This window comes from Rhodoplanes tepidamans, from assembly GCF_030813915.1.
Classification (GTDB): Bacteria; Pseudomonadota; Alphaproteobacteria; order Rhizobiales; family Xanthobacteraceae; genus Rhodoplanes; species Rhodoplanes tepidamans.
On sequence record NZ_JAUSUJ010000036.1, the window covers coordinates 1 to 56,043 of the forward strand.

Genomic DNA, 56,043 nt, shown 5'->3' on the forward strand with positions numbered 1-56,043 from the left:
GCCCCCCCCCCCCCCGCCCCCGCCCCCCGCCCCCCCCCCCCCCCCGGCGCGCCCCCCCGGGGCCCGCCCCCCCCCCCCCGACTCTCGGAACGACGGACTCTCGGAACGACGGACTCTCGGGACGGAGGCTCGCAGATCGCCAAGCCTCGCCGGCGTCCCCGGCGTCGTGCTCCGTGAAGGCGACGGCTTCGCAGAATTCGTCATTCCGGGGCGCGGACCGCAGGTCCGCGAGCCCGGAATCCATGTCCCCCGGTATCAGTGGCTCACGAAAGACAGGGGGGGCCCTGGCTCGGCGCTTAGCACCGCCCCAGGACGACGGGAGCGTGCCAGCTCGCTCAGTGCTTCGCGGTGGCGTCGCGGGCGGCGCGGGCCAGGAACGTCCGGGTGACCCCCGGAAGGTTCTCGTCGAGCCACTGCGCCATCGCCTGCTCCTCGGCGAGGATCTCCTGGCAGACCTCCTTGGTGGTCGGGTCGCCGGCCTGCTCGGCCGCCGTGATCAGCACCTTGTAGGCGGCGATCTCCATCTGCTCGAAGGCGTAGCTCGCCGCCGCGGCCTTGACGACCTCGTCGCTGGCGAACAGGCCGGTCAGGGCCTGCCCCATGCCGAGCAGCCGTGCCGTCGTGTCCTTGAAGCCCGACGTGCCGTCGCCCTGACGCTCGATGCAGCCGCGCAGGCGCTCGGCCTGGTGCCGCGTCTGCTCGATGTGCCGCTCGATCTGATTGCGGAGCTCGGGATAATGCTCGAGCCGGCTCGCGGTGGTCTGCAGCATCGACTCGGCGTGCTTCTCCATCGCATGCGCGTCGCGCAGCCAGTCGAGCAGCGTACCGTCGATCGTCTCGTCCGTGGTGGCCGCCATGGCGCTCTCCAGGTCCGGGGTCGTGGGGTCGGCGCCGGCCGGCGCCGCGTCGGTCGTGAAAGCGTCCATGGCCGGGATGGTTCCCGGCCGCGACCGCCGGTCTCGGCCGCTCAGGCCGGGCGGGAGGGCTCGGCCGGCAGCGGGGCGGCGATGCCGCGCGCCACCAGGGCGAGCGCCGCGATCATGTAGACCAGCCCCATGGGTACCCACATGATCAGTCCGGCGAGCTGCTGGTCCTCGAGCGGCGACATCCCGGACAGCAGGGCGCCCTGCGCCATCACCGGGAACCAGAGCCCGGGCGAGAACACGAGCAGGGCCCCGAGCATGCCGGTATGCATCAGGGTGGCGAGCAGCGTCGGCGCGGCCGCCAGGGCGGCACCGGGGCCGCGCCGGGCGGAGCCGAGGACGGCCTGCCAGAACAGCAGCGAAACCGCGGCCAGCGAGCCGATCATCAGGAGGTGGACGGCGCCGTCGCGCAGCGCGGCCTCGTAGAACCGCGGCACGTGCCAGGCCCAGATCGCGGCACCGTAGAGCAGGGCGGCGGCGCCCGGCCGCAGCAGCGCGGCCGGAACGAGCGGCGGCGCCCGGTCCGCCGCGCTCCGCCAGACGCCGGCGCTGCCGAGCAGCAGGAGCGGCGGCGCGAAGGCGACCAGGACCACGTGCTGCACCATGTGGGCCCAGGCCAGCCCGGCGGCGAGCCGGCAGAGCGGCGAGACGAGCGCGACCGCGACGAGACTCCATCCGGCCGCGAACAGCGCGATCCGCCCGGCCGCCACCGGCCGGCCATGGCGATGCGACTGCACCACGCCGACCGCATAGAGGACGAGGCCCGCGACCACCGGCAGCAGCGTCGCCGGCGCGAGACTCCAGGCCGGCGTGTCCGTCGGGCCGATCCGGACGGTCCCGGCGAGGCACAGGGCCAGCAGCGACGGCCCGGAACCGACCAGCGCCCCGGCCGCGCCGCCGGCCGCGAAGGCGGCCACGATCGCGAGAAGCACCTGGTTCGCCGACATGTCTCGTCCCACGGTCGTGGCTCCGCTCTTGCGCCGCTGCCGCCGTCCGCTGCCACGTCTGCCGAAGCACGCACGCGGTCACTCGCTCCGGGTCTCCTGACTCGGACAGGCGCCTGCCGGGGACCAACGCCCGGACGACAGCGATGATCCGTCGGCGAGCGTGCGGAGCGTCCGGTTTCCGGCGTGCCGGTGGTGAAACGGATGGCCGGCCGCGCCATTGATCCACGGGGCACGCCCCATCGGCGGGGCACGCCCCATCGGCGCCGAGTCACGGTCCGAAGCCCCTCCGTCGTCGTGCGCCGCGACGGCGGAGCACCCGGGACGCCGCAGGCTCTCGGTCGGAACAACGGAGTTCGGTGAAGTTCGGCGGATCCTGGGGGCCGCCTGCGCGGACGACGGCGATCGACAGGCTGGAGCCGTCGGTCTCGTCTCGGCGCCCGTGCGGGTAAGCCTGTGCCTTCGCCGGCCCCCCGGCCGGCGGAAGCTCGTGCCGTGACGGCCCGGCGGGCCGGTCCGGCGAGCCGAAGGAGGTTGCCGTGCTGCTCGGTTCCTGGAGCGATCTCGGCCGTGTCGTCCTGGTCGGGACGCTCGCCTATGTCGCGCTGGTCCTGATTCTGCGGATCTCGGGAAAGCGGACCCTGTCGAAGCTGAACGCCTTCGATCTGGTGGTCACGGTGGCGCTCGGCTCGGTGCTGGCCACCGTGCTGCTCAGCAAGGATGTCTCGCTCGCCGAGGGCGTGCTGGCGCTGGCCCTGCTGGTCGGCCTGCAATACGTCATCGCCTGGATGTCGGTCCGGGTCGAGTGGTTCCAGTCCCTGGTGAAGGCGGAGCCGACCCTGCTGCTGCGCGACGGACGGTTTCTCGACCGGGCGATGCGGGAGCAGCGCATCACCCGGGAGGAGATCCTGGCCGCGGCGCGGGCGAGCGGGATCGAGAGCATCGCGGACACGGCCGCCGTGGTGCTGGAGACCGACGGGACGATCAGCGTCATCGGCAGCCGGGGCGGCGACGGGGCGCGGCACGCCGATACCGCGGCACCGGCGAGCGCGCTGTCCAACGTGGCGATCGATGGGGGTGCGACGAACCGAGGAGACGCACGAGCCGCCGACGGGCGCAGCTGACCCGCCACCGCCGGGGGACGAGATCAGGTTCGGCGATGTCGAGCGATGGCCCGGGTCACCGGGCCGCCGTCACCGTCCGGCCGTCACCGTCCGGCCGTCACTGCGCGGCGGCGTACTGGCCGCTGTCGTCGGTCTTGAACAGCTTGCCGAGCGTGTCGGTGAACCAGTTCGAGGAGGCGACCTTGGGGCCGGGCACGTTGTCGAGCCGCTCGACCACGACGATCTTGTTGACCTCGCCGCGCAGATACGCGTTCAGGAACTCGGGATAGTTGTTGAACGACACGCAGCCGTTCGACTGGCCGCTCGGGCCGAGCATGTAGGAGTGGGCCAGGATGCCGGCGCGGCCGTGCATGCGGCTCTGGTCGACCGGCGTCATGCGCAGGGCGCGGACGCCGTGGAACAGCTTCTCGCGCATCGTCAGCCGGTAGACGTTCGGCGGCGTGGCGCCGTGCATGCGGACGTGGACGTGGCGCGGATCGTCCATCATCGGGCCGAGGCCGGAATGCGCTTCGAGGCGCTTGCCGTTCGGCAGGTACACGGTCTTGGCGGTGATGTCGTAGATCGCGGTCTTGCCGTCGTCCTCGACCGGCGGCAGCGAGGCCGGCCTGGGCTGGCCCGGCCGGATGTGGCGCTTCGGCGCCTCGACGGTCGGAGAGGCCTCGGGCAGGCGGCCCATCGGCCGGGTGGTGGTCTCGCGCAGCGGGCGGGAGAGCGTCACCGGCACGCTGCCGGCGCTCGCCAGCATCATGCCGCCGGCGATCGGGCTGGCCGCGGCCGGACGGCGCGGCGTTCCGAAGCGGTCGTCGAACGAATCGGCCGGGGCGAAGGAGGCGAAGCGCTCCTCGAAGGAGGCCCGCTGCTCGGGGTCGCCCAGCGCGGCGACGAGGTCCTCGTCGTCCAGCAGGGCGGCGGCGCCGGCCTGCGGGTCGAGGCTCGCCAGCCTGATACCGATGGGCGATTGCGAGCCGGTCGGCGTGGGCAGACGCATCAGGGTCGGATGGATCGTCCCGAACACCGAGATGTTGGACCGCTCGGGATGGACTCCGAGGTCCGACGGCTCGGCCTGGGTGCCCGCCGACTTGAGGACGAATCCGAGCACCACAGCGGCGATCCCGAACGGGATCGAGCGGAGTCCCACTCGAATCAAAGGCCTTCCCCACCCGTGCTTCGCGTCGCTGCTGGATTGCTCCGCGACGCACGTCCCCCGACGCCCGCTCAGCAAGCGCTCCGATTGCGGCAACAATGGTTCGGGCGGCCCGTCCGTCCCGCATGTCTCCCACACGCCGTGGTGGTGGCGGAATTTACCCTGTCTTAACCATGTCGTGCCCGTTCGGGGCGGCGGGCTGCGTCGGCGGGCGCGGCACCATCACGCGCAGCGCGCCCGGGGCGATCGCGGCCCGGACCGGCGTGCGGGCGACGACCTCGCCGTCGATCGAGACGGCCCGCGGCGTCTCGGTGGCGATCGCGACGGCGCGCGAGCGCAGCGTGAGATTGTCGTCGGGGCAGGGCGGCCGGCCGAACAGGGCGCGGCGCCACGTCCGCACCAGCGCGCGCCGCGACGGCCCGCGGATCACCCGGACCAGGAGGTCGCCGGTGTCGACCCCGGCCTCGGGCGCCACCGCCACGCCGCCCTGGAAGCCGCCATTGGCGATCCGCACGTCGAGCGCCTCGACCGTTGTGGTGCCGCCGTCGTGCGTGATGGTGCAGCGGAACGCCCGATGGCGGGCGAGCCGGACCGCAGCCACCATCAGGTAGCCGCTGCGGCCGATCCAGCGCTTCACCCCGTGCGGCGTGCCGCGGGCGATGTCGGCCGGCAGCCCGATCGCCACCGCGTTGGCGAAGTGGCGGCCGTCGAGCACGCCGAGGTCGACGCGGGCTGCGGTGCCGTCGCACAGCACGTCGACGGCCGCGTCGAGCGCGAGCGGCAGGCCGAGCGCCTTGACGAAGCTGTTGGCGGTGCCGAGCGGCAGCAGGCCGAGCACGCCGTCGCGATGCGCGAAGGCGCCGACGATCGTGCTGATCGTCCCGTCGCCGCCGCCGATCACGACGAGATCGTGAGCCTGCGCCACCACGTCGGCGGCGACGGCCGGCAGCGTCGCCGGATCGGCGACCGCGTGCGCCGCCGCGATCGTGAATCCGCGCGCGACGAGGAGGCGGCGGGCCGTCTCGAACCCGGCGCGGCCGCGCCGGGAGCGCGCGTTGACGATCAGCGCCACGCGGCGCCCCGCGGCGCCGACGGGCGCTGCCGCGCCGCCCGCTGACCGGTTCTGGACGTCGACGTCGTCGCGCGGGGGGGCGGTCATGCTCTGCCGTGGCGTGCTCGGGGACGCGTGCGGTACCGCAATGCACGAAGGCGGGCCCGTGTTCCGTCCGGCGCCGCGCCGCCGCGCTCGACAGGGCGGGCGCCGGGGGTGCGGCTGCACCGCAGGGTCGACACGTCCGGAGAATTGTCCCAAAACGGGCCCGGGATTCGCGCTGCAGAGCGGCAGAAAGGACGGACGACCGGCGGCGGATATCGACGGAGCGGGGCACATCGGGAGGAGATGGCGGGCGTGGGACGCGAGGGGCTGCTGAAACGGGTCATCTCCCGAATGTCGTTGCGAAATCCGACCCTGCGCTACGCCGCGCTCGGGATCGCGGCGGCCGCCATCATGGTCCTCGCGCTGGCGCCGCTCGGCTCCGCGATGGTCGAGGGCTGGTCGAAGCGCGACATCGAGTTGCGCTCCCGCCTGGTGTTCCGCTCGATCCGCGATCAGGTCGCCGCCGGGCTGGCGGCGACGCCGTGGCTCGATCTCGGCCCCTTCTTCGAACGGCTGACCGAGGACGAGCGCATCCTCGGCCTCGGCTTCTGCACCGAGGCGGGCGAGCTGCGCTACGCCACCCGGCAGTTCCCCAAGTCGATCACCTGCGGCAGCCTGAAGCGCGGCAAGATCGACGCGTTCGCCACCGTGCCGGACGCCGACCGGCGCATCCATGTCAGCATCTTCCCGATCGTCGCCGGTCCGGTGTCCGGCCACCTGCTGGTGCTGCACGATCTCGCCTTCGTCGAGGAGCGGGCCAACGAGGCGCGCTACTACACAATGCTGTCGGTCATCGGCGTCGCCGCCGGCCTCGGCCTGCTGGCGCTCGCGATGGTGCTGGCGCTGCAGCGCAGCTGGGTGCGCACGGTGCGGGCCGCCGTCGCCGACGCCCGCACCGGCGGCGGGGTCATCGAGAGCGCGCCGAGCATCGACTCGCCGCTCGGCCGGGAGCTGCACGGCCTGCTCGGCGAGCTGCGCGTCGAGCGCACCTATGCCGAGGGCATCCACGTCGAGTGGTCGCCGAAGACGCTGCACCGGCTGCTCGTCGAGGAGCTGCCCGACGCCGAGGTCCTCGTCGTCTCCAACCGCGAGCCCTACATCCACAACCGCACCGAGGACGGCATCTCGCTGCAGACGCCGGCGAGCGGCCTCGTCTCGGCGCTGGAGCCGGTGATGCGCGCCACCGGCGGCACCTGGATCGCGCACGGCTCCGGCTCGGCCGACCGCGACACCGTCGACCGCGACGACAAGGTCGCGGTGCCGCCGGCGGATCCGACCTACATGCTGCGCCGCGTCTGGCTCTCCGACGAGGAGCAGGACGGCTACTATTACGGCTTCGCCAACGAGGGGCTCTGGCCGCTCTGTCACATCGCCTTCGTGCGGCCGGCCTTCCGCGAGGAGGACTGGCGCCAGTACAAGCGCGTCAACGAGCGCTTCGCCGACGCCGTGGTGCAGGAGGCGGACCGCGACGATCCGATCGTGCTGGTGCAGGACTATCACTTCGCCCTGCTGCCGCGGATGATCCGCCAGCGGCTGCCGCGCGCGACCGTGATCACGTTCTGGCACATCCCGTGGCCGAACGCCGAGACGATCAGCATCTGCCCGTGGCGCGAGGAGATCATCGACGGGCTGCTGGGCAGCACCATTCTCGGCTTCCACACCCGCTTCCACTGCAACAACTTCCTCGAGGCGGCCGACCGCTTCATGGAGAGCCGCATCGATCGCGAGCACGCCTCGGTGACGCTCGCCGGCCACGAGACCATGGTGCGGGCCTATCCGATCTCGATCGAGTGGCCGCCGGCGGCGCTCGCCCACCAGCCGCCGGTGGACGAATGCCGCGAGGCCGTGAAGCGCCGGTTCGGCCTGCCCGCGCAGGCGCGCATCGCCGTCGGGGTCGAGCGCTTCGACTACACCAAGGGCATCCTCGACCGGCTCCACGCGGTGGACGATCTCCTGATCCGCCACCCGGAATGGAAGGGCCGGTTCGTCTATCTGCAGGCGGCGTCGCCGACCCGCAGCAAGCTCGGCGCCTACAGCGCCCTGCAGGCGGAGACGGTGCGGCTCGCCGAGGAGGTGAACGCCCGCCACGGCAGCGCCGACTACACGCCGATCGTGCTGTCGATCCGGCACCACGAGCCGACCGAGGTGTTCGAGATCTTCCGCGCCGCCGACATCTGCATCGTGTCGAGCCTGCACGACGGCATGAACCTGGTGGCCAAGGAGTTCGTCGCCGCGCGCGACGACAACCAGGGCGTCCTCATCCTGTCGGGCTTCGCCGGCGCCTCGCGCGAGCTGTCCGAGGCGCTGATCGTCAATCCCTACGACACCCGCAGCATGGGGGCGATGATGGACGCGGCCCTGCGCATGCCGGCGGCCGAGCAGCGCGAGCGCATGCGGCTGATGCGCGACCTCGTCCAGCAGCGCAACGTCTATCGCTGGGCCGCCCAGATGCTGCTCGACGCGGCGCGCCTGCGCAAGCGCGCCCGCATCCTCGACGCCACGGTGGCGCGCTGAGCGAGCCGGTCCCGGGGTCCGGGCGGCCCCGGCCTGTGGTGTTTCCGTCACGCGGGGCCGGAAACCCGCCGACGCGAGCGCCGGCCGGCGGGCCCTGCGCCGGGGGCCGGCATGTCGCGGAAAACACGGGCGGATCCGCGGCGTCCGCGGGGATGGCCGGCGAGCGGATCCGGCGGGAATCCTGGAATTCCTCTAAATCATTGCGCTTGCAGAAGAAAATCGGATGCGGCTAAAGCCCGTTCAGGGTCGGCGGGGGCCGGCCCGGTGGCAAGGGGGCGGCCGTCCTTGGCCTGGGACCTGCAGACGCTGTTTCGGCACCACGCGAGCGGCATCCGCCGATCGCTGATGCGGCGCGGGCTGACGCGGGAGACGGCGGCCGACATCACCCAGGACACGTTCCTGCGGGTGCTCGCCGCGATGCCGGCCGACGGCACCGAGAACCACAATCCCAAGGCCTATCTCTACCAGGTCTCGCGCAATCTCGGGCTCAACCACCTGCGCCGCGAGCGCCTCGCCGGCGTCGTCGACCTGCCCGACGAGATCGTCGCGGAGATCTCCGACCCGGCGCCGACGCCGGAGACGATCGTCTGCGACCGCGAGCACCTGAGGCGCGTCGCCGCGGCGCTCGACGCGCTGCCGGAGCGCACCCGGCGCGCCTTCGAGCTGCACCGCATCGGCGGCCTCACCATCGCCGAGGTGGCCGGCGAGATCGGCCTCTCCACCACCCGCACCTGGGCGCTGGTGCACGAGGCGTATCGCCACATCGTCCTCGCCGCCGGCGGGCTGTGAGCCGAAGGCGGCGGCTTCGCCACACCCCGGAACGACCGGCTCGGCGGATGCGACTCTCGGCGGAGAAAATTCCGCCGGTTCCGGTGTATCAGGAGCAGGGCGGGGCGCCGGCGGACGGCGGCTCGCGCGCCGGAACCGACCATGAGCGATCCCGCGCCGGACAGCCGGCTCCTCGACGAGGCGATCGACCTGATGATCCGCCTCCAGAACGACCCGGACAACCCGGTCGCGCTGGAGATGGTGCGGGCGTGGCGCGCCCGCGGGCCGGAGCACGAGCGCGTCTGGGCCTTGGTGTCGGGCGCTCACGGCGCCACCGGCACGGTGCTGGAGCGCCGCCGCAAGGCGGCGCGGCGCGGGCCGACGCGGCGCAAGCTCGTGGTCGCCGGTGCCGTCGCGATCGGCGGCGGCCTCGCCGGCTGGTCGGTGCTGCCGGACCTGCTCGCGCGCCGGCAGGCCGATCACGTCACCGCCAAGGGCGAGGTGCGCCGTGTGACCCTGCCGGACGGCAGCGTCGCGACGCTCGGGCCGGCGAGCGCCATCGCGCTCGATCCGGCCGCGGCGCACCGGGCCGTCGTGCTGCTCGAAGGCATGGCCTATTTCGAGGTGGCGCCCGATCCGCGGCGGCCGTTCTCGGTGCGGGCCGGCCCGCTGACCGCGACCGCGCTGGGCACCGCCTTCGACGTCGCCGACGACGCCGGCGTGGTCGCCGTCTCGGTCCGGCAGGGCGTGGTCGAGGCGCGGGCGCCGGAGCCCGGCCTGGCGGCCGGCCAGACGCTGCGGGCCGGCGACTGGCTGTCGGTCGACCCCGCCTCGCACGACGTCGATCGCGGCCGGCGCGACGCCGAGCAGATCGCCGCCTGGCGTGACGACCGGATCGTCGCCGAGCGGGTGCCGGTGAAGGCCCTGGTGGAGCGGATCGCCCGCTGGATCCCGGGCCGGGTGGTGCTGGCCGACCCGTTCATCGGGGCGCAGCGCGTCAGCGGCCTGTTCGACCTCGCCGACCCGGTCGCCGCGCTCGCCGCCGTCGTCCATCCGGCCGGCGCCCGGGTGCGGCGGATCTCCTCGTTCCTCACCGTCGTCTCGCCGCTCTGAAAAAAATCGCCGCAGGGGAGAAAAACGCGGGCGCCCGCGTGTAACAGCCTCGGGAGCCGGCGTGACGCCGGGGGTGCGGCGGCTCCTTCACGCGAGCGAGGGGGCTGGGCATGCGGACGGGGACGAGGCGGGGGACGGGACGGCGGCGCGCGCAGGGCGGCAGGCTCGGGATGGCGGCGCTCCTCATGTCGGTCGCGCCGCTCGTCGCGGCGGCACCGCTGCCGGCGCGGGCCCAGGCCGCGGCCGAGCAGGCGTTCGCGATTCCCGCCGGCCGGCTCGACCGGGCGCTGGCCGAGTTCGGCCGCCAGTCCGGCCTGCAGGTCACCTATCTGGCGGCGGTCGGCGCCGGCAAGGCGTCGCCCGGCTTCTCCGGCCGCGCCACGCCCGGCGAGGTGCTCGACCGCCTGCTCGCCGGCACCGGCCTCGTCCATTCGTTCCCCGACCCGAGGACCGTGTCGGTGGCCGCCCCGCTCGGCCCGGGCGGCGCCTTCGCGGCCGCCGAGGGCATCGCGCTGGAGCCGATCACGGTGGAAGGGCAGGGCACCGGCGTCGACGGCGTCGTGGCCACCCGCAGCGAGGTCGGCACCAAGACCGACACGCCGATCATCGAGGTGCCGCAGACCGTCAACGTCGTCACCCGCCAGGAGATGGACGACCGCGGCGTCGTCGACTTCAACTCCGCCGTCGCCTACACGCCCGGCATCGTCGTCACCGACTATCCGGGCGGCCAGGGCATGCCCGACATCTATCTGCGCGGCTTCCGTGCCACCCAGCAGGAGTCGAGCTATCGCGACGGCCTGCGCAACGGCTTCAACGCCTACGACACCGACGTCGAGATGTACGGGCTGGAGCGGCTCGACATCCTCAAGGGGCCGGCCTCGGTGCTGTACGGGCAGGGCACGCCCGGCGGCATCGTCGACATGACGTCGAAGCGGCCGACCCGGACGCCCTATCACGAGATCCAGGTGCAGGGCGGCAGCTTCGACCGCAAGCAGGTGGCGGTCGACCTGTCCGGCCCGGTGCCGACCGATCCGACGCTGTTCTACCGGCTCACCGCGCTGTGGCGCGACAGCGGCACCCAGATCGACCACTCGCCCGACGACCGGATCTACGTCGCGCCGGCGCTGACCTGGGTGCCGAGCCAGTGGACCAGCCTGACGCTGCTGACCAGCTACCAGAAGTCCAAGAAGGGCGGCGCCGAGCAGAGCCTGCCGATGGACAACACCATCTTCGACAACGGGCCGAAGGTTCCGTCGAGCCTGTTCCTCGGCGTGCCCGGCCTGACGCTGTGGAAGACCGAGAACGCCTCGATCGGCTACGAGTTCAAGCACGCCTTCGACAACGTCTGGAAGTTCACCCAGAACTTCCGCTACACGCATTCGAAGGTCGACTACACGTCGGGCTGGATCTGGGACTGGCCGACGGCGCTCTCCAACGGCCACTACGCCAATATCGGCGTCCAGGTGCGTCCGAAGGACTCCGACGCCGTCCTGGTCGACAACAACATGCGGGGCGAGTTCGCCACCGGGCCGTTCGTCCACAAGGTCGTGTTCGGCGTCGACTACAGCTACTACCGCTATCACGAGACCCGCACCAACTCGACCAACTACATCACCATCGACATCTTCGATCCGATCTACGACGCCTCGGCGCTGACCCTCGGCACGCCCTGGGTGGACGAGTCGCAGGCGTTCCATCAGCTCGGCTTCTACGCCCAGGACCAGATCAAGCTCGACCGCTGGATCCTGTCGCTCGGCGGCCGTCACGACGCGGTCAACAGCGACACGCTCGACCGGCTGAGCGGCACCACCACCACGACCGACGACCGCGCCTTCACGTATCGGGCCGGCCTCGGCTATCTGTTCGACAACGGCGTCGCGCCCTATGTCAGCTACTCGACCTCGTTCAATCCGGTGGTCGGAACCGACTACACCGGCAGCCCGTTCAAGCCGACCACGGGCGAGCAGTACGAAGCCGGCGTCAAGTATCAGCCGGCCGGCATCAACGGCATGATCACGGCGTCGGTGTTCCAGATCACCCAGCAGAACGTGACCACGGCCGATCCCGACCACCTCTACTACTCGACCCAGGACGGCGAGGTGCGCTCGCGCGGCGTCGAGATCGAGGGCAAGATCGAGCCGTGGACGGGCTTCAACGTCGTCGCCGGCTATTCCTACACGGACGCCCGCATCACCAAGGACAATCCGGAGACGGTCGGCGGCTACAGCAAGGTCGGCCTGCGCCAGACCGCGGTGCCGTACCACAAGGCATCGCTGTGGCTCGACTACCGGTTCCAGGATCCGGCCCTGCAGGGCCTCAAGGTCGGCACCGGCGTGCGCTACATCGGCGCCTCGATGGCACCGATGGACACGGCGACCGGCACGCAGGTCGAGGTGCCGGGCTACACGCTGCTCGACGCCGCGATCTCCTACGACCTCGGCCAAAAGTTCGCCGACCTGAAGGGCGTGACGCTGTCGGTCACCGGCACCAATCTCACCGACGAGATCTACTTCACGCCCGGCTTCTACTCGAACACGGTGTTCTTCGGCAACCGCCGCAGCGTGATCGGGACGCTGAGCTACAAGTGGTGAGAGACACGGCCGGCCGGCCCTGACTCTCTCCGTCATCCTGAGGTGCCCGGCGACGCCGGGCCTCGAAGGATGCGGCCACCACGCGGGCCGTCGCCCTTCGAGGCCGCGCTGCGCGCGGCACCTCAGGGTGACGGGACGATTCTGCAAGGGCACGCCTCGCGTCTTGAGCCGCCGCCTTACCCTCTCCCACGGGGAGAGGTGAAGAGGAGCGGGCCGCCGCGCCTCGCGTCTCGCTGCGCGTGATCACGCCGCGGCGGCGCTGCTCGTCGTTCCGCGGCGGGCGCTCATGGTCAGGAGATCGTAGCGGGCGACCGTCTCGCCGTCCTGATTGAACACCTCGACGTCCCAGCGCACCTCGCCGTAGTCGGGCTTCCTGGCCGGGCGCTTCTCCTTGACCGTGAGCCGCACCTTGATGGCCTCGCCGGGCGAGACGGGCTTGAGGAAGCGCAGATTGTCGAGCCCGTAATTGGCGAGCAGCGGGCCCGGCGCCGGGTCGACGAACAGCCCGGCCGCGAAGGACAGGATCAGGTAGCCGTGGGCGACCCGGCCCGGGAAGAACGGGTTCGCCTGGGCGGCGGCCTCGTCCATGTGGGCGTAGAAGGCGTCGCCCGTGAAGTCGGCGAAGTGCTCGATGTCGGCGATCGTGATTTTTCGCGAATCGGTCTCGACCGTGTCGCCCACGCTGAGCGCCTCGTAGTCGCGCCTGAAGGGATGCACGGCCGCGACCGGTGCCGGCGCCCCTTTCATCCATTTCCGCGTCAGTGACGCGAGGCGGGCCGGCGAGCCCTGCAGGGCGGTGCGCTGCATGTAGTGGAAGACGCCGCGCAGGCCGCCCATCTCCTCGCCGCCGCCGGCGCGGCCGGGTCCGCCGTGCACCAGCCCGGGCAGCGGCGAGCCGTGGCCGGTCGACTCCTTGGCGCAGTCGCGGTCGACGATCAGCACGCGGCCGTGGAACGGCGCGAGGCCGAACACCAGCGCGTCGGCGATCGCGTCGTCGTGCGTGAACACCGAGGCGACCAGGCTGCCTTCGCCGCGCGCGACGATCGCCACCGCCTCCTCGGGCGTGTCGTAGGGCATCACGGTGGCGACCGGGCCGAACGGCTCGATGGTGTGGACGCGGCGCGCCCGCAGCGGCTCCGCGCAGGCGAGCAGCACCGGCGCCATGAAGGCGCCCGCCGCCATGTCGCCGCCGACCGGTGTCGCGTGCAGCGGATCGCCGGCGACGATCTCGGCCTCGGCCAGGAGATCGGCGACGGCCTCGCGCACCGCGGCGCGCTGCGTGAGCGAGGCGAGCGGCCCCATGCGCACGTCGTCGCGCCGCGGATCGCCGACCGCGACCTTGTCCAGCTGCGCGCCGATCGCGTCGACCACGGAGGCCTCGAGCGGCCGCGGCACCACGACGCGGCGGATCGCCGTGCATTTCTGCCCGGTCTTGACCGTCATCTCGCGCACGACCTCCTTGACGAAGAGCTCGAACTCCGGCGTGCCCGGCGTCGCGTCGGGCCCCAGCACGGCGGCGTTGAGCGAGTCGCGCTCGGCGATGAAGCGCACCGCGTTGCGGCCGATCACCGGATGGTTGCGCAGCCGGTCCGACGTGTCGGCGGAGCCCGTGAAGGAGACGACGTCCTGGCCGCCCAGGTGGTCGAGCAGGTCGCCGGCGGAGCCGCACACGAGCTGCAGCGCGCCCTTGGGCAGCACGTCGGCCTCGACGATCAGCCGCACCAAAGCCTCGGCCACATAGGCGGTCGCGGTCGCCGGCTTGGTGATCACCGGCACGCCGGCCAGGATCGTCGGCGCCAGCTTCTCCAGCATGCCCCAGCACGGGAAGTTGAAGGCGTTGATGTGTACGGCGACGCCGTTCAGGGGCGTCAGCACGTGCAGGCCCATGAAGGTGCCGCCGCGGGACAGTGCCTCGGTGTCGCCGTCGATCACGAAGCGCTCGGCCGGCAGCTCGCGGCGGCCACGTGACGCATAGGCGAACAGCGTGCCGATGCCGCCGTCGATGTCGAAGAAGTTGTCGCGCCTGGTGGCGCCGGTGTCGGCAGAGAGGGTGTAGAGCTGCTCCTTGCGTTCCGACAGGAAGGCGGCCAGCGCCTTGAGCCGGTCGGCCCGCTCGTGGAAGGTGAGGGCGCGCAGCGCCGGGCCGCCGACCTCGCGCGAAAACCGCACCGCGGCAGAGAAATCGACGCCGTCGCTCGAGGCCCGGGCCACGATCCGCCCGTCGATGGCGCTCGGGATGTCGACGAGTCCGTTCACCGGCGTCACCCAGCCGTCCTGCACGAAGCTCGCGAGCGTCGGGATGCTCTGGGTCGCGATCATGGGCGTCCTCCTGCCGCGTTGCGGCGTTGTTTCGTTCGGAGGCGTCCGTTACGTCCTCGCTGGACGTTGACACCGGCGCCCCGTGCGCTAGATTGGTCCAAAGATTAACCGATCGATCGGTTAATTCAAGGGCCGCCAGAGCCCGACCAAGGGAGAAGTTTCGTGGAGCCTTCGGTTCTCGTGGACCGTCGCGATGGATGGGTCCGTCTCGTCCTCAACCGGCCCGACCGTCTCAACGCGTTCAACGAAGAGATGCACCGGCGTCTCGCCGATGCGCTCGACGCGGCGGGCGCCGACGAAGGCTGCCGCGCCGTGCTGCTCACCGGGGCGGGGCGCGGCTTCTGTGCCGGCCAGGATCTCTCGGACCGGGTCGGCCCGGCCGATCTCGGGGCCACCATCGACGCCTTCTACAATCCGCTGGTCCGCCGGCTGCGCGCCCTGCGCAAGCCGGTGGTGTGCGCCGTCAACGGCGTCGCCGCCGGGGCGGGCGCCAACATCGCGCTGGCCTGCGACATCGTGCTCGCCGCCCGCTCGGCGAAGTTCATCCAGGCCTTCGCGAAGATCGGCCTGGTGCCGGATTCCGGCGGCACCTTCTTCCTGCCGCGGCTGATCGGCGACGCCCGCGCCCGCGCCCTCGCCATGCTGGCCGAGCCGCTGCCGGCCGAGCGCGCCGAGGCCTGGGGCCTGATCTGGAAGGTCTTCGACGACGACGCGCTCGCGAGCGAGGCCGAAAAGACGACGGCACATCTGGCCACGCAGCCGACCGTCGGACTGGCACTCACGAAGGAGGCGTTCGCCGCCTCGGCGACCAACGATCTCGACGCCCAGCTCGATCTCGAGCGCGACCTGCAGCGCAAGGCCGGAGCCACGCCCGACTATGCCGAGGGCGTGCGCGCCTTTCTCGACAAGCGCGCGCCGAACTTTACCGGGAGGTCGTCGTGACCGCCGCCGTCGTGCCCGCGACGCGGTCGCCGGACGAGACCGCCCGGCTCGCCGCCGACACCATGTGGGCGAACGACGCGGCCTGCCAGAATCTCGGCATCGAGATCCTCGCGGTCGGTCCCGGCACCGCGACGCTCGCCATGGCCGTGAAGGACACCATGGTGAACGGCCACGACACGGCGCATGGCGGCTACATCTTCGCGCTCGCCGACACGGCCTTCGCCTATGCCTGCAACTCCTACGGGCTCGTCACGGTCGCGGCCCACTGCAGCATCACGTTCATCCGGCCGGGCACGCGCGGCGCCCGGATGATCGCCGAGGCGCGCGAGGTGTCGCGCTCGGCGCGCTCCGGCATCTACGACGTGCGGATCAGCATCGACGGCGTCGCGATCGCCGAGTTCCGCGGCCATTCGCGCACCATCGGCGGCTCGTTCATCGACGGCGGCCCGGCCGCGGCCGAAACGCCCACACCTTAAACGACCGAAGAAACCGACTGGAGGAACGATGACCATGGCACCCCCGGCAGTCGCGTTCGACCGCACCCTCGTCGACGGGCTCGATTCCGCCGAGCGCGCCTCGCGCGACGCCATCCAGGCGCTGCAGCGCGAGCGCCTCGCCTGGTCGCTCCGCCACGCCTACGAGAACGTGCCGTTCTACCGGAAGAAGTTCGAGGAGGCCGGCCTGCACCCCTCGGACTTCCGCGACCTCTCCGATCTCGCCAAGTTCCCCTTCACGATGAAGACGGATCTGCGCGACAACTACCCCTTCGGCCTGTTCGCAGTGCCGCGTGACAAGCTCGCGCGGATCCACGGCTCGTCCGGCACGACGGGAAAGCCGATCGTCGTGGGCTACACGCAGGCCGACGTCGACATGTGGGCCGACGTGATGGCGCGCTCGATCCGCGCCGCCGGCGTACGGCCCGGCATGATGGTGCACGTCGCCTACGGCTACGGTCTCTTCACCGGCGGTCTCGGGGCGCATTACGGCGCCGAGCGGCTCGGCTGTACCGTCATCCCGATGTCGGGCGGCATGACCGAGCGGCAGGTTCAGCTCATCCACGACTTCAAGCCCGACGCCATCATGGTGACGCCGAGCTACATGCTCACCATCCTGGACGGCTTCGTGAAGGCCGGGCTCGACCCGCGCGAGTCCTCGCTGAAGTTCGGCATCTTCGGCGCCGAGCCGTGGACCAACGCGATGCGCGAGGAGATCGAGAAGGCGTTCGGTCTCGACGCGACCGACATCTACGGCCTGTCGGAAGTGATCGGGCCGGGCGTCGCCCAGGAATGCGTCGAGACGAAGGACGGTCTGCACATCTGGGAAGACCACTTCTATCCCGAGATCATCGATCCGGTCACCGGCGAGGTGCTGCCGGACGGCGAGAAGGGCGAGCTGGTCTTCACCTCGCTGACCAAGGAGGCGTTCCCGATCGTCCGCTACCGCACCCGCGACCTGACGCGGCTGATGCCCGGCACGGCGCGGCCCGGCATGCGCCGCATGGAGAAGGTGACGGGCCGCTCCGACGACATGATCAACCTGCGCGGCGTCAACGTCTTCCCGACCCAGATCGAGGAGATCCTGCTCGCCACCGCGTTCTGCTCCGGCCACTACCAGATCGAGCTGACCCGCGAGGGCCGGCTCGACGAGATGACCGTGCACGCCGAGGTGCGCGAGGACAAGGTCGGCGCCGTCGACCGCGCCGCGAGCGAGAAGGAGCTGGTGCGCCACATCAAGAACCTGATCGGCGTCAGCACGCGCCTGGTGCTGCACCCGCCCGGCGGCGTCGAGCGAACCGTCGTCGGCAAGGCCAAGCGCATCGTCGACAACCGGCCGAAGGGGTGAGAGTCCTGGGCGGAGCCGCGCATCCGAGCGCACCCTCTCCCCTCGTGGGAGAGGGTGGTGCGGGCTGAACGAAGTGAAGCCCGGACCGGGTGAGGGGGCGGGCAACGAATTCCGAGCTTGCGGCACGCCTCCTCACCCGCCCATGCTTCGCGTGGGCACCCTCTCCCGCGAGGGGAGAGGGAAGAAGAGGAGGGACACGAGTCCGTTCGTCACACCTGATCGTAGTCTATCACCACCGTCTTCGAGGTCGGCCGGGCCTGGCAGGTGAGGACGTAGCCGGCCTTCAGCTCCCACGGCTCCAGCGCGTAGTTGACGGCCATCTCGACCGTGCCCTCGACCACCTTGGCCCGGCAGGTCGAGCACATGCCGCCCTTGCAGGCGAAGGGGAGGTCGAGGCCGGCGCGCAGCGCCGCGTCGACGATCGCCTCGCCCTCCGCCACCGGGACGTCGCGGCGCTTGCCGTCGACGATCAGCGAGGCGACGTGGGCGGGCGGCGCGTCGGGCGCCACCGGCACGGGCGGCCGCGGCCTTCCGCCGAGCGCCGAGACGAAGCGCTCGACATGGACGCGGTCCTCGGGAATCCCGAGGGCGTGCAGCGTCGGCACCAATTCCTCGATCATCGCGGTCGGGCCGCAGACGAAGGCGTGGTCGACGACGGCGGCCGGCACCAGCGTGGTCAGCAGGCGCCGCACCTTGTCGCCGTCGAGCCGGCCGTTGAGGATGTCGAGATCCTGCTCCTCCTGGCTCAGCACGTGGAAGAGTGACAAGCGCCCGAGATAGCTGTCCTTCAGCTCCTCCAGCTCCTCCAGGAACAGCATGCCGGCGCTGGAGCGGTTGCCGTAGAACAGGAAGAAGCGGCTGTCGGGCTCGCGCGCCAGCACGCCGCGCAGGATCGAGATCACCGGCGTGATTCCGGAGCCGGCCGCGAAGGCGACGTGCACGCGGCCGTTGCCGGGCGCATGCGTCAGGCCGAACCGGCCGGTCGGCGTCATCACGTCGAGCGGATCGCCGGCCTTCAGGCTGTCGTTGATCCAGCAGGAGAGGAGGCCGTTCTCCACCCGCTTCACCGCGATGCGCAGCTCGCCGTCGTCCGGGCCGGCACAGATCGAGTAGGAGCGCCGCACCTCCTCGCCGTCCAGCGTCGTGCGAAGTGTCAGATACTGGCCGGGCTCGAAGGCGTAGTCGGCGGCCAGAGGCGCCGGCACCGCGAAGGCGATCGACACGGCGTCGGGCGTCTCGCGCCGCACCTCGGCGACCGTGAGCGTGTGGAAGCGCGGAGGGTGTGCTCCGACGATGCCGTCATCACCTCTCCCCGCTTGCGGGGAGAGGTCGACGTTCGCGCGTTCAGCGCGGACGTCGGGTGAGGGGGCGTCTCCGTATCCACGAGGCGCCGCCTCACCCGTCTCGCCGCTCCGCGGCGAGCCACCCTCTCCCCGCGCGCGGGGAGAGGGGATGCCGGCACCTTGCGTGATCTGCTCGTTCAGATCGATCGACATCCCTCACCTCAATGGCATTTGAAATAGTCGAAGGGCTCGCGGCAGGCGTTGCAGCGCCACAGGGCCTTGCAGGCCGTGGAGCCGAAGTCGGCGATCGCGGCCGTGTCGGTCGCGCCGCAGTGCGGGCAGGCGACGGTGTCGACCCCGAACAGGGCGCGGCGTCCGGCGCCCTTCGGGGGCGGCGCGATGCCGTAGTCCTTCAGCTTGGCGCGGCCCTCGTCGGTCATCCAGTCGGTGGTCCAGGCCGGCGACAGCACGGTGACGACCTTCGGCCGGCCGAGCCCGGCCTTCTCCAGCGCCAGCTCGATCTCCAGCGCGATCATGGTCATGGCCGGGCAGCCGCAATAGGTCGGGGTGATGTCCACCTCGATGCCTGTGTCGAGGACCCGCACGTCGCGCAGCACGCCGAGATCCGCGATGGTGAGCACCGGGATCTCGGGATCCGCCACCGCGCCGGCGACGCGCCGGGCCGTCTCGCGCAGCTGCTCCCGGTCCGGCGTCACCACGTCGCTCCGGGAATCGTGCGCTGCATGGATTGCAGCTCGGCGAGCAGGTGGCCGAGATGCTCGCTGTGCCGGCCGCCGCGGCCGCCGCTCTGCATCCAGCCGTCCTCCGGCATCGTCAGCGTGGCGCGGGCGAGCACCGCGGACACGGTGCCGCGCCAGGTGTCGCGCAGCGCGGCCGGGTCGACGGCGATGCCGGCCGCGATCATCTCGCGCTCGACGTCGTCGGTCTCGAACAGCTCGCCCGTGAACGGCCACAGCTTTTCGAGCGCGCGCACGATGCGGGCGTGGCTCTCCGCGGTGCCGTCGCCGAGCCTCACCACCCACTCGGCCGAATGGCGCAGGTGATACGCCGTCTCCTTCTCGGCCTTGGCCGCGATGGCGGCGAGCGTGGCGTCGCGCGACGCCATCATGGCGCGCCAGTACGGGTCGGCGAAGGCGGCGTAGAGGAGCTGCCGCACCATGGTGAGGGCGAAGTCGCCGTTCGGCTGCTCGACCAGCAGGAGGTTCCGGTAGGCGCGCTCGTCGCGCAGATAGGCGAGGGCGTCCTCGTCGTGGCCCTTCGCCTCGACCTCGCCCGCATAGGTGTAGAGCGCGCGCGCCTGGCCGATCAGGTCGAGGCCCATGTTGGCGAGCGCCATCTCCTCCTCCATCAGGGGCGCCTTGCCGCACCACTCGGACAGCCGATGCCCGAGCACCAGCGCATCGTCGGCGCGGCGCAGCACATAGGTGAGGAGCGGGGTCTCGGCGAGGCGGATGCTGGTCATGGTGTCCTGCACTCCGGTTTCAGCTCGGGGCGAGTTCGGCAGGTATCGCGAGCCGGAGGCTCTTGCGTCCCTCCCCCGCACGCGGGGGAGGGTAGGGAGGGGCCACGCCGCGAGCGCGGCGCTTGCGAGTCTTCCCCCTCTCCATCTCTCCCCCGCAAGCGGGGGAGAGAGCAGGCTGCGGCGCGTGCAGGCTCACATGTGCCCGACTTCGTCGGGGATCTCGTAGAAGGTCGGGTGGCGGTAGACCTTGGAGGCGGTGGGCTCGAACATCATGCCCTTCTCGGCCGGGTCCGACGCCGTGATGGCGGCCGACGGCACCACCCAGATGGACAGGCCCTCGCCGCGCCGGGTGTAGAGGTCGCGCGCCGCCTGCAGGGCGAGCGTCGCGTCGGCGGCGTGCAGCGAGCCGACATGCTTGTGGGCGAGCCCGTTGCGGGCGCGGATGAACACCTCCCACAGCGGGACCTTCGGCTCGGATGCGGCGGGCTCTGTCACGGCGGGCTCCTCGGGCGTTTCCTGATCTTGTTTGTTTGGTCATTCCGGGGCGCCGCGCAGCGGCGAACCCGGAATCCAGCGTCGCGCCGGGCGTTCTGGGCTGGATTCCGGGTTCGCGGGCCGGTGGCCCTCGCCCCGGAATGACCGGTGCTACGCGGCCGCCCGGTGGCGGCTCTTTTCTTTCTCGGCGAAGGCGCGGGCGGCGTCGCGGACCCAGGCGCCGTCTTCCTCGGTCCGGCGGCGGCGCTCCATGCGCTGGGCGTTGCAGGGGCCGTTGCCGGCGACGACCTGCCTGAACTCCTCCCAGTCGATGGCGCCGTGCGCCCAGTGACCGGTCGCCTCGTCGAATCTCAGGTCCGGATCCGGAACCGTGAGGCCGAGGAAATGCGCCTGCGGCACCGTCGCGTCGATGAATTTCTGCCGGAGCTCGTCGTTGGTGAACCGCTTGATCTTCCACCGCGTCGAGGTGTCGGTGTGCTGGCTCGCGGCGTCCGGCGGGCCGAACATCATCAGGCACGGCCACCACCAGCGGTTCAGCGCGTCCTGCGCCATCTCCTTCTGGGCCCCGTTGCCGCGGCAGAGGGTCAGCATGATCTCGTAGCCCTGGCGCTGGTGGAACGACTCCTCCTTGCAGACCCGGATCATGGCCCGCGCATAGGGCCCGTAACTGCAGCGGCACAGCGGGATCTGATTCATGATCGCGGCGCCGTCGACCAGCCAGCCGATGGCGCCGATGTCGGCCCAGGTCAGCGTCGGGTAGTTGAAGATCGAGGAGTACTTGGCCTTGCCGGCGAGCAGCTGCTCGACCATCTCCTCGCGCGCCACGCCGAGCGTCTCGGCGGCGGCGTAGAGATAGAGGCCGTGGCCGCACTCGTCCTGCACCTTGGCGAGCAGCGCGGCCTTGCGGCGCAGCGACGGCGCGCGGGTGATCCAGTTGCCCTCCGGCTGCATGCCGATGATCTCGGAATGGGCGTGCTGCGAGATCTGCCGCACCAGGGTCCGGCGATAGGCCTCGGGCATCCAGTCGTTCGGCTCGATGCGCTCCTCGGCGTCGATGCGCTCCTGGAAGCGCTGCAGCAGCGCGGCGTCCTCGATGCGGCGGTCGGCGGCGTCGGGACCCTGGTTGAGGCCCTGCGTGTACATGCGCGTTCTCCCGAAAGCTCCCGAGGTTTCGTCCTCGCTGTGTTGACGGGAAGATATGTAACAGAAAACTGGAATGCAATCGCAGTCTGTAACATATTCGCGAGGGTGCGCCGCGGCGGCGGCCCGCGCGGTGCGGCGGCGGGGCGCCTGCGGCGCCGGAATCCGGAGGCCGCGGGCGGGGCGGGAGGGCAGGGCGACGCGCCGCGCCGGCGGCGACACTATTGATCGACCAACCGGTTAATGTATTTTCGAGCCAGCCGCGCCGGCCGCGCACACCGCGAGAGCGGCGCCCGGGCGGCGCCCGGACCGCAGCCCACGCTGCGACAATGCGACACAGGGGGGACCCGACCAGGATGGCTCGCACCCGCGCCCAGGACTACGACGCGAAGCGGGGCGCGATCCTGCATCGCGCCGCCGAGCTCTTCGCCCGCCACGGCTATTCCGGCACCTCGATCACCATGATCGCGGAGGCCTGCGGCATGTCCAAGGCGCTGCTCTACCACTACTACCCGGACAAGGAGGCGGTCCTCTTCGACATCCTGTCGGCGCACCTCGCCGAGCTGATCGCGGCCGTCGAGAAGGCGGCGGCGCGGACCGCCGGGGCCGATCCGCAGGAGCGCCTGTTCGCGCTCGCGGCGGCGCTGCTCGACGAGTATCGCGACGCCGACGCCGAGCATCAGGTGCAGATCGCCAATCTCAAGCTCCTGCCGGAGGACAAGCAGGAGCGGCTGCGCGGCATGGAGCGCACGCTGGTCGGCCTGTTCTCCGACGCCATCGCGGCGGCGGTGCCGTCGGTCGGCCGCGGCCCGCTCCTCAAGCCGCTCACCATGTCGCTGTTCGGCATGCTGAACTGGCACTATCTCTGGTTCCGGCCCGGCAAGGGGCTGAGCCGCGAGGAGTATGCGCGGCTGGTCACGCGGCTGCTCGCCGGCGGCGCCGAGGCGGCCGCCGAAGCCGTGGCGGCGCCCGCCGCCGTTCCGGCGCCGGCCCGCCGCGCCCGCGGCGCATGAGCGCCCGCCGTCCGGACGCCGTCGCGCGCGCGCCCGCGGCGCCCGGCCGGAAGCTGCCACGCGCGGCGCTCGGCCCGATCCTCGATCAGCTCCGCCACGAGCCGTCGCGCACCTGGTCGATCATCGTCACGGTCTACGGCGACGCCATCGTGCCGCGCGGCGGCAGCGTGTGGCTCGGCACGCTGCTGATGTTCTTCAGGGAGCTCGGCATCGCCGAGGGCGTCGTGCGCACCGCGATGTCGCGGCTCGCCGCCGACGGCTGGCTGGAGCGCCACAAGGCCGGACGCAACAGCTTCTACCGGCTCGCCGACAAGGGCCGCGAGACCTTCGCGGCGGCGACCCGGCACATCTACGCGGCGCAGCCGCCGGCGTTTACCGGGCATCTCGACCTGGTGCTGCTCGCCAACGGCCCCGGCCGCGACGCGGCGCGCGCGGCGCTCGACGAGGCCGGCTGGGGCTCGCCCTCCGCCGGCGTGTTCGTCGCGCCCGGCTGGCCGCTGCCGGCGGCGGCCCGCGGCGAGCTGATCCTGCAGGCGACCGGGAGCGAGGCGGTGCTGCGCGATCTCGCGGCGCGCAGCTGGCCGCTCGACGCCACCGCCGACGCCTATCACGGCTTCGTCGACACGTTCTCCCCGCTGCGCGCCGCGCTCGCCGCCGGGGCCGTTCCGGACGAGGCCGAGGCGATGGTCGCCCGCGTGCTGCTGATCCACGAGTATCGCCGCATCGTGCTGCGCGATCCGCTGCTGCCGGCGCCGCTGCTGCCCGACGACTGGCCCGGCGCCGCGGCGCGGGCGCTGTGCGCGGCGCTCTACCGTGATCTGCTCGAGCCGTCGGAGCGCTGGCTCGACGCCCACGCGGTCGACGAGACCGGCGCGCCGCTGCGCCGCGGCAAGGACGTGCTGCGCCGCTTCCGCGCCTGACCCGTGCCGGATCGCAGCGTCCCGCGACCAAGGTCGGTCTCGGCGGCGGCGGCCCGCGGCGGTAGAAGACCGTGCGACGAAACGGCTCCCCCGGGCCGCTGACGAAATCATTGACCAATCGTTCGGTTAATCTTACGCTTCGATCCATGCCGCCCCGCCCGCGCCTCTCGCGCAGGCAGCGGCCCGAGAAGGCGGGCCAACCGCCCTCGTCGACATGTCGACCCTTTGGGAGCAACGCCAGATGCCACAGACCGCCGCCCGCCGGGCGCTGCGCGCCGCCGCCGTCATCGCCTCCACCGCCGTCGCCTCGGTCTTCGCCGTCACGCCGGGCCTCGCCGCCGACCCGATCAGGATCGGGTCTGTCGTGTCGGCCACCGGGCCGGCCTCGTTCCTCGGTGATCCCGAGCAGAAGACGCTGAAGCTCTACGTCGAGGCGCTCAACAAGAAGGGCGGCCTGATGGGCCGGCCGGTCGAGCTCGTGCTCTACGACGACGGCGGCGACGCCAACAAGGCGCGCACCTTCGCGACGCGCCTCGTCGAGGACGACAAGGTCGTCGCCATGGTGGGCGGCACCACCACGGGCACCACCATGGCGATGATCCCGGTGTTCGAGGACGCCAAGATCCCGTTCGTCTCGCTCGCCGGGGCGATCGAGATCGTCGAGCCGGTGCGCGCCTTCGTGTTCAAGACGCCGCACACCGACAAGACCGCCTGCCAGAAGATTTTCGAAGACATGAAGTCGCGCGGGATCACGAAGGTCGGCATGATCTCGGGCACCGACGGCTTCGGCAAGTCGATGCGGGCGCAGTGCATGAAGGTGGTCGGCGACTACGGCATCACGGTCGCCGCCGAGGAGAGCTACGGCCCGACCGACGCCGACATGACGCCGCAGCTCAACAAGATCAAGAACACGGCCGGCCTGCAGGCGGTGCTCAACCCCGGCTTCGGCCAGGGCCCGGCGATCGTCACCCGCAACTACGCCCAGCTCGGCATCACGCTGCCGCTCTACCAGTCGCACGGCGTCGCCTCGAAGAGCTTCATCGAGCTCGCCGGTCCCGCCGCCGAGGGCGTGCGCCTGCCGGCGCCGGCGCTGCTGATCGCCGACAAGCTCGCCGAGAACGATCCGCAGAAGAAGGTCGTGATGGAGTACAAGAAGAGCTACGAGAGCGCGACCGGCCAGCCCGTCTCCACCTTCGGCGGCTACGGCTTCGACGGCATCCAGATTCTCGTCCAGGCGATCGAGCGGGCGAAGTCGACCGAGCCCCGGAAGATCCGCGACGCCATCGAGTCCACCAAGGGCTATGTCGGCGCCACCGGCCTCTACACCATGTCGCCGAAGGACCATCTCGGGCTGGGCACCGAGTCGTTTCGCATGCTCGAGATCAAGGGCGGCGATTGGGTGCCGACCGAGACGAAGTGAGCCTCGCCTCGTCGTCATGGCCGGGCTCGTCCCGGCCATCCACGTCTTTTCTGCCGTGCGGCAATGTCGATCGTGGATGCCCGGCACAAGGCCGGGCATGACGAGGCAGAGGGTGCCGCGCCGGGTAAGGTCATGGCCGAATTCCTCCAGCTCGTGTTCTCCGGACTGACGGTCGGGGCCGTCTATGCGCTGGTCGCGCTCGGCTTCACGCTGGTCTACAACGCCTCCGACGTCATCAACTTCGCCCAGGGCGACTTCGTGATGATCGGCGGAATGGGGACGGTGTTCCTGATGGCCGCCGGCCTCGCGCTGCCGGTCGCGGCCTTCATCGCGATCCTGGCCGCCGTGCTGGTCGGCCTGCTCCTGCACCGCCTCGCCATCGAGCCGGCGCGCGGCGCCTCGCCGGTGTCGCTGATCATGATCACCATCGGCGCCTCGATCTTCATCAAGGGCGTCGCCCAGCTCGTCTTCGACAAGCAGTTCCACTCGCTGCCCGCCTTCTCCGGCACCACGCCGATCGCCATCGGCGGCGCGACGCTGCTGCCGCAGAGCTTCTGGGTGATCGGCGGCATGCTGGTCCTGGTGCTCGGGCTGTGGGTCTTCCTCGAGCGCACCCTGATCGGCAAGGCCGTGCTCGCCACCGCCGCCAACCGGCTGGCCGCGAAGCTCGTCGGCATCAACGTCACGGTGGTGCTGGCGCTCGCCTTCGGCCTGTCGGCGGCGATCGGCGCGGTCGGCGGGATTCTCGTCACGCCGATCACGCTGACCCGCTACGACGTCGGCACGCTGTTCGCGCTCAAGGGCTTCGCCGCCGCCATGGTGGGCGGCATGGGCAACCCGATCGGCGCCGTCGTCGGCGGCCTCCTGATCGGCCTCCTGGAGGCGTTCGGGGCCGGCTATCTCTCGTCCACCTACAAGGACGCGGTCGCCTTCGTCGCCATCCTGGTGGTGCTGCTGCTGATGCCCCAGGGCCTGTTCGGCCGCCGTGCCGTGGAGCGGGTGTGATGCTGAAGCGTGTCCTCTCGTCCCGGCTCGCCGTCCTCGTTCTGCTCGCCGCCATCATCGCGGTCGTGCCGGTGCTGGCGCCGTCGTCGTTCTATCTGCGGGTGGCGGCGCTCGTCTGGATCTTCGCGCTCGCCGCGCTGGGGCTCACGATCCTCACCGGCTATGCGGGGCAGGTGAGCCTCGGCCATGCCGGCTTCCTCGGCATCGGCGCCTATGCGGTGGCGGTCGGACCGGCGAAGCTCGGGCTCGATCCGCTGCTGTCGCTGCTGCTCGGCGCGGTGCTGTGCGGGCTCGTCGCTTACGCGGTCGGCCGGCCGATCCTGCGGCTCAAGGGCTACTACCTCGCCATCGCGACGCTCGGCTTCGGTCTCATCGTCGCGCTGGTCCTCACCAGCGAATCGGCCGTCACGGGCGGGCCGGACGGCATGCAGGTGCCCCGCATGGTGCTGTTCGGCTGGCGCGTCTCCGGCGTCTCGACCTGGTACTGGATCACGGGCGGCGCCCTGCTGGTCGGTGCGCTGCTCGCCCTCAACATCCAGGCGAGCCCGAGCGGCCGGGCGCTGCGCGCCCTGCACGACAGCGAGGTGGCGGCGGCCGGCGTCGGCGTCGACGTGGCGAAGAAGAAGCTCGCCGCCTTCGTGCTCAGCGCCGTGTTCGCCGGCGTCGCTGGCAGCCTGCTCGCGCTGATGAACGGCTTCATCACCCCGGACGCCGCCGGCTTCATGCACTCGATCGAGCTGGTCGCGATGGTGATCATCGGCGGCCTCGGCTCGGTCGTCGGCGCGGTGGTCGGCGCCGCCTTCCTGGTGGTGCTGCCGCAGGCCCTCACCGTGCTGCAGGAGTACGAGCAGGCCGTGCTCGGGCTCCTGATCATGGTGTTCATGATCCTGCTGCCGGCCGGCATCGTGCCGTCGCTGCGCCGCCTTCTCCTGGAGCGCGCCGCATGACCATCCTGCAGGTCGAGGACCTCGGCATCACGTTCGGCGGCCTGCGCGCCGTCGACGGCGTCTCGTTCCAGGTGTCGCTCGGCGAGGTCTTCTCCATCATCGGCCCGAACGGGGCCGGCAAGACGACGCTGTTCAACCTGGTCACCGGCATCTACCGGGCCGGCCGCGGCCGCATCGTGCTCGCCGGCGAGGACGTGACCCGCGTCGCGCCGCACCTGCTGGTCCGCCGCGGCATGGCCCGCACCTTCCAGAACCTGCAGATCTTCTTCCGCATGACGGCGCTGGAGAACGTGATGGTCGGCAACCATCTCGCCGAGCGCACCTCGTTCCTCGCCGATCTGCTCTCGCTGCCCTCCGTCGCGCGGCAGAATGTCCGCACGCGGGCGCGCGCGATGGAGCTTCTGGAGCGCGTCGGCCTCGCGCACCATGCGGACACGACCGCGGGCGATCTGCCCTACGGTGTGCTGAAAAGGCTGGAGATCGCCCGCGCGCTCGCCGCCGATCCCAAGGTCCTGCTGCTCGACGAGCCGGCCGCCGGCTGCAACGCGGTGGAGACCGAGGCGATCGACCGGCTGATCGGCCAGATCGCGCGGGACGGCGTCGCCGTGGTGCTGATCGAGCACGACATGAAGCTGGTGATGAAGATCTCCGATCGCGTGCTGGTGCTGGCGCACGGCAGGCGGCTCGCCGAGGGGCCGCCGCGCCAGGTGCGCAGCGATCCCGCCGTCATCGCGGCGTATCTGGGCGAGCACGGCGCCAGGGAGGCGGATCGTGCTCACGGTTGACGGACTCTCCTCGGCCTATGGCCGCATCGAGGTGCTGCACGGCGTCTCGCTCGACGTGTCGGCGGGCGAGATCGTCGCCCTGGTCGGCTCCAACGGCGCCGGCAAGACGACGCTCCTGCGCACCCTCTCCGGCGTGCAGCCGGCGACCGGCGGCCGCATCCTGTTCGACGGCGAGGACATCGGGCGGCTGCCGCCGCACGCGCGGGTGGTGCGCGGCATCGTCCAGTCGCCCGAAGGCCGCCAGGTGTTCGGGCCGCTCTCGGTCGAGGACAATCTGCGCCTCGGGGCCTTCCGCCGCTGGGACGACACCGTGAAGGCGCGGCTGGAGGCCGTGTACGCCATGTTCCCGGTGCTGTCCGAGCGGCGGCGCACCGCGGCGTCGAGCCTGTCGGGCGGCCAGCAGCAGATGCTCGCCATCGGCCGCGCCCTGATGGCGCAGCCCAAGCTGCTGCTGCTCGACGAGCCCTCGCTCGGCCTCGCGCCGCTGCTGGTCGACCAGATCCTCGCCGCCGTGGTCGACCTGAAGTCGCGCGGCATCACGGTGCTGCTGGTCGAGCAGAACGCCTCCGCCGCGCTCGCCATCGCCGACCGCGGCTACGTGCTGGAGGTCGGCCACGTCGTCCACGAAGGCGCAGGCGCCGCGCTGCTGCAGGACCCGAAGGTGCGGGCGGCGTATCTGGGGGTGTGATGGCATCCGGTCATTCCGGGACGGCGCGCAGCGCCGGACCCGGAATCCAGCCACCAATTCGGAGTTCGCCGCTGGATTCCGGGTTCGCGGCTCCGCCGCGCCCCGGAATGACGGAACACATCACACATCCGTCCATCGCGAAAACACCGCGGCGGTGCCGCGCAGGATGCCGGTCTCGTCGAGGAGCTGCCAGACGAGCCCGTCCTCGATCCAGAACTTCGCGCCGGACCCCTTCACCCGCAGGCCGCGATAGCCGGCGACGTAGCCGTGCGCCGCGACGGCGTCGAGGAAGCGCTGGCGCTCCTCGCGCTCCGGCGCCTCGGCGGAGAGGCGCGACGGCAGGCCGACGAACGTGTCCCAGGGGTATTCGAAGCGGCGCTGCGCCGCCACGTTGGCGTAGACGAAGCGCGGATCGGCCGCGGTGTCGTGGGCGACGCAGACGAACGGCGCCTCGCCGTAGAGCCACGCCGCGTCCGTGCCGGCGGGCACCAGCGGGCGGCCGACGAGGCGGGCGAAGCTGCCGGTCAGCAGCGCGAAGAAGCTCGGGTCGGTGCGGAGATCGGCGGCGGCGTCGGGCATCGGGCACTCGTTCGGGTGATGTCGGGCGCGTGGTATACGGGAATCGGCGGCGCGGAAAGTCTCCGCCGGCCGCGCGAAGGTGTCCGCATGTCCCTCGATCGTCCCTCCGAGTCCGAGCCCGCGGGCCTGCCGGTCGGCGAGCCGGTCGATGCCACCCCGGCGAAGCGGCCGGGCGGAATGCCGCTCGTCGGCCGATCGGTCGCGGTGGTGCCGTTCGACATGGACGCCCATGCCGCCGACCTCTACGCCGCCACCCACGGCCCGGAGCGCGAGCGCCTGTGGTTCTATCTTTCGGTCGGGCCGTTCGCGGCGCGCGCCGACTTCGATGCCTATCTGGAGCGCTTCCTGGCCGGGAGCGACCCGGTGCTCTACGCCATCGTCGACCGGGCCAGCGGCCGGGCCGTCGGCCATGCGACCTATCTGCGCATCGAGCCGGCGCATCGCAGCGTCGAGGTCGGCCACATCCTGTTCTCGCCGGCGCTCGCCCGCACCGCGGCCGCCACCGAAGCCATGGCGCTGATGATGCGGCACGCCTTCGACGACCTCGGCTACCGCCGCTTCGAGTGGAAGTGCAACGCCCTCAACGCGCCGTCGCGCCGCGCCGCCGAGCGGCTCGGCTTCACGTTCGAGGGCGTCTTCCGCCGCCACCTGATTCACAAGGGCCGCAGCCGCGACACGGCCTGGTACGCCGTCACGGACGAGGAGTGGCCCTCCCGCCGGGCCGCGTTCGAGGCATGGCTGGCGCCCGACAACTTCCGCGCCGACGGCACGCAGAGGCGCAGCCTCGCGGAGCTGCGGCGCAGCTTCGCGGATCAGGCGGCGCCGTAGACCCGCGTGAACGCCGCGGCGTCGAAGTCCCGGGCCGGCGTGTCGAGCACCAGCCGGCCGGCGCGCAGCGCGACGATGCGGTCGGCACAGTCGCGGGCGAAGTCGACCTGGTGGAGCGCGCACAGGACCCCGATGCGATGCTCGCGGGCGATGTCGCGCAGCACGCCGATCACGTTGGCGGCGGAGCTCGGATCAAGGCTCGATACCGGCTCGTCGGCGAGCACGACGCGCGACTGCTGGGCCAGCACCCGGGCGATGGCGACGCGCTGCTGCTGGCCGCCGGAAAGCGAGTCGGCGCGCTGATAGGCCTTGTCGAGGAGGCCCACCCGGTCGAGCGCGGCCAGCGCGATCTGCCGGTCCTCGTCGGGGAACAGGCGGGTGGCGACGCGCCACGTCGCCACGTGACCGAGCCGGCCGGCCAGCACGTTGTCGAGCGCCGAGAGCCGGCCGATCAGGTTGAACTGCTGGAAGATGAGGCCGATCCGGCGGCGCACCTCGCGCAGCGCCCGGCCGCGCAGCGCGTCGACCCGGGTGCCCAGCACGGCGACATGCCCGCTGTCGGCGGTGACCAGCCGGGTGAGGCAGCGGAACACGGTGGACTTGCCGGCGCCGGACGGGCCGACCAGGGCGACGAGCTCGCCGGGGCGCACCGCGAACGACACGTCGTCGAGCGCCGTCGTCTCGCGATAGCGCTTGCAGACCCGCTCCAGAGTCAGAGCGGGCGGCTCGGTGCGGGCTTCGGCGCGAGGCCCGGCCGTGGAGGGGCGCAGCGTCTCCTCCAGCGGCACGGCGTCTAGCGGCAGGTGCAGATGCGCGGTCATGATCCTCTCCTCAGACGAGCCGGCGGCGCAGCCACGCCGAGAGCTGGTCGATCACCGTCACCATGATCAGCACGATGACCGAGAGCGTGAGCAGCTTCTGGAAGTCGAGCAGGTCGATGGCGGCCTTGATCTCGATGCCGATGCCGCCGGCGCCGACGATGCCGAGGATGGTCGAGGTGCGCACGTTCGCCTCCCAGACGTAGAGCGACACCGAGGCGAGGTTCGGCAGCACCGAGGGCAGCATCGCGTAGGTGACGATCTTGGTGCGGCTGGCGCCCGACATGGCGGCCGCCTCCAGCGGCGCGCCCGGGATGGTCTCGATCGCCTCCGCATAGAGCTTGGTGATCACGCCGACCGAGTGGACGATCATGCCCAGCACGCCGGCGAACGGGCCGAGCCCGACCGCGGTGACGAACAGCAGCGCGAACACCACCGTGTCGATCGCCCGGAACGTGTTGACGAGCCAGCGCACCGGGAAGGACAGCACGGGCGAGGGCGTGACGTTGCGGGCGACGAAGACGGCGAGCGGGAAGGCGATCAGGGTGGCGGCGACCGTGCCCACCGTGGCGATCGCCACCGTCTCGACGGCCCGCCAGGAGAACACGTCGAGATCGTCGAGATAGGGCGGCCAGCCCTTCGCGGCCCATTCGATCAGCCGCGGGAAGCCGCGCATCAGCGCCGCCGGGTTCACCTCGGCGAGCTTCAGGCAGGCGACGAAGGCGGCAGCGAGCAGGAGCCCGAACAGCACCTTCGCCGCGACGGCGCGCGAGAACGGATCGAGCCGCGGCTCGACGTAGCGGCCATCGGCGGCGCGGACGGGGAGGTCGGTCAAGGCAGGGACTCCTGGATTGGTCATTCCGGGCCGGCGCAACGCGCCGGACCCGGAATCCAGCCCCGGTGACGGTGTCTGCCGCTGGATTCCGGGTTCGCGAGCGTTCGGCTCGCGCCCCGGACCGAGTGTCAGACGAGCTACGACGCCTTCAGCACGCCGAGGTCGCGGCCCATCTTCTCCAGGACCTCGTAGGGCTTGTGCTCGCCCGGGACGAAGCCGGTGTAGGGCCAGGGCAGCAGCTTCTTCTGCTCGTCGGTCAGGCCCACCAGCGCATCGCGCAGGGCCACGCGCATCTCCTCGGGGAAGCTGCGGCGCACCGCCACCACCTCGTTCGGCAGCGGGTCGGACTGCCACACCACCGTGTTCGAATCCGGCTTGATGGTGCCGTTGCGGATCATGGTGTTGCGGTGGATGTCCCAGCCGGTGGCGAGGTCGACCTGGCCGTTGGCGGCGGCGACCTGGGCGGCGGCCGCCGAGGCGCCCTCGGCGTAGCGGCCGAAGAAGGTCTTGGGCTCGAGGCCGCGCTGGCGGAACCAGTGCGTCGGCACCATCCAGCCGGTGGTCGAGCCGACGTCGAGCATCTGCATCGACAGTCCGCGAGCGCCCTCCGGCCAGTTGTCGATCTTCAGGCCCGGACGGGCGACGATCACGGCCCGGTAGGTCGGCTCGCCGTTCACCAGCATGGTGCAGGCGATGCGCGCCTCGCCCTTGGCGCGGGCCAGCACGTAGCCCCACGGGCCCATCTGGGTGGCGTCGATCTGCTCGCTCGCCAGCGCCACCGAGATGCCGGCCCAGTCGTTGGCCACCGTGAGATCGAGGCCGACGCCCATGCGGTCGGCGACGATGCGGTAGATCGGCTCCCACACCTTCCGGGTCTCGGCCTGGGTCGCCTGCTGGGGCGCGAGGCCGATCTTGATGGTCTGGCGCGACTGGCCCCACACGGCGGGAGCGGCCAGCGTGGCGCCGGCGGCGGCCGTGGCGGCGGTGGCGAGGAAGCGGCGGCGGTGCATCATGGGTCGGCGTCTCCGGTCAGCGGGGCCGGAGCGGCGGAGGGCCGGGGGCCGGAAGGCCCCGCGGTGCGCCGTCGTCCGGGCGACTTGTCTAGGCTAAGTGGACAAGCTGACGGGGATGTGACACGGCGCGTCCGACGCGGTGCCGCCGCTCACGGGCTGTCGATGCGGAAGCGCAGGCGCCCGTTGGGGACCACGGCGGCGCCGAACAGGATCGGCGTGCCGTCGCGCCCGGCATCGACATAGCTCATCACCATGACGGGCGTGTCGGCGGCGACCGCGAGCGCCCGCGCCTCGTCGGCGCGCGGCAGCCGGCAGTCGATCCAGGTCTTGGCCCGGAAGAACTCGGGGTGGCCGAACTCGGCGAGCGCCGGCGTGTAGCTGTGCAGCCGTCGGAACGCAGCGTCGATGCCGGCGAAGCGGGCATTGTCGAACACGTGGTAGCAGTAGGCCGAGACGCCCGGCCCGGCCCGCCGCAGCGTCTCGACGACCAGCAGCTCGGCGCCCGGCGCGAGCGCCAGCAGGCCGGCGAGCTCGGCATTGGCGGTGCGTACCGAGGAGCGCAGCAGCTTCCCGTCCGGGTTCGCGGCCAGACGCTGCTCGAACTCGCTCCACTTCGACTCGCGCGTCACCGCGTACTCGACCGGCCGGCGCGCCACGAAGACGCCCTTGCCCTGGTGCGAGACGACGAGCCCTTCCTCGGCGAGCCGCGCCAGCGCCACCCGGACCGTGTGCCGGTGCACCCCATAGGCGGCCGCCAGCTCCGCCTCGGACGGCAGCCGGTCGCCGGGACCCCAGAAACCCGTGCGGATCTCGAAGGTGAGGTCGATCTCGATCTGCCGCCATACCGGGACCGGCGCCCCCCGGCGAACGCGACGGCGCGGCAGAGACTCCATGGCCGCCCTCCTGCTGCGGGCGCCTTGTGGCACGGAATCACGTGGCGGGAAAAGGGCGGCCGCCGAGGCGACGAACGCGCCGCGGCCGCGCGGGGGCGGCGCCGTCACGGCACGTCAGTCAGTTGACTGACTGACGACCTTGTGATCGACTGCCGGCAACGAGAGGCCCTCGGCGGTGATCGAGTCTCGGACGGGGCGAGACCGCCAGGAGCCCGGGAGGATGCGACGATGCCCCGCGCCGGCAAGACGGCATCGCGGACACGGCTCGCGCCGTCCGGCCGCGGACGCCCCGCATCCCCGGCGGCGCCCGCCGCCGTGCGGACCGATCCGCCGCGGACCGGTGACGCCGTCGGCGAGGCGGACGCGCCGCGCGGCGCCGCCGGCGAGGATGCCGGCACGCGGGCACGCATTCTCGACGCCGCCGAGGCGCTGTTCGCCGAGCACGGCTTCGACGCCGTGCCGGTGCGCGAGATCACGGCGGTGGCCGGCGTCAACGGCGCGGCGATCTTCTATCACTTCGGCCGCAAGGAGGATCTGCTCGCCGCCGTGCTGGAGCGCCGGGCCGCGCCGCTCGGCGCCGAGCGCCTGCGCCGCCTCGACGCTCTGCTCGACGGGCCGGCCGAGGCGATGACGCTGGAAACCCTGATCGACGCCTATCTGGCGCCCGGCCTCACCATCGGGTTCGAGTCGCCGGACGCACGCATCCGCTTCGGCCGCCTGCGCGGCCGCATCACGGCCGACAGCGGCGATCCGCGCGTGCAGGAGATTCTCCGCCGGCACTATCGCGAGCCCGGCCGGCGCTTCCTCGCCGGCGTCGCCCGCCTGCTGCCGGCGCTGTCGCCGCAGGATCTGCAGTGGCGCTATCACGTGATGATCGGCACCCTGATCCACCTGCTGGCGAAGCCCGGCCGGGTGCAGGCCGTGGCCGACGAGCCGCCCGAGACGACCTACGACCCCGGCGACATGGCGACGGCCCAGCGCGTGCTGGTGCCGCTGCTCGCCGCCGTGTTCCGTGCCCCGCCCACGCTCGGCGACGCGGCCGCCGCGCCGCGCCGCTCCCGCCGCAACGACAAAAAAGACTCACAACCCTGAACCCCCCGGGAGGGTCCCCATGCCCAGGACTGTGCTCCGCGCGGCCGCCGCCGCGCTCGCGATGCTGCTCGCCTCCGTGTCCGCGGACGTCGCCCGCGCCGAGTATCCCGACAAGATCATCCGGATCATCAACCCGTTCCCGCCCGGCGTCTCGACCGACGTGCTGGCGCGCGGGCTCGCCCAGAAGCTGACCGAGTATCTCGGACAGTCGGTGATCGTCGAGAGCCGTCCGGGCGCCAACGGCATCCTCGCCTCGACCACGGTCGCCAAGTCGGAGCCGGACGGCTACACGATGCTGCTGACGACGGGCTCGCACGTCGCCAATCCGATCGTGCAGAAGCACGTCCAGTACGATCCGGTGAAGGACTTCGCTCCGGTGACGCTGCTGGCGCAGTCCTATGGCCTCGCGCTCGTCTCCAACCTGCCGGCCAGGACCACGGCCGACATCGTCGCGCTCGCCAGGCAGAAGCCGGGGGCGCTGACCTACGCGACGTCCGGGGTCGGCAACCTCACGCATGTCGCCGGCCGCCTGTTCGAGGCGCGGGCCGGCATCACCATGACGGCCGTGCCCTACAACACGCCGGCCCTGATGAGCGACGTGATCGGCGGCACCGTCTCGATGACCTTCGTCTCCACCGTGACGGCGGTGCCGCTGGTCAAGGCCGGCACGGTCAAGGCCTTCGCCATCACGGGCGCGCGCCGCACGCCGGCGCTGCCCGACACGCCGACCATGCAGGAGGAGGGCTTCAAGGACTACGAGCTGCTCGGCTGGTTCGGCGTGCTGTTCCCGGCCGGCACCCCGAAGGACCGGGTCGAGCGCATGCATCGCGAGATCGCCCGCGCCCTGCAGACGCCGGAGCTCAAGAAGCTGATCGAGGACTCCGGCCTCTACGTGGACGGCGCCGGGCCGGACGCCTTCACGACCTTCCTGAAGAACGACTTCGCCCATCAGGACCGGCTGATGGGCGAGCTCGGGCTGAAGGCGCAGTGAGGCCTCGAAGCGCCCGGATGACCGCTCGTTCCCGCGCAAGCGGGAATCCAGGAGCCCTACGTCGTGCCGCCCGTCGTGTGGCCCCCGGGTCCCCGCCTTCGCGGGGACGAGCGGAGGAGGGTGGTGTGCCCGCGCGATGTCTGGCGGTGGATCCGCGTCTCACATTGGACCGAACGAGCCGGTGCGGTCGACATCCGGAATGACAGAGTCGAGAGAACCAGAAATGACCGAAGACACCCTGGCCGAACCGGCCGCCGCAGGCCCCGTCGAGACCGTGGTCGAGACCGTCACGACGGCGCGCGGCCCGACCATGATCTTCGAGAAGGACGTGCCGGTGCCGGTCGGCGACGGGCTGGTGCTGCGCGCCAACGTCTTCCGGCCGGACCGCGAAGGACGCTTCCCGGTCGTGATGGCACACGGCCTCTACGGCAAGGACGTGCACTTCGCCGACGGCTTCGCGCCGCAGTGGGAGCGGCTGAACACGCTGCATCCGGATCTGTTCACGACCGGCACCAGCGGCCGCTTTCTGCGGTGGGAGACGGTCGATCCCGAGGTGTGGGTGCCGGACGGCTTCGTGGTGATCCAGGTCGACTCGCGCGGCTCCGGAAAGTCGCCCGGCTATCTCGATCCGCGCTCGCCGCGCGAGATCCAGGACTATCACGACGCCATCGAATGGGCCGGCACGCAGCCGTGGTCGAACGGCAAGGTCGGGCTGATCGGCATCTCCTACTACGCCTTCACCCAGTGGGCCGTGGCGGCGCTGCAGCCGAGGCACCTCGCCGCCATCGTGCCGTGGGAGGGGTTCCTCGACTACTATCGCGACGCCTACCGGCACGGCGGCATCTTCAGCAACGGCTTCACCACCGCGTGGTGGCCGCGCCAGGTGCTGGTCAACCAGCACGGCAACGGCGAGACGCGCTACCGCGACCGCGACACCGGCCGGCCCAACACCGGCCCGGCGCTGCCGGCCGCGATGCTGGAGGGCAACCGCACCGACTATGTCGGCGAGTTCCTGCGCCATCCGCTGCGCGACGCGTGGTACCGCGAGCGCGCGCCCGATCCGGCCCGCATCACCGTGCCGCTGCTCTCCGCCGGCAACTGGGGCGGGCCGGGGCTGCATCTGCGCGGCAACATCGACGGCTTCCTCGGCGCCGCCTCGGCGCAGAAGTGGCTCTCGGTGCACGACGGCACCCATTTCGAGAGCTTCTACCTGCCCGACTACGTCGCCCTGCAGAAGCGTTTCTTCGACCGCTTCCTGAAGGGCGAGCGCAACGGCTTCGACGACGAGCCGCGGGTGCGGCTGTCGATCCGCTCGCCGCACGGCGCGGTGCGCCGCGACGAGCACGAGTTCCCGCTCGCCCGCACGCGCTGGACCCGGATGCATCTCGACGCCGCGAGCCGTGCGCTGACGCCGGAGCCGCCGTCCGTCGAGAGCGCCGTCTCCTACGATGCGCAGGGCGACGGCGTCGACTTCTCCACGGCGCCGTTCGAGACCGAGACCGAGATCACCGGCTTCGTCTCGGCGCGGTTGTGGGTCGCCTCCTCGACCACCGACATGGACATGTTCGCGGTGCTGCGCGCCTTCGCGCCCGACGGCAGCGAGGTGGTGTTCGACGGTGCCCACGAGAAGACGCCGCCGAGCCGCGGCTGGCTGCGCGCCTCGCACCGCAGGCTCGATCCGGCACGGTCGCGGCCGTGGCGGCCCGTGCACGCCCACGAGGCGATCGAGCCGCTGACGCCCGGCGAGCCGGTCGCGGTCGACGTCGAGATCTGGCCGACCAGCCTGGTGCTGCCGAAGGGCTATCGGCTGGTGCTGACCCTGATGGGGCGCGACTTCGAGTATCCGGGCGTGCCGGGGCGCATGCGCCACGACCACCCGCAGGATCGCGGCGGGCCGGAGTTCGCCGGCACCTGCACGATCCTCACCGGCGGCGCCCGCGACTCCGCGCTGCTGCTGCCCGTGATCCCGCCGCGCTGACCGAGCGGAGCGGGGCCGCGCCGGTTCAGGTCGACGATCCCGTTCCGATCATCTTGCGCAGCAGATAGACGAGGGCGACGCGCTCGACCGGCTCGAGCCCGCCCATGGTGAGCTCGGTGATGTGGTGGGCGCTCGGCACCATGCGGTCGAGCGTCGCGGCGCCCTGCGGGGTGAGATGGACGATCACCTTGCGGCGGTCGCCGCCGTCGTCTTCGATCTCGACCAGGCCGCGCGCCTTCAGCCGCTCGATGATGCCCCGGATGGTGCCCTGGTCGACCGCGGTGGCGCGCACCAGCTCGCTCTGCGAGCTCGGGCCGCGCTCGCGCAGCGTGCACAGCGTGACGAACTGGACCGCGGTGAGCCCGGGATCGGCGGTGTTCTGCTGGAAGATCGCGACGTGGCGCTGATAGGCCCGGCGGAGCAGATGGCCGACCTGCTCGCGGAAATCGTAGGGCGGACGCGCCGCGCCGCCGCCGCGCTTCCGGCGCGGCGCGTGCTGCGGTGCGGAGCCCCTGGCGGTCATGCGGCGGGTCTGCTCCCGTAGTCTGGTTCGGAACGACGTGGCGGTTTCCGCAACCGGCCGCCGGCGCGATCTTTGTATGACATCCGGCGCGAGCGACGCGCCGCCGCAGGCGTTTCCATCGTTGGTCGCCACCGAGAATAGTGTACACACTCTGCTTCGCACAAGGCGGTTCGACTTGCCGGGATGAGCGAATTTCGGTCGCGTTGCTTTCGGCGACGCCACGCACTGCACAAATTATGAAAGTCGCGCGGCGATATTCCGGTTGGTCGGCGGACCGCGCCTCGTTATAGTGCGTACACTGTACCGGCTTTTCCACGCGACGCAGTTCGGGGGCCGTCCGGCCCGTCCGAAGCAACCCCCATCGTGAAGGGATCGGCGATGTCGTTCCAGCAGTCACTTCGAGCGTTCGTCTCGGGAGCCCTGGTGTCGGGGGCGATGCTCTCCGCCGCCGTGCCGTTCGCCGCGCCGGCGGCCGCCGACGAGATCTCGGTGACGCAGTGGGGCACCAGCATGTACGGCGCGCCCTACGCGGTGGCGATGGCCGAGGGGCTGTTCAAGAAGGCCGGCGTCGACATCACCTCGATCATCGGCTCGGGCGGCGGCGGCACCACGGTGCGCAACCTGCTGGCCAGCGACACGCCCTACGGCGACGTGGCGATCGCCGCGGCGCTGGCGGCGCAGCGCCAGGGGCTCGACGTGATCATCGTCAACACCGGCACCCGCAGCGTCGCCGAGGCGTCGCTGGTGACGATGCCGGATTCGCCGATCAAGTCGCTCAAGGATCTCGAAGGCAAGAAGGTCGCCATCACGTCGCCCAAGGGCGTCTCCGAGATGCTGCTCCTGATGGCGCTGAAGCAGGAGGGCGTCGACGCCTCCAAGGTCGAGCGCGTCGCCTCCGGCGGCTACGTCAACGGGCTGACCATGCTGGAGCAGGGGGCGGTCGCGGCCGCGGCGCTGATCGAGCCGCTGTCCATCATGCGCGCGTCGAAGTACCGGACGGTCGCGAACTACGGCAAGATCCTGCCGCCGATGACCACCTCGGTCGGCATCACGACACGCGCCTTCGCGCAGAAGAATCCCGCCAAGCTGAAGGCGATCATCGCCGGGCGCGCCGCCGGCGTCGAGGCGCTCTACGCCGACCCGGCCAAGGCGGCCGAGATCGTCGGCAAGGCGTTCAAGCTCGAGCCGGCGATCGCCAAGGTCGCCGTCGACAACATGCTGGCGCCGGCCATGTGGAGCACCGGCGAGTTCAACCGGGCCGAGCTCGACCGCACCGTCGAGGGGCTGCGCCTGATCGGCCAGATCGACGGCCCGGTCGACTGGTCGAAGCTGCTCGATCCCTCGTTCCTGCCGGCCTCGATCAAGGACAGGAAATGACCGTCGCGGCGCTCGCCGAGGTCGCCGACGTGTCCGCCGTCGAGGACCGTCACGTCCGGCTCGCCGGCGTCACCCGGGTGTTCGGCAGGCCCGGCACGCCGAAGAGCGTGCACGCGCTCGGGCCGATCGACCTCGACCTGCGCCGCGGCGAGTTCTTCTCCGTCGTCGGTCCGTCCGGCTGCGGCAAGTCCACGCTGCTCGACGTGCTGGCCGGCCTCTCGAAGCCCACCGAGGGAACGGCCGAGTTCGAGGGGCGGCCGATCGACGGCGTCCCGGCGGGTGTCGGCGTCGTGTTCCAGGAGGACGCCTCGTTCCCCTGGCTCACCGTCGCCGACAACGTCGCCTTCGGGCTGCGCCGCGCCGGCGTCGACGCGGCCGAGATCGCCCGGCGGGTCGACTACGCGGTCGGCTTCATGGGCCTCAAGGCCTTCGCCGGCGCCTATCCGGCGCAGCTCTCCGGCGGCATGCGCCAGCGCGTCTGCATCGCCCGCACGCTGGTGATGCAGCCGCGCCTGATCCTGCTCGACGAGCCGTTCGGCGCGCTCGACCAGCAGACCCGCCTGCTGATGGGCGACGAGCTGCTGCGGCTGTGGCGCGAGACGTCGGCGACCGTGCTGCTGATCACCCACGCGCTCGACGAGGCGGCGATGCTGTCCGACCGGGTCGGCGTCATGTCGGCGCGCCCCGGTGTGTTCATCGACGTGGTCGAGACCGGCTGGGAGGTCGAGCGCGACAGCCGCATCGTCTCGCATCACCGCTTCGGCGACATCACCGGCCGCCTGTGGGAGAAGCTGCGCACCGAGTCCCTCAAGCATCTGCGCGACGGGTGAGCGGCGATGGGGATGCTCACGCTGGCCTGTGCTTCGTTTCCAGGCGAGTCGCTTCTGTCATTCCGGGACGGCGCGAAGCGCCGGACCCGGAATCCAGCGACACGCTTCGATTTCCGATCTGGATTCCGGGTTCGCCGCTACGCGGCGCCCCGGAATGACCAGCTTTCCGTTCGGTCGCGCCGATGACCCGCGAAGGCTGGATCAGGCTCGTCGTCGTCGCCGCCGCCGTCGCGGCGCTGGAGATCGCCTGCCGGACCGGCTGGATACCCACGACCGTGGTGATCCCGCCCTCCGCCATGGCGACCAGCCTCTACGACATTCTCGTCTCCGGCACCCACTGGGGCGACATCCTCGTCAGCCTGCGCAGCGTCGCCGCCGCCGGCGTGCTGGCGATCGGGCTCGGCTTCCTGGTCGGCGCCGTGATCCACGCGCTGCCGCCGGTGCGCAGCGCCGCCGAGCCGCTGCTCGCCAGCTACTACGCGGTGCCGACCTTCATGTTCTACCCGGTCTTCATCATCCTGTTCGGGGTCGGGTCCGCCGCCATCGTCGCGATCGCGGTGCTGCTCGCCATCGTCGCGATGATCTCGGCCACCCTGATCGGGCTCGACCGCATCCCCCGCGTGCTGGGCAAGACGGCGCTGATCATGCGCATGGGGCCGGTCGAGCGGGCGTTCCGCATCAGCCTGCCGGCCGCCATGCCCTACCTCTTCACCGGCGTGAAGCTCGCCGTCGCCTACGCCTTCATCGGCGTCATCGCGTCGGAGTTCATCCTGTCCGGCGCCGGCATGGGCTACGCCATCGCCTACGCCTACAACAACTTCAACAACCGCGAGATGTACGGCCTGATGCTGCTCATCGTGGTGCTGGTCACGATCGTCAACACGGCGCTGGACGCGGTCGACCGGCGCCTGCAGGCGCGGCTGAGGCGCTGAGATGAAGAGCGTCCTGGGCCCCGCCGCCGTTCTCGCCGTCCTCCTGCTCGCCTGGGAGGTGCTGCATCTCGCGGTGGCCAACACCGGGCTTCCGTCGCCGCTGGCGACGCTGATGCAGCTCGTCGTCCTGCTCGGCGAGGCGGAGTTCTGGGCGCATGCGAGCCAGACCGCCCAGGCCTTCGCGGCCGCCGTGGTGCTCTCCACGGTCGGCGGCATCGCGCTCGGCATCCTGCTCGGCATGAACCGCACCGCCGGCACCGTGTCCGAGCCGATCCTGGTCAACCTCTACTCGCTGCCCAAGGTGACGCTCTATCCCGTGGTGCTGCTGATCTTCGGGCTCGGCATCTCGGCCCGCATCGCCTTCGGCATCATGCACGGCATGATCCCGCTCACGCTGTTCACCATGAACGCCATCCTGCAGATGAAGCCGGTCTATCGCCGCAGCGCCGCCGTGATGGGGCTGACGCCGTGGCAGACCTCGGTGAGCGTCGTGCTGCCGGCGATCCTGCCGGAGGTGATCACCGGCGCGCGGCTCGGCGTCTCGCTCTGCCTGCTCGGCGTGCTGATCGGCGAGATGTTCGCCTCGCGCAACGGGCTCGGCTACATGGTGATGCACGCGATGGAGCGCGGCGACATGCCGACCGTGCTGGCGGTGGCGCTGCTGCTCGCCATCGTGGCGCTGCTCGTCAACGCCGCCCTGCTGGCGCTCGACCGGGCATGGCGCCACTGAGACCCGCCTTAGGCCGGCCGCCGGCCGTCGCGCCCGCCGCGGGCGCGGGCCGCGCGGCGCGGTCACGTCCCCGACACCGACTCAAGCGAAAGGTCCGAGCATGTACGACAGCTTCGCCGTCGAGCGCCTGATCGATCTCTGGCTGCTCGAGGACATCGGCTACTGCGATCTCACGGCCCAGACCATGATCGAGCCGGAGGAGGTGGGCGCCTTCGCCATGAACGCCCGCCAGCCGATGACGATCGCGGGCATCGAGATCGCGGCCGCCGTGTTCCGCCGCTACGAGCCGCGCCTCGCCGTCGACGTGAAGGTGAAGGACGGCGACGTGGTGGAGAAGGGCGCGATCCTGCTCACCGTGACCGGCCCGGCCCGCGGCATCCTCACCGGCGAGCGCACCGCGCTCAACATCGTCCAGCACATGTCGGCGATCGCCACCGAGACGGCCCGCTACGTGGCGATGATCTCGCACACCAAGGCGCGCCTGATCGACACCCGCAAGACGACGCCCGGCCTGCGCATGATCGAGAAGCACGCCGTCACCTGCGGCGGCGGCCTCAACCACCGGCTCGGCCTCGACAACGGCGTGATGATCAAGGACAACCACATCGCGGTGTGCGGCGGCATCGCCCCGGCGGTGGGGCGGGCGAAGACGAAGCTGCCGACGCTGACCAAGATCGAGGTCGAGTGCGACCGCCTGGAGCAGGTCTCCGAGGCGCTCGCCGCCGGCGCCGACGTCATCATGCTGGACAACATGTCGTGCGAGGACATGACCCGGGCGGTGGCGATGGTCGCCGGCCGGGTGCCGCTCGAGGCCTCCGGCGGCATCCGGCTCGACACCATCAAGGCGATCGCCGAGACCGGCGTCGACTACATCTCGACCAGCAAGATCACCCAGGCGGCCCCGGCCGTCGACATCGGCCTCGACGAGGCGTGAGACGAAGATCGATCGATGTGCGTTGACGCTCCCCATCCGGGTACAGCGCCGCCTTCACCTCTCCCCGCTCGCGGGGAGAGGTCAAGGAAGCGCTCGTCGGAACAACGAGTGTCCGCATGAGAGAGCATTTTCGATGACCCCGGGCGTCCTCTTCTTCGTCGTGGGCCCGAGCGGATCCGGCAAGGACACGCTGCTCGACGGCGCCCGCGCGGCGCTGGGCGGCACGGGGCGCTTCGCGTTCGCGCGGCGCGTCATCACGCGGCCGGCCGACGCGGGCGGCGAGGCGCACGAGGCCGTCGACGCCGCGACCTTCGCCCGCATGAAGGCCGACGGCGCCTTCCTGATCGACTGGGAGGCGCACGGCCTCGCCTACGGCGTGCCGGCCCGCTGTCTCGACGACCTCGCCCGCGGCCGCCACGTGATCGCCAACGGCTCGCGTGCCGTGGTGGCGGATCTGCTCGCCCGTGTGCCGGATCTCGTCGTGGTCGAGATCACGGCGCCGCCCGAACTGCTGGCCCGGCGTCTCGCCGGCCGCGGGCGCGAAACCGCCGACGTGATCCGGGCGCGGCTGGCGCGCACGACGCCGCCGTTTCCGGAGGCCGCGACCGTGGTGCGGGTGGCGAACGATTCCACGCCGCAGGCCGGCACCGAGCGCTTCGTCGCTGCGCTGGAAGCCCAGACGGTGCGGCTGACGCTGACCCGGCTGCCGCTCGCCGCCGGCCAGCGGGCGCTCGCCGTGCTGCCGCGCGACTCCTCGGTGGTGCGCGCGGAGGACTATCTCGGGCCCGGCCGCATCGACCTCGCGGCGCGGGGCAGGAGCATCCGGGCCGAGGTGGCGCTCGCCGACCCCGGCACGCTGGCGCCGGACTCGGTCGGGCTCACCGGGGAGGTCTTCGAGCGGCTCGGGCTGCCGGAGGGCACGCCCGTGGTGCTGACCCGCACGCCGACGCCCGCCAGCCGCGCCGCGCTGCGCGCCAAGATCCGCGGCGGCACGCTGGACGAGGCCGACTATGCGCGCGTCGTCGGCGACATCGTCGAGGGCCGCTATCCGGACAGCGAGGTGGCCGGCTTCCTGGTCGCCGCCGACCGCGGCCTCGACGACGACGAGGTCCTGGCGCTCGCCCGGGTGCGGGCGAGCTTCGCGTTGCGGATCCGGTGGGACGAGCCGATCGTCGCCGACAAGCATTCCATGGGCGGCATCCCGGGCTCGCGCGTCACCATGGTGCTGGTGCCGATCGTCGCGGCGCACGGGCTCGCCATTCCGAAGACCTCGTCGCGCGCCATCACCTCGGCGGCCGGCACGGCGGACGCCATGGAGACGCTGGCGCGCGTCGACCTCGACGCCGACGACGTGCGGCGCGTGGTGGCCCAGGCCCGCGGCTGCGTCGCCTGGAACGGCCGGCTGAACCACTCGACGCTGGACGACGTGATGAACGCCATCACGCGGCCGCTCGGCCTCGAATCGACGCGCTGGTCGGTCGCCTCGATCCTGTCCAAGAAGCTCGCCGCCGGCGCCACCCACGTCGTGCTCGATCTGCCCTACGGGCCGCGCGCCCGGATCAAGAGCCTGGCCGAGGCGACGACACTGGCGCAGCTCTTCGAGCGCGTCGGCGCCGGGCTCGGGCTATCGGTCGAGGCGGTGCCGACCGACGGCACGGCGCCGATCGGGCGCGGCATCGGCCCGGCGCTCGAGGCCCGCGACGTGATCCGGGTGCTGGAGAACGATACCGCCGCCCCCGCCGACCTGCGCGAGAAGGTCCTGCACTTCGCCGGCCGCATCATCGCCTGGGATCCGGCGGTGGGCAGCCGCGAGGCGGCGCGGCGGCGCGCCGAGGACCTGCTGGGCTCCGGTGCGGCACGCGAGGCGCTGGACAGGATCGTCGCCGCGCAGGGCGCGCGCGAGCCGATCCGGCCGGGCCGGCTGACCCACACGGTGGTGGCGCCGCACGCCGGCGTGGTCACCGACATCGACGGCTTCGCGGTCGCCGGCATCGCGCGGGTCGCCGGCGCGCCCCTCGACAAGAGCGCCGGCATCGACCTGCGGGCGCGCGTCGGGGATCCGGTCGGCAAGGGCGAGGCGCTGTTCGTGATTCACGCCAGTGCCGCGACCGACCTCGAGGCGGCGGCGCAGCTCGCGGCGACGTTCTCGGGGTTCACCATCGGCGAGGCGAAGGCGGCCTCGGCCGGATGAGGGCGAGCGCGACCGCCAGCGTCGTCGCAGCAGGCACCAGGACCCAGGTCCACGCGCCGAGCGTGTAGAGCGTCGCCGCGGCGACGAGCGCCCACGCGACCGGCACGATCGCCAGCACGAAACGCAGTCCGCCACGCAGCGCCGCCAGGATCGCGAGGGTGCCGAGCGCGGTCGGGTCGGGGAGGAGGCCGAAGCTCTCGGCGGTGTCGAGCGCCCCGCCGTCGAACGGCGCCAGCAGCGGCCACCCGAGCACGATCGCGACGAGAAGGGCCGCGGCGGCGACCGATGCCGCATCGCGCGGCTCCCGCAGCTCCACCATCCGGGCGAGGCCCGCGACGATCAGCAGGAGGCCCTGCAGCGCGAACGCCGGCGCGGCGTAGAGGATGCCCCAGTTGATGGTGGCGTAGCGCTCCCACAGGAACGCCCAGGCGACGACGATCCACAGGCCGCCGAGCACCGGAAGGACGACCCGCGTGGCGCCGCGCCGCGGCGCGACGATCAGGGCCGCCGCCACGAGGCCGAGCAGCGTCGTGCCGATCTGGGCCGGCCACAGCGCCGCGTTGGTGGCCGCGATCAGCCGGTGGTAGACGCGCGGCGAGAACATCAGGAAGTCGGAGAGCCCGTAGGTCCACCACTCGGACATCACAGGCGTCCGATGTGGTCGGCGATGCGCCGGCGCATCGTCTCGTCCGGCAGCGGATCCGCGGCGGCGGCGAGGTTCTCGCGCACGTGGTCGACCCGCGTCGTCGCCGGGATCGCGCAGGTGACGGCCGGGTGCGACACGATGAACTTGAGAACGAGCTGTGCCCAGCTCGCCGCGCCGATCTCGGCCGCCCAGCCGGGCAGCGGATGGTGCGCCAGCCGCCGCGTCAGCTCGCCCTCGCGGAACGGCCGGTTGACGATCACGGCGATGCCGCGCTCGCGGGCGAGCGGCAGGATTCGGCTCTCCACCTCGCGGTCGAGCGGATTGTAGGTGATCTGGACGAAGTCGAGCGGCCGGCTCGCCATCACGGATTCGAACTCGCGGCGCCGCCGGCCCTCCGAGGTGGTGATGCCGACGTAGCGGACCCGCCCGGCCGCCTTCATGGCGGCGAGCGTGTCGAGATGCGCCTCCCAGGACAGCAGGTTGTGCACCTGCACGAGATCGAAGCGCGGCACGCCCCACAGGCCGAGCGAGCGGGCGATCTGCGGCGGGCCGTCGCGACCCGCCGAGGTCCACACCTTCTCGGCCGAGAACAGCGCGGCGGGCCGCCCGAGCCTGGCGAGGGCATAGCCGATGGTCGGCTGCGACGAGCCGTACATGGGCGAGGAATCGATCATGCGGCCGCCGGCGGCGAAGAACGCCGCGACGACGGCGGCGCACTCGTCGCGCAGCACCGGGTCGTTGCCGACGTTGAAGGTGATCCAGGTGCCGAGCCCGACGGCCGAAACGGCCTCGCCGGTCGACGGGATCGGCCGCGTGATCGGCGTCGGGGCGGGCCGCCCCGGCTGCGCCCGCAGCGCCGGGCCGAGGGCGGCCGCGCCCGCCGCGCCGGCGAGCCCGCCCAGGATGGTCCGCCGTGTGTGCATCGCGATCTCCCGTTTGCGCCGATGATAACGCGGAGGCGGCGAAATCGGAGGTGAGGCGGCGTCGCGTCGTCCCGCAGCGGCGAGAGACTCTGCCTCTTCCCTGGGCGACGGCTGCCGCATCGCACTGCAAAAGGCCGCTTCGCTGCCGAACTAATCAGCAGAAACGCCCTTCTCTCACGATCCGTGGAGGACGGCATTGCAGCACGAACAAACTGTCGCGGGGGCGGCTCTTTTTCGTTAGTATACGAATGAAGAGCGGAGGTGCTCCGACCGATGCGTCGGCGTGTCGCCGCAGCCCGCCGCTGGTGATCGTCCCCCGAGAGCGCCTGCCACCGACCACTGTCGAGACCCGCCATCCGGAACACCATGACGGTTCACGATCCGCTCATCTCCCTCCACGTCAACGGCGAGACGCACAGGCTGCGGCTGCCCGGATCGACGCCGCTCCTGTCGGTGCTGCGCAACGATCTCGGTCTCAACGGGCCGAAGTTCGGCTGCGGCATCGGCGAATGCGGCAGCTGCACCGTGCTGGTGGACGGCGTCGCGGCGCGCGCCTGCGTGCTGCATCTCGCCGACGTGGCGGGCCACCGCGTCACCACGCTGGAAGGCCTCGGCGGACCCGACAGCCTGCATCCGGTACAGGCGGCCTTCGTCGAGACCGCCGGAGCGCAGTGCGGCTACTGCCTCAACGGCATGATCATGACGACGGCGGCGCTGCTCGACGCCAATCCGGATCCGAGCGAGGACCAGATTCGCGAGGCGCTGCGCTTCAATCTGTGCCGGTGCGGCACCCATGTGGAGATCCTCGCCGCGGTGCGGCTCGCCGCCGAATGGAGGCGACGGTGACGCTTCAGCCGCAGGGCCTCACCCGGACCGACTATCTGACGCGCCGCGGCAGCCTCGCCGTGGTGAAGCCGCCGGCCGGCGTCGTCGACGTCGCGGCCGCCGACCCGGAGGCTCTCGAGCCGTTCGTGCTGGTCGATGCGGACGGAACCGTCACGGCGTTCAACGGCCATGTCGATCTCGGAACCGGCATCCGCACGGCGCTGGCCCAGATCGTCGCCGAGGAGCTCGACGTCGGCTTCGCGCGCGTGACCATGGTGCTGGGCGACACCGCGCTGACGCCCGACCAGGGCCCGACCATCGCCAGCGAGACCATCCAGATCACGGCGCCCGCGCTGCGGCGGGCGGCGGCGCAGGCGCGCCACGCGCTCCTCGCCCGCGCCGCCGAGAGGCTCGACGTGCCGGCGCCGGAGCTCGTGGTCGAGGACGGGGTGGTGCGGCGGCGCACCACCGGATCCGGCGGCGCGACCGGCGAGAGCGGGGCGGACGCTGCGGCAGCCGCCGGCGACAACCGCTTCGTCACCTATGGCGAGCTGATCGGCGACGAGCGCATCGTGCTGGCGCTCGCCGAGGACGTGCCGGTGAAGCCCGTGTCCGAGCACCGCATCGTCGGCCGCTCGCAGCCCCGCGTCGATCTGCCGGCCAAGGCGACCGGCGGCCTCGTCTATGTCCACGACGTGCGCGTGCCCGGCATGCTGCACGGCCGCGTGGTGCGGCCGCCCTATGCGGGCGTCGACATCGGCGACTTCGTCGGCACCAGCCTGATCGCGGTCGACGAGAGTTCGATCGCCCACATTCCCGGGATCGTCGCGGTCGTCGTGATCGGCGACTTCGTCGGCATCGTCGCCGAGCGCGAGGAGAACGCCGAGGCCGCGATGCGGACGCTGCGTGTCGCCTGGAAGCCGACGCCGAAGCTGCCCGATCTCGACGACCTCGCCGGCGCGCTGACCAGGAACCCGTCGACGCCGCGCGTGCTGCTCGACCAGGGCGACGTCGACGGCGCGCTCGCCGGCGCGGCGAAGCGCATGCCGCGCGAGTATCTGTGGCCGTATCAGATGCACGCCTCGATCGGCCCGTCCTGCGCGGTCGCCGATCTCTCGGAGGGGCGGCTGCGCGCCTGGTCGGGCAGCCAGAACCCGGTGTGGCTGCGCGCCGATCTGGCCAAGCTGATGGATCTGCCCGAGGCCGCCGTCGAGATCGTCCGGCTGGAGGCGGCCGGCTGCTACGGCCGCAACTGCGCCGACGACGTCACGGCCGACGCGGCGCTGCTCGCGCGCGCCGTCGGCAGGCCGGTCCGCGTCCAGCTCACCCGCGATCAGGAGCACGCCTGGGAGCCGAAGGGCGCGGCGCAGCTGATGACGGTCGACGGCGGCCTGAACGCCGACGGCACCGTCGCCGCCTACGACTTCCAGACGCGCTATCCTTCCAACGCGTCGCCCACGCTGGCGCTGCTGCTCACCGGCAAGGTGGCGGCCGGCGCGACCGTGCTGCAGATGGGCGACCGCACCGCGATCGGCCCCTACGACTTCGCCAACAAGCGCGTCGTCTGCCACGACATGGCGCCGATCGTGCGGGCGGCGTGGCTGCGCGGCGTCTCGGCGCTGCCCAATACCTTCGCGCACGAGTGCTACATCGACGAGTTGGCGGCGGAGGCGGGCGTCGATCCGATCGAGTACCGGCTGCGCTACCTGAAGGACCAGCGGGCCCGCGAGCTCGTGCAGCAGCTCGCCGCGCGGGCGGAATGGGAGCCGCATGTCGGCGCCCGGCTGCGCGAGGACCCGGACGGCATCCGGCGCGGGCGCGGCTTCGCCTATGCGCTCTACGTCCACTCGAAGTTCCCGGGGTACGGCGCCGCCTGGGCGGCCTGGGTCGCCGACGTCGCGGTCGACACCCGGACCGGCGAGGTGGCGCTGACCAAGATCACGGTCGGCCAGGACTCCGGCCTGATGATCAATCCGGACGGCGTGCGCCACCAGATCCAGGGCAACGTCATCCAGTCCACCAGCCGCGTGCTGAAGGAGGAGGTGACGTTCACGGACGTCGCGGTGGCGAGCCGCGAATGGGGCGCCTATCCGATCCTCACCTTCCCGGAGCTGCCGCCGATCGACGTGATGATGGTGCCGCGGCCGAACGACGACCCGCTCGGCGTCGGCGAATCCGCCTCGGTGCCGAGCGCGGCCGCCATCGCCAACGCCGTCTACGACGCGACCGGGGTCCGTTTCCGCGAGCTGCCGCTCACGCCCGAGCGCGTGCTCGCGGGTCTGCGTGCCGCCGGCGTCGCCCCGCCGGCGCCGGCGGCCGCAGCGTCGTCCCTGCCGCCGGCCGCGCGGCCCGAGAAGCCGTCGCGGCTGAGGACGGTGGTGTGGCCGCTGGTCGCCGCCGCCATCGGCGCGGTCGGGTCGATCGGCGTCGTGACGCTGCCGTGGCGCGGCGCCATCGCGCCGATCCCGCGGCCGGAACCGTCGGTGTTCTCGGCGGCGACCATCGAGCGCGGCCGCGTGCTCGCCCATCTCGGCGCCTGCTTCGTCTGCCACACGGCGGAGGGCGGCGTGCCGCTCGCCGGCGGGCTGCGGCTCGACACGCCGTTCGGCGTCATCACCACCACCAACATCACGCCGGACGTCGAGACCGGCATCGGCGCGTGGTCCTATCCGGCCTTCGAGCGGGCGATGCGCGAGGGGCTGCACCGCAACGGCCGGCATCTCTATCCGGCCTTCCCGTACACGTCCTATGCGAAGACCACGGACGCCGACCTGCAGGCGCTCTACGCGTTCCTGATGTCGGTGCCGGCGGTGCGCCACGCGACGCCGGCGCCGGAGTTCTCGTTCCCGTTCGACCAGCGGCCCCTGATGGCGCTGTGGAACACCATGTTCCACAAGGCGGCGCCGTTCACGCCGGACCCGACGAAGAGCGAGCTGTGGAATCGCGGCTTCTACCTGGTCGAGGGGCTCGGTCACTGCTCGGCCTGCCACACGCCGCGCAACGCGATGGGCGCCGAGGAGAGCGGTGCCCGGCGCTTCTCCGGCGGCGTCGCGGAAGGCTGGGATGCGCCGGCGCTCAATCGCGACAGCCGGGCGCCGGTGCCGTGGGACGAGACCGCCTTCTACGACTATCTGCGCACCGGCTGGTCGCGCCATCACGGCGCCGCCGCCGGGCCGATGGCGCCGATCGTCGCCGAGCTGAAGGTGCTGCCCGACGACGACATCCGCGCCATGGCGCACTATCTCGCCTCGCTCGGCGATGCGCCGAAGGCGGCGGCCGAGATCGAGGCGCTCGCGGCGGCCCGCGAGGCGGCCGCCGCGGCGCGGGCCGGGACCCCGGTCTCGGTCCCGGGCGGACGAATGTTCGACGGCGCCTGCGCGGTCTGCCACGAGCCCGGCAAGGGGGCGGCGCTCTACGGAACCAAGCCGTCGCTGGCGCTCGTCACCGCGGTGCAGTCCGACACGCCCGACACGGTGCTGCGGGTGATGCTCGAGGGCATCCATCCGCCCGGGCTCGGCGAGCTCGGCGCCATGCCGTCCTTCGCCGACCACCTGTCCGACTGGCAGATCGCCGAGATCGCGCGCTACGTGCGCGGCCGCTTCGCGCCCGAGCGTGCGGCGTGGACGGATCTCGAGGCGACGGTGGCGCGTTTGCGGGCGCAGGTGAGAACGCGGTGATGCGACGAGACGCTGCGCCATCCTCCTCTCGACCTCTCCCCAGCCGGGAGAGGTCGACGCGCGAAGCGCGGCGGGTGAGGGGGGGCCCACGCCAGCCATCGGCGCCTGCGCCTCTCACCCCGGTCGCACGCTGCGCACGCGACCGACCCTCTCCCCACGGGAGAGGGTCTGCGAAGCGCCGTGCTCGCACCGTCCTTCGCCTTGACAAGGAGCGTGCGATGCAAGATCATTTGTACACTAATGAAAGGCCGGCTCCGGCGAAGGTCGCGCCGCGCGATTGCCCCCACGCGCGTCCGCTGCGGCCCCTGCGTGCACCGACCGGTCGGACCCCGCGAGAAAAGAGGCCATGATGAAGGACCCTCAGCCGTCCGTCGACCAGAAGGTGCGCTGCGACGCCTGTCCGGTCGCCTGCTGGATCCGTCCCGGCATGTCGGGCGCCTGCGACCGCTACGCCAACCGCGACGGCGAGCTGATCCGGGTCGATCCGCACGTGATCCTGGAGCGCACGCTCGACCAGGGCGGCCGCGTGGTGCCGTTCAACCAGCGCAAGAGCGAGTGGGCCGGCGAGATCGTGCCGGAGGACGCCCTGTTCGTCACCGCCATCGGGGCCGGCACCACCTATCCGGACTACAAGCCGGCGCCGTTCATCGTCTCGGCCGAGGTCGACGGTGTCGACATGGTCACGGTGGTGACCGAGGGCATCTTCAGCTATTGCGGCGTGAAGGTGAAGGTCGACACCGACCGCTTCCTCGGCCCCGAGCAGGCGACGGTGCGGGCGCAGGGCGAGGCCGTCGGCCACGTCACCACCGGCGAGTACGGCTCGCAGATGCTGTCGCTCGGCGGCGTGCACCACCTCACCGGCGGCTCCAAGAAGGAAGGCCGCGTCACCTGCGACACGCTGCTGGAGCTCTCCAACGGCAAGCCGGTGGAGCTGACCATCGACGACGGCTCCACCATCGTGGTGGAGGCCGGCAAGGCGCCGATCATCAACGGCGTTCCCGAGGAGCGCATGCGGGTCGGCTGCGGCTCGGCCACCATCGGCATCTTCGCCAAGCAGTGGTTCGGCAAGGTCGACGAGGTGGTGGTGGTCGACGACCACATCACCGGCGTGCTCTCCGAGCACGCGTCCGGCAAGGTGCTGGGCATCCAGCCCACCGGCATCAAGATGCGCGGACGGCGCTCGACGCCGGGCCGCTACTTCCAGGTCGCCGATCCCGGCACCGGCTGGGGCGGCACCAGCATCTCGGACCCGCTGTCGATCCTGGATCCGTTCGACAAGTCCGTCGCGAAGCCCGGCATGACCATGTTCATGGTCTCGACCACGGGCGAGCATTCCGCTTTCTTCCGTCTCGACGAGAACCTGGTGCCGGTCGAGGCCGAGATGCCGGAGGCGCTGCGCGCCTCGACCGAGCGCATCAAGGAGAACTGCGAGCCGGCGCTCTCCACGGTGCTGTTCATCGCCGGCGCCGGCGGCTCGCTGCGCGCCGGCGTCACCGAGAATCCGGTGCGGCTCACCCGCTCGGTGAAGGACACGCTGACCCGCGTCACCTGCGGCGGCGCGCCCGTCTATGTGTGGCCGGGCGGCGGCATCACCTTCATGGTCGACGTCACGCGGCTGCCGGCCAACGCCTTCGGCTACGTGCCGACGCCGGCGCTCGTCGCGCCGATCGAGTTCACGCTCAAGCTCGAGGACTACGCGGCGCTCGGCGGCCACATGGATCACGTCCGGCCGCTCGGGAGCCTCGGCGACCACGAGAGCCGGCTGGTGCCGCCCGTGCAGGGCAATGTGTGGCCCTTCGCGTCCGACGGACCGCGCTGGGGGCGGAGCTGATGGCGGCCGCGGCCGTCGCGGCGAGCGGGGCGCGGCGTCCGCACGCCCGCATGCTGCCGGACGGCCGCCGCCTGCATCTGCAGGACGGGCCGATCGACCTGATCGTCGAGGCCTTCGGCCCGCGCGACGTGATCGAGACCGCCTACCGGGCGGCGGCCCGGCGACTGACCGGGCTCCTGGACGATCTGTGCGGCGAGCTCGCCACGCTGCGCCGGCCGGTCGGGCCGACCGCGCCGGCGCCGCTCGGCCCGGTCGGGCGACGCATGGCCGCCGCGGTGCGGCCGTTCGCGGACGAGACGTTCATCACCCCGATGGCGGCGGTGGCCGGCAGCGTCGCCGACGAGATTCTCGCCGCCATGACGGCGGCGGCCGGCGACGCCCTCGCGCGCGCCTATGTCAACAACGGCGGCGACATCGCGCTGCACCTCTCGCCCGGCACGCGCCTCACCACCGGCCTGGTCGACCGGCCGGACCGGCCGACGATCTTCGCCACCGCGGCGATCGAGGCGGCCGACCCGGTGCGCGGCATCGCCACGTCCGGGGCCGGCGGCCGCAGCTTCTCGCTCGGCATCGCCGACGCCGTGACCATCCTGGCGCGCGACGCGGCGAGCGCCGACGCGGCCGCGACCGTGGTCGCCAACGCGGTCGACATCGCCCATCCCGGCATCGTGCGCCTGCCCGCCCGCGAGCTGCAGCCCGACAGCGATCTCGGCGACCGTCTCGTCACCCGCGCCGTGCCGCCGCTGGCGCGGCCGGAGATCGACGCGGCGCTCGATCGCGGCGCGGCCGCCGCCGCCGCGCTGCGCGAGCGGGGCCTGATCGTCGCCGCCGCGCTGCATCTGCAGGGCACCACCCGCACGGCGGGGCCGCTGCTGCAGCCCGAGATTTCCGATCTGTCCCGTCAATCCCGATAAGGCATTCGTGCATGGCCGACGTTCTCGTGAGAAAGCGCCTCGTCACCGTGGAGGAGATCTTCCACGAAGGTGGACCGGTCACCGACCGGACGATCCGGCGCGGCGCCGCCGTGGCGGTGATCAAGAACCCGTTCGCGGGCCGGTACGTCGAGGACATCGCCTTCTTCATGAAGGACCTGGAGCCGCTCGGCGTCTCGCTCGCGCGGCAACTCCTGGATGCGCTCGGCGGCGTTCCCAAGTCGATCGAGGGCTACGGCAAGGGCGCGATCGTCGGCGAGGCCGGCGAGCTCGAGCACGGCGCGCTGTGGCACGTGCCGGGCGGCTATGCGATGCGCGACGTGCTCGGCAGCACCAAGGCGATCGTGCCGTCGACCAAGAAGGTCGGCGGGCCGGGCACGCGGCTCGACGTGCCGATCACACATGTCGATGCATCCTACGTCCGGACCCATTACGATGCCATGGAGGTCGGCGTGCCCGATGCGCCGCGCGCCGACGAGATCGCGCTGGTCCTGGTGATGACCATGGGCGGACGCGTCCACGCCCGCATCGGCGGGCTCCTGGCGCATCAGATCGAAAAGTGGGATGGATTGCGATGAACCTTAAGATCCGCAAGCTGGTGACCGTCGTCGACGAGACCCTGACCGAGATGGGCCACGAGGTGACGCCGCCGGTGCGTCGCGCCGCCGCCGTCGCCGTGATCGAGAACCCGTATGCGGGAATCTACGTCGAGGATCTCACCGCCCTGATCGACTTCGGCGAGGAGCTCGGCCGGCTGCTCTCCGAGAAGGCCGTCGCGGCGCTCGGCGTGCCGGGCCCGTCCTGCGAGGGCTACGGCAAGGCGGCGCTGGTCGGCGTCGACGGCGAGCTGGAGCACGCCGCGGCGCTCCTGCATCCCAAGATGGGCGCGCCCGTGCGCAAGACGCTGGGCAAGGGCGCGGCCCTGATCCCGTCGTCGAAGAAGCGCGGCGGCCCGGGGCAGGAGCTCGACATCCCGCTCGGCCACAAGGACGCCGCCTTCGTGCGCAGCCATTTCGACGGCATGCAGGTGACGATCAACGACGCCCCGCGGGCGAACGAGATCGTGGTCGCGGTGGCGATCACGACCGGCGGCCGTCCGCTGCCGCGCGTCGGCGGCCTGAAGAAGGACGAGATCAAGGGCGAGGACGGGCTGCGCTGAGTGCGGGCGGCGGCCGGTTCGAATGCCGAGCGGTCATTCCGGGGCGCGCCGCAGGCGCGAACCCGGAATCCGGCCGCCCGGCACCGCGTCTGTGGTTGGATTCCGGGTTCGGCGCGGAGCCGGTGCTCGGGCGGCGCAAAGCGCCGACCCGAGTGCGCCGCCCCGGAATGACCGGCGTGTGAGTATGATGGCGGGCGAGGGGCAGGGCATGAAGGCGAAGGCCGCGACACAGAAGCCGCGCGCGGGCGGCTACTGCCTCGACGAGCAGGTCGGCTTCATGCTGCGCCAGGTCAACCAGCGGCACTCCTCGATCTTCGCCGAGAAGATCGGCTGCGACCTCACCGCGATGCAGTGGGCCGTGCTGTCGAAGCTGCGCGAGATCGGCGCCACCTCGCAGAACCAGCTCGGCCGTGCCACCGCCATGGACGTCGCCACCGTCAAGGGCGTGGTCGACCGCCTCACCGGCCGCGGCCTCTGCCACATCGCGGCCGACCCCGACGACGCCCGCCGCCGCCTCGTCGATCTCACGGCCAAGGGCCGCGCGCTGGTCGACGCGCATGTCGAGGTCGCGCACGCCATCTCCGACGAGACCCTCGCCCCGCTCACCGCCGCCGAGCGCCGGACCTTCATGAGCCTGCTGGCGAAGCTGCGGTGACGGTGCTCTGATTCACAGCGGCGTTGCGGCGTTCTCCGTCACCTCTCCCCGCCGGGGAGAGGTCGGTCCTCGCGCACGGCGCGAGGACCGGGTGAGGGGGTGCCGAGGCATCCGACTGGCGCCTACGCCCCTCCCCCCGGCGCGCTCCGCGCGCCGACCCTCTCCCCACGGGAGAGGGTAAAGCCGGCGGCGCAATTCGCTTCGAGGCAGGGCAAGAACTCGACTTCATGCCGCGAGGCGGATTTGCGCGCGGGTGACGGCGGAATTTCGGGCGAATCCGATCCCGGAGCGA

Annotated in this window: 50 protein-coding genes; 32 read left to right on the top strand and 18 right to left on the bottom strand. The window is 71.8% G+C overall.

Going from position 1 to position 56,043, the window contains the following annotated elements:
* Nucleotides 1-335: 335 nt before the first annotated feature.
* Together J2S22_RS28510 and J2S22_RS28515 are read right to left on the bottom strand one after the other, a co-directional pair.
* Nucleotides 336-857, bottom strand: coding sequence for a ferritin-like domain-containing protein (locus tag J2S22_RS28510; RefSeq protein WP_272779196.1), 522 nt, complete (start codon nt 855-857; stop codon nt 336-338).
* Nucleotides 858-967: 110 nt separating this feature from the next.
* Nucleotides 968-1,870, bottom strand: coding sequence for a cytochrome c oxidase assembly protein (locus J2S22_RS28515; protein WP_272779151.1), 903 nt, complete (start codon nt 1,868-1,870; stop codon nt 968-970).
* A 536-nt stretch (nt 1,871-2,406) separates the two neighbouring features.
* Here J2S22_RS28515 and J2S22_RS28520 point away from each other — a divergent pair.
* Nucleotides 2,407-2,991: a DUF421 domain-containing protein gene (locus J2S22_RS28520; RefSeq protein ID WP_272779152.1), complete on the top strand. Its 585-nt coding sequence runs from the start codon at nt 2,407-2,409 to the stop codon at nt 2,989-2,991.
* A gap of 97 nt (nt 2,992-3,088) precedes the next feature.
* On the opposite strand, the gene J2S22_RS28525 is transcribed toward J2S22_RS28520, so the two are convergent.
* Nucleotides 3,089-4,129 (bottom strand): DUF2778 domain-containing protein, encoded by a 1,041-nt coding sequence (locus J2S22_RS28525; protein ID WP_272840545.1) that lies wholly within the window; start codon nt 4,127-4,129, stop codon nt 3,089-3,091.
* Nucleotides 4,130-4,292: 163 nt separating this feature from the next.
* On the bottom strand, nt 4,293-5,294 hold the full coding sequence (locus tag J2S22_RS28530) for a diacylglycerol/lipid kinase family protein (RefSeq protein ID WP_272779154.1): 1,002 nt from the start codon (nt 5,292-5,294) through the stop codon (nt 4,293-4,295).
* A gap of 288 nt (nt 5,295-5,582) precedes the next feature.
* Here J2S22_RS28530 and J2S22_RS28535 point away from each other — a divergent pair, with 288 nt between their 5' ends.
* From J2S22_RS28535 to J2S22_RS28550, 4 genes are all read left to right on the top strand, one after another.
* Nucleotides 5,583-7,805 (top strand): alpha,alpha-trehalose-phosphate synthase (UDP-forming), encoded by a 2,223-nt coding sequence (locus J2S22_RS28535; RefSeq protein ID WP_272779155.1) that lies wholly within the window; start codon nt 5,583-5,585, stop codon nt 7,803-7,805.
* A 285-nt stretch (nt 7,806-8,090) separates the two neighbouring features.
* A complete protein-coding gene (locus tag J2S22_RS28540) occupies nt 8,091-8,594 on the top strand; it encodes an RNA polymerase sigma factor (protein WP_272779156.1) in 504 nt (167 codons plus the stop codon).
* A 141-nt stretch (nt 8,595-8,735) separates the two neighbouring features.
* A complete protein-coding gene (locus J2S22_RS28545) occupies nt 8,736-9,686 on the top strand; it encodes a FecR family protein (RefSeq protein ID WP_272779157.1) in 951 nt (316 codons plus the stop codon).
* Nucleotides 9,687-9,856: 170 nt separating this feature from the next.
* Nucleotides 9,857-12,277 carry a TonB-dependent siderophore receptor gene (locus J2S22_RS28550; protein WP_272779158.1) on the top strand — a complete coding sequence of 807 codons (2,421 nt, stop codon included), beginning with the start codon at nt 9,857-9,859 and terminating at the stop codon, nt 12,275-12,277.
* Nucleotides 12,278-12,520: 243 nt separating this feature from the next.
* On the opposite strand, the gene paaZ is transcribed toward J2S22_RS28550, so the two are convergent.
* Nucleotides 12,521-14,596, bottom strand: coding sequence for a phenylacetic acid degradation bifunctional protein PaaZ (gene paaZ / locus J2S22_RS28555; RefSeq protein ID WP_272779159.1), 2,076 nt, complete (start codon nt 14,594-14,596; stop codon nt 12,521-12,523).
* A 180-nt stretch (nt 14,597-14,776) separates the two neighbouring features.
* Between paaZ and paaG the strand changes: the two genes are divergently transcribed.
* The 3 genes from paaG (at nt 14,777) to paaK (ending at nt 17,380) form a co-directional block, all read left to right on the top strand.
* Nucleotides 14,777-15,538: a 2-(1,2-epoxy-1,2-dihydrophenyl)acetyl-CoA isomerase PaaG gene (paaG, locus tag J2S22_RS28560; RefSeq protein ID WP_272779160.1), complete on the top strand. Its 762-nt coding sequence runs from the start codon at nt 14,777-14,779 to the stop codon at nt 15,536-15,538.
* A gap of 62 nt (nt 15,539-15,600) precedes the next feature.
* Entirely contained in the window at nt 15,601-16,014 is a 414-nt protein-coding gene (paaI, locus tag J2S22_RS28565; protein WP_272779197.1) for a hydroxyphenylacetyl-CoA thioesterase PaaI, read from the top strand.
* Between the two features lie 28 nt (nt 16,015-16,042).
* On the top strand, nt 16,043-17,380 hold the full coding sequence (gene paaK / locus J2S22_RS28570; RefSeq protein WP_370878259.1) for a phenylacetate--CoA ligase PaaK: 1,338 nt from the start codon (nt 16,043-16,045) through the stop codon (nt 17,378-17,380).
* Nucleotides 17,381-17,589: 209 nt separating this feature from the next.
* Here the strand turns inward: paaK and paaE are convergent, their stop codons facing one another.
* From paaE to paaA, 5 genes are all read right to left on the bottom strand, one after another.
* Nucleotides 17,590-18,675, bottom strand: coding sequence for a 1,2-phenylacetyl-CoA epoxidase subunit PaaE (gene paaE / locus J2S22_RS28575; RefSeq protein WP_272779199.1), 1,086 nt, complete (start codon nt 18,673-18,675; stop codon nt 17,590-17,592).
* A 209-nt stretch (nt 18,676-18,884) separates the two neighbouring features.
* Nucleotides 18,885-19,382, bottom strand: coding sequence for a 1,2-phenylacetyl-CoA epoxidase subunit PaaD (gene paaD / locus J2S22_RS28580; protein WP_272779161.1), 498 nt, complete (start codon nt 19,380-19,382; stop codon nt 18,885-18,887).
* Nucleotides 19,376-20,146, bottom strand: coding sequence for a 1,2-phenylacetyl-CoA epoxidase subunit PaaC (gene paaC / locus J2S22_RS28585; protein WP_272779162.1), 771 nt, complete (start codon nt 20,144-20,146; stop codon nt 19,376-19,378). The genes paaD and paaC overlap by 7 nt, the downstream gene beginning before the upstream one ends.
* Nucleotides 20,147-20,338: 192 nt before the next feature.
* On the bottom strand, nt 20,339-20,641 hold the full coding sequence (paaB, locus tag J2S22_RS28590) for a 1,2-phenylacetyl-CoA epoxidase subunit PaaB (protein WP_272779163.1): 303 nt from the start codon (nt 20,639-20,641) through the stop codon (nt 20,339-20,341).
* 150 nt (nt 20,642-20,791) lie between these two features.
* Nucleotides 20,792-21,784 carry a 1,2-phenylacetyl-CoA epoxidase subunit PaaA gene (paaA, locus tag J2S22_RS28595; RefSeq protein ID WP_272779164.1) on the bottom strand — a complete coding sequence of 331 codons (993 nt, stop codon included), beginning with the start codon at nt 21,782-21,784 and terminating at the stop codon, nt 20,792-20,794.
* Between the two features lie 353 nt (nt 21,785-22,137).
* Between paaA and J2S22_RS28600 the strand changes: the two genes are divergently transcribed.
* From J2S22_RS28600 to J2S22_RS28630, 7 genes are all read left to right on the top strand, one after another.
* Nucleotides 22,138-22,794 (top strand): TetR/AcrR family transcriptional regulator, encoded by a 657-nt coding sequence (locus J2S22_RS28600; RefSeq protein WP_272779165.1) that lies wholly within the window; start codon nt 22,138-22,140, stop codon nt 22,792-22,794.
* Nucleotides 22,791-23,714 carry a phenylacetic acid degradation operon negative regulatory protein PaaX gene (gene paaX, locus J2S22_RS28605; protein ID WP_272779166.1) on the top strand — a complete coding sequence of 308 codons (924 nt, stop codon included), beginning with the start codon at nt 22,791-22,793 and terminating at the stop codon, nt 23,712-23,714. Before J2S22_RS28600 ends, paaX begins: the two co-directional genes overlap by 4 nt.
* Nucleotides 23,715-23,955: 241 nt before the next feature.
* Nucleotides 23,956-25,134, top strand: coding sequence for an ABC transporter substrate-binding protein (locus J2S22_RS28610; protein ID WP_272779167.1), 1,179 nt, complete (start codon nt 23,956-23,958; stop codon nt 25,132-25,134).
* Nucleotides 25,135-25,266: 132 nt separating this feature from the next.
* Nucleotides 25,267-26,139 carry a branched-chain amino acid ABC transporter permease gene (locus J2S22_RS28615; protein WP_272779168.1) on the top strand — a complete coding sequence of 291 codons (873 nt, stop codon included), beginning with the start codon at nt 25,267-25,269 and terminating at the stop codon, nt 26,137-26,139.
* Nucleotides 26,139-27,086 carry a branched-chain amino acid ABC transporter permease gene (locus J2S22_RS28620; RefSeq protein WP_272779169.1) on the top strand — a complete coding sequence of 316 codons (948 nt, stop codon included), beginning with the start codon at nt 26,139-26,141 and terminating at the stop codon, nt 27,084-27,086. The genes J2S22_RS28615 and J2S22_RS28620 overlap by 1 nt, the downstream gene beginning before the upstream one ends.
* A complete protein-coding gene (locus J2S22_RS28625; protein WP_272779170.1) occupies nt 27,083-27,871 on the top strand; it encodes an ABC transporter ATP-binding protein in 789 nt (262 codons plus the stop codon). The genes J2S22_RS28620 and J2S22_RS28625 overlap by 4 nt, the downstream gene beginning before the upstream one ends.
* The gene (locus J2S22_RS28630; protein WP_272779171.1) at nt 27,858-28,559 is read left to right on the top strand and encodes an ABC transporter ATP-binding protein; all 702 of its coding nucleotides are present in this window, start codon (nt 27,858-27,860) and stop codon (nt 28,557-28,559) included. The genes J2S22_RS28625 and J2S22_RS28630 overlap by 14 nt, the downstream gene beginning before the upstream one ends.
* 120 nt (nt 28,560-28,679) lie before the next feature.
* Here the strand turns inward: J2S22_RS28630 and J2S22_RS28635 are convergent, their stop codons facing one another.
* Nucleotides 28,680-29,138, bottom strand: a complete 459-nt coding sequence (locus J2S22_RS28635; RefSeq protein WP_272779172.1) for an MEKHLA domain-containing protein — start codon at nt 29,136-29,138, stop codon at nt 28,680-28,682.
* Nucleotides 29,139-29,225: 87 nt separating this feature from the next.
* Here J2S22_RS28635 and J2S22_RS28640 point away from each other — a divergent pair, with 87 nt between their 5' ends.
* Nucleotides 29,226-29,966, top strand: a complete 741-nt coding sequence (locus J2S22_RS28640; RefSeq protein WP_272779173.1) for a GNAT family N-acetyltransferase — start codon at nt 29,226-29,228, stop codon at nt 29,964-29,966.
* On the opposite strand, the gene phnC is transcribed toward J2S22_RS28640, so the two are convergent.
* The 4 genes from phnC to phnF all read right to left on the bottom strand — a co-directional run bounded on the left by phnC (nt 29,951) and on the right by phnF (nt 33,525).
* Nucleotides 29,951-30,787, bottom strand: coding sequence for a phosphonate ABC transporter ATP-binding protein (gene phnC, locus J2S22_RS28645; protein ID WP_272779174.1), 837 nt, complete (start codon nt 30,785-30,787; stop codon nt 29,951-29,953). The genes J2S22_RS28640 and phnC overlap by 16 nt on opposite strands.
* Nucleotides 30,788-30,797: 10 nt before the next feature.
* Nucleotides 30,798-31,619 carry a phosphonate ABC transporter, permease protein PhnE gene (gene phnE, locus J2S22_RS28650; RefSeq protein ID WP_272779175.1) on the bottom strand — a complete coding sequence of 274 codons (822 nt, stop codon included), beginning with the start codon at nt 31,617-31,619 and terminating at the stop codon, nt 30,798-30,800.
* Between the two features lie 137 nt (nt 31,620-31,756).
* Nucleotides 31,757-32,632, bottom strand: coding sequence for a phosphate/phosphite/phosphonate ABC transporter substrate-binding protein (phnD, locus tag J2S22_RS28655; RefSeq protein ID WP_272779176.1), 876 nt, complete (start codon nt 32,630-32,632; stop codon nt 31,757-31,759).
* A gap of 149 nt (nt 32,633-32,781) precedes the next feature.
* Nucleotides 32,782-33,525 carry a phosphonate metabolism transcriptional regulator PhnF gene (gene phnF / locus J2S22_RS28660; RefSeq protein ID WP_272779177.1) on the bottom strand — a complete coding sequence of 248 codons (744 nt, stop codon included), beginning with the start codon at nt 33,523-33,525 and terminating at the stop codon, nt 32,782-32,784.
* 315 nt (nt 33,526-33,840) lie between these two features.
* On the opposite strand from phnF, the gene J2S22_RS28665 reads away from it, so the two are divergent.
* From J2S22_RS28665 to J2S22_RS28675, 3 genes are all read left to right on the top strand, one after another.
* Entirely contained in the window at nt 33,841-34,617 is a 777-nt protein-coding gene (locus tag J2S22_RS28665) for a TetR/AcrR family transcriptional regulator (protein WP_272779178.1), read from the top strand.
* 19 nt (nt 34,618-34,636) lie between these two features.
* Complete coding sequence (locus tag J2S22_RS28670) at nt 34,637-35,608, top strand: Bug family tripartite tricarboxylate transporter substrate binding protein (RefSeq protein ID WP_272779179.1); 972 nt, start codon at nt 34,637-34,639, stop codon at nt 35,606-35,608.
* 223 nt (nt 35,609-35,831) lie between these two features.
* A complete protein-coding gene (locus tag J2S22_RS28675; RefSeq protein ID WP_272779180.1) occupies nt 35,832-37,586 on the top strand; it encodes a CocE/NonD family hydrolase in 1,755 nt (584 codons plus the stop codon).
* Between the two features lie 25 nt (nt 37,587-37,611).
* Here the strand turns inward: J2S22_RS28675 and J2S22_RS28680 are convergent, their stop codons facing one another.
* Nucleotides 37,612-38,109 (bottom strand): MarR family winged helix-turn-helix transcriptional regulator, encoded by a 498-nt coding sequence (locus J2S22_RS28680; protein ID WP_272779181.1) that lies wholly within the window; start codon nt 38,107-38,109, stop codon nt 37,612-37,614.
* A 378-nt stretch (nt 38,110-38,487) separates the two neighbouring features.
* Here J2S22_RS28680 and J2S22_RS28685 point away from each other — a divergent pair, with 378 nt between their 5' ends.
* The 6 genes from J2S22_RS28685 to phnN all read left to right on the top strand — a co-directional run bounded on the left by J2S22_RS28685 (nt 38,488) and on the right by phnN (nt 45,103).
* Nucleotides 38,488-39,486, top strand: a complete 999-nt coding sequence (locus tag J2S22_RS28685; protein WP_272779182.1) for an ABC transporter substrate-binding protein — start codon at nt 38,488-38,490, stop codon at nt 39,484-39,486.
* A complete protein-coding gene (locus J2S22_RS28690; RefSeq protein ID WP_272779183.1) occupies nt 39,483-40,316 on the top strand; it encodes an ABC transporter ATP-binding protein in 834 nt (277 codons plus the stop codon). The genes J2S22_RS28685 and J2S22_RS28690 overlap by 4 nt, the downstream gene beginning before the upstream one ends.
* A 182-nt stretch (nt 40,317-40,498) precedes the next feature.
* The gene (locus J2S22_RS28695; protein ID WP_272779184.1) at nt 40,499-41,248 is read left to right on the top strand and encodes an ABC transporter permease; all 750 of its coding nucleotides are present in this window, start codon (nt 40,499-40,501) and stop codon (nt 41,246-41,248) included.
* 1 nt (nt 41,249) lies between these two features.
* Nucleotides 41,250-41,978: an ABC transporter permease gene (locus J2S22_RS28700; RefSeq protein WP_272779185.1), complete on the top strand. Its 729-nt coding sequence runs from the start codon at nt 41,250-41,252 to the stop codon at nt 41,976-41,978.
* 100 nt (nt 41,979-42,078) lie between these two features.
* The gene (gene nadC, locus J2S22_RS28705; RefSeq protein WP_272779186.1) at nt 42,079-42,912 is read left to right on the top strand and encodes a carboxylating nicotinate-nucleotide diphosphorylase; all 834 of its coding nucleotides are present in this window, start codon (nt 42,079-42,081) and stop codon (nt 42,910-42,912) included.
* Nucleotides 42,913-43,045: 133 nt separating this feature from the next.
* A complete protein-coding gene (phnN, locus tag J2S22_RS28710) occupies nt 43,046-45,103 on the top strand; it encodes a phosphonate metabolism protein/1,5-bisphosphokinase (PRPP-forming) PhnN (RefSeq protein ID WP_272779187.1) in 2,058 nt (685 codons plus the stop codon).
* On the opposite strand, the gene J2S22_RS28715 is transcribed toward phnN, so the two are convergent.
* Together J2S22_RS28715 and J2S22_RS28720 are read right to left on the bottom strand one after the other, a co-directional pair.
* Entirely contained in the window at nt 45,066-45,746 is a 681-nt protein-coding gene (locus tag J2S22_RS28715) for a DUF6064 family protein (protein WP_272779188.1), read from the bottom strand. The genes phnN and J2S22_RS28715 overlap by 38 nt on opposite strands.
* A complete protein-coding gene (locus tag J2S22_RS28720) occupies nt 45,746-46,672 on the bottom strand; it encodes an aldo/keto reductase (protein ID WP_272779189.1) in 927 nt (308 codons plus the stop codon). Before J2S22_RS28720 ends, J2S22_RS28715 begins: the two co-directional genes overlap by 1 nt.
* A gap of 366 nt (nt 46,673-47,038) precedes the next feature.
* Here J2S22_RS28720 and J2S22_RS28725 point away from each other — a divergent pair, with 366 nt between their 5' ends.
* The 7 genes from J2S22_RS28725 to J2S22_RS28755 all read left to right on the top strand — a co-directional run bounded on the left by J2S22_RS28725 (nt 47,039) and on the right by J2S22_RS28755 (nt 55,751).
* A complete protein-coding gene (locus tag J2S22_RS28725) occupies nt 47,039-47,518 on the top strand; it encodes a (2Fe-2S)-binding protein (protein WP_272779190.1) in 480 nt (159 codons plus the stop codon).
* The gene (locus J2S22_RS28730) at nt 47,515-51,174 is read left to right on the top strand and encodes a molybdopterin cofactor-binding domain-containing protein (RefSeq protein ID WP_370878260.1); all 3,660 of its coding nucleotides are present in this window, start codon (nt 47,515-47,517) and stop codon (nt 51,172-51,174) included. Before J2S22_RS28725 ends, J2S22_RS28730 begins: the two co-directional genes overlap by 4 nt.
* A 346-nt stretch (nt 51,175-51,520) precedes the next feature.
* Nucleotides 51,521-53,005, top strand: a complete 1,485-nt coding sequence (locus J2S22_RS28735; RefSeq protein ID WP_272779191.1) for a 6-hydroxynicotinate reductase — start codon at nt 51,521-51,523, stop codon at nt 53,003-53,005.
* Nucleotides 53,005-53,919, top strand: a complete 915-nt coding sequence (locus J2S22_RS28740) for a UPF0280 family protein (RefSeq protein WP_272779192.1) — start codon at nt 53,005-53,007, stop codon at nt 53,917-53,919. The genes J2S22_RS28735 and J2S22_RS28740 overlap by 1 nt, the downstream gene beginning before the upstream one ends.
* An 11-nt stretch (nt 53,920-53,930) precedes the next feature.
* Entirely contained in the window at nt 53,931-54,515 is a 585-nt protein-coding gene (locus J2S22_RS28745) for an amino acid synthesis family protein (RefSeq protein ID WP_272779193.1), read from the top strand.
* The gene (locus J2S22_RS28750; protein ID WP_272779194.1) at nt 54,512-55,096 is read left to right on the top strand and encodes an amino acid synthesis family protein; all 585 of its coding nucleotides are present in this window, start codon (nt 54,512-54,514) and stop codon (nt 55,094-55,096) included. The genes J2S22_RS28745 and J2S22_RS28750 overlap by 4 nt, the downstream gene beginning before the upstream one ends.
* A 208-nt stretch (nt 55,097-55,304) precedes the next feature.
* Nucleotides 55,305-55,751 carry a MarR family winged helix-turn-helix transcriptional regulator gene (locus tag J2S22_RS28755; protein ID WP_272779195.1) on the top strand — a complete coding sequence of 149 codons (447 nt, stop codon included), beginning with the start codon at nt 55,305-55,307 and terminating at the stop codon, nt 55,749-55,751.
* Nucleotides 55,752-56,043 lie beyond the last annotated feature (292 nt).

Bases quoted from the DNA above. Each gene is read 5' to 3' on its own strand.
- J2S22_RS28620 (WP_272779169.1), top strand. From the start codon at position 26,139: ATGCTGAAGCGTGTCCTCTCGTCCCGGCTCGCCGTCCTCGTTCTGCTC.
- J2S22_RS28685 (WP_272779182.1), top strand. From the start codon at position 38,488: ATGTCGTTCCAGCAGTCACTTCGAGCGTTCGTCTCGGGAGCCCTGGTG.
- phnD (WP_272779176.1), bottom strand. From the start codon at position 32,632: ATGATGCACCGCCGCCGCTTCCTCGCCACCGCCGCCACGGCCGCCGCC.
- J2S22_RS28725 (WP_272779190.1), top strand. From the start codon at position 47,039: ATGACGGTTCACGATCCGCTCATCTCCCTCCACGTCAACGGCGAGACG.
- paaK (WP_370878259.1), top strand. From the start codon at position 16,043: ATGACCATGGCACCCCCGGCAGTCGCGTTCGACCGCACCCTCGTCGAC.
- J2S22_RS28535 (WP_272779155.1), top strand. From the start codon at position 5,583: ATGTCGTTGCGAAATCCGACCCTGCGCTACGCCGCGCTCGGGATCGCG.
- phnN (WP_272779187.1), top strand. From the start codon at position 43,046: ATGACCCCGGGCGTCCTCTTCTTCGTCGTGGGCCCGAGCGGATCCGGC.
- paaI (WP_272779197.1), top strand. From the start codon at position 15,601: ATGTGGGCGAACGACGCGGCCTGCCAGAATCTCGGCATCGAGATCCTC.
- J2S22_RS28600 (WP_272779165.1), top strand. From the start codon at position 22,138: ATGGCTCGCACCCGCGCCCAGGACTACGACGCGAAGCGGGGCGCGATC.
- J2S22_RS28670 (WP_272779179.1), top strand. From the start codon at position 34,637: ATGCCCAGGACTGTGCTCCGCGCGGCCGCCGCCGCGCTCGCGATGCTG.
- J2S22_RS28625 (WP_272779170.1), top strand. From the start codon at position 27,083: ATGACCATCCTGCAGGTCGAGGACCTCGGCATCACGTTCGGCGGCCTG.
- J2S22_RS28735 (WP_272779191.1), top strand. From the start codon at position 51,521: ATGATGAAGGACCCTCAGCCGTCCGTCGACCAGAAGGTGCGCTGCGAC.
- phnC (WP_272779174.1), bottom strand. From the start codon at position 30,787: ATGACCGCGCATCTGCACCTGCCGCTAGACGCCGTGCCGCTGGAGGAG.
- J2S22_RS28700 (WP_272779185.1), top strand. From the start codon at position 41,250: ATGAAGAGCGTCCTGGGCCCCGCCGCCGTTCTCGCCGTCCTCCTGCTC.
- phnF (WP_272779177.1), bottom strand. From the start codon at position 33,525: ATGGAGTCTCTGCCGCGCCGTCGCGTTCGCCGGGGGGCGCCGGTCCCG.
- J2S22_RS28515 (WP_272779151.1), bottom strand. From the start codon at position 1,870: ATGTCGGCGAACCAGGTGCTTCTCGCGATCGTGGCCGCCTTCGCGGCC.
- J2S22_RS28690 (WP_272779183.1), top strand. From the start codon at position 39,483: ATGACCGTCGCGGCGCTCGCCGAGGTCGCCGACGTGTCCGCCGTCGAG.
- J2S22_RS28530 (WP_272779154.1), bottom strand. From the start codon at position 5,294: ATGACCGCCCCCCCGCGCGACGACGTCGACGTCCAGAACCGGTCAGCG.
- J2S22_RS28640 (WP_272779173.1), top strand. From the start codon at position 29,226: ATGTCCCTCGATCGTCCCTCCGAGTCCGAGCCCGCGGGCCTGCCGGTC.
- paaA (WP_272779164.1), bottom strand. From the start codon at position 21,784: ATGTACACGCAGGGCCTCAACCAGGGTCCCGACGCCGCCGACCGCCGC.
- J2S22_RS28680 (WP_272779181.1), bottom strand. From the start codon at position 38,109: ATGACCGCCAGGGGCTCCGCACCGCAGCACGCGCCGCGCCGGAAGCGC.
- paaZ (WP_272779159.1), bottom strand. From the start codon at position 14,596: ATGATCGCGACCCAGAGCATCCCGACGCTCGCGAGCTTCGTGCAGGAC.
- J2S22_RS28510 (WP_272779196.1), bottom strand. From the start codon at position 857: ATGGCGGCCACCACGGACGAGACGATCGACGGTACGCTGCTCGACTGG.
- J2S22_RS28545 (WP_272779157.1), top strand. From the start codon at position 8,736: ATGAGCGATCCCGCGCCGGACAGCCGGCTCCTCGACGAGGCGATCGAC.
- J2S22_RS28715 (WP_272779188.1), bottom strand. From the start codon at position 45,746: ATGTCCGAGTGGTGGACCTACGGGCTCTCCGACTTCCTGATGTTCTCG.
- J2S22_RS28615 (WP_272779168.1), top strand. From the start codon at position 25,267: ATGGCCGAATTCCTCCAGCTCGTGTTCTCCGGACTGACGGTCGGGGCC.
- J2S22_RS28675 (WP_272779180.1), top strand. From the start codon at position 35,832: ATGACCGAAGACACCCTGGCCGAACCGGCCGCCGCAGGCCCCGTCGAG.
- J2S22_RS28755 (WP_272779195.1), top strand. From the start codon at position 55,305: ATGAAGGCGAAGGCCGCGACACAGAAGCCGCGCGCGGGCGGCTACTGC.
- J2S22_RS28610 (WP_272779167.1), top strand. From the start codon at position 23,956: ATGCCACAGACCGCCGCCCGCCGGGCGCTGCGCGCCGCCGCCGTCATC.
- nadC (WP_272779186.1), top strand. From the start codon at position 42,079: ATGTACGACAGCTTCGCCGTCGAGCGCCTGATCGATCTCTGGCTGCTC.
- J2S22_RS28695 (WP_272779184.1), top strand. From the start codon at position 40,499: ATGACCCGCGAAGGCTGGATCAGGCTCGTCGTCGTCGCCGCCGCCGTC.
- J2S22_RS28750 (WP_272779194.1), top strand. From the start codon at position 54,512: ATGAACCTTAAGATCCGCAAGCTGGTGACCGTCGTCGACGAGACCCTG.
- J2S22_RS28745 (WP_272779193.1), top strand. From the start codon at position 53,931: ATGGCCGACGTTCTCGTGAGAAAGCGCCTCGTCACCGTGGAGGAGATC.
- J2S22_RS28740 (WP_272779192.1), top strand. From the start codon at position 53,005: ATGGCGGCCGCGGCCGTCGCGGCGAGCGGGGCGCGGCGTCCGCACGCC.
- J2S22_RS28550 (WP_272779158.1), top strand. From the start codon at position 9,857: ATGGCGGCGCTCCTCATGTCGGTCGCGCCGCTCGTCGCGGCGGCACCG.
- paaX (WP_272779166.1), top strand. From the start codon at position 22,791: ATGAGCGCCCGCCGTCCGGACGCCGTCGCGCGCGCGCCCGCGGCGCCC.
- paaC (WP_272779162.1), bottom strand. From the start codon at position 20,146: ATGACCAGCATCCGCCTCGCCGAGACCCCGCTCCTCACCTATGTGCTG.
- J2S22_RS28635 (WP_272779172.1), bottom strand. From the start codon at position 29,138: ATGCCCGACGCCGCCGCCGATCTCCGCACCGACCCGAGCTTCTTCGCG.
- J2S22_RS28720 (WP_272779189.1), bottom strand. From the start codon at position 46,672: ATGCACACACGGCGGACCATCCTGGGCGGGCTCGCCGGCGCGGCGGGC.